The 56,277-nt window shown below is 41.2% G+C and carries 62 protein-coding genes (2 of these 62 running past the window's edge); 35 read left to right on the forward strand and 27 right to left on the reverse strand.

Annotated features, from left to right (window positions below):
- On the forward strand, positions 1 to 478 hold the 3' portion of the coding sequence (locus tag I5349_RS10105) for a class I SAM-dependent methyltransferase (protein WP_226390640.1). Its footprint begins 299 nt before the window's first position; 478 of the gene's 777 nt are visible here — the last part of the coding sequence; the start codon falls outside the window, past its left edge; the stop codon is at positions 476 to 478.
- Between the two features lie 101 nt (positions 479 to 579).
- Here I5349_RS10105 and I5349_RS10110 read toward each other — a convergent pair whose 3' ends face one another.
- Both I5349_RS10110 and I5349_RS10115 read right to left on the reverse strand, forming a co-directional pair.
- A complete protein-coding gene (locus I5349_RS10110; protein ID WP_226390773.1) occupies positions 580 to 3,561 on the reverse strand; it encodes a DUF2723 domain-containing protein in 2,982 nt (993 codons plus the stop codon).
- A gap of 130 nt (positions 3,562 to 3,691) precedes the next feature.
- Positions 3,692 to 3,982: a TIGR03643 family protein gene (locus I5349_RS10115; RefSeq protein ID WP_226390641.1), complete on the reverse strand. Its 291-nt coding sequence runs from the start codon at positions 3,980 to 3,982 to the stop codon at positions 3,692 to 3,694.
- Positions 3,983 to 4,023: 41 nt separating this feature from the next.
- Between I5349_RS10115 and I5349_RS10120 the strand changes: the two genes are divergently transcribed.
- From I5349_RS10120 to I5349_RS10135, 4 genes are all read left to right on the forward strand, one after another.
- Positions 4,024 to 5,502, forward strand: coding sequence for a cryptochrome/deoxyribodipyrimidine photo-lyase family protein (locus tag I5349_RS10120; RefSeq protein ID WP_226390642.1), 1,479 nt, complete (start codon positions 4,024 to 4,026; stop codon positions 5,500 to 5,502).
- The gene (locus I5349_RS10125; protein WP_226390643.1) at positions 5,499 to 5,642 is read left to right on the forward strand and encodes a DUF2256 domain-containing protein; all 144 of its coding nucleotides are present in this window, start codon (positions 5,499 to 5,501) and stop codon (positions 5,640 to 5,642) included. Before I5349_RS10120 ends, I5349_RS10125 begins: the two co-directional genes overlap by 4 nt.
- Before the next feature lie 77 nt (positions 5,643 to 5,719).
- Positions 5,720 to 6,850, forward strand: coding sequence for a DUF4221 domain-containing protein (locus I5349_RS10130; RefSeq protein WP_226390644.1), 1,131 nt, complete (start codon positions 5,720 to 5,722; stop codon positions 6,848 to 6,850).
- A 22-nt stretch (positions 6,851 to 6,872) separates the two neighbouring features.
- Positions 6,873 to 7,088 carry a hypothetical protein gene (locus I5349_RS10135; RefSeq protein WP_226390645.1) on the forward strand — a complete coding sequence of 72 codons (216 nt, stop codon included), beginning with the start codon at positions 6,873 to 6,875 and terminating at the stop codon, positions 7,086 to 7,088.
- A gap of 11 nt (positions 7,089 to 7,099) precedes the next feature.
- On the opposite strand, the gene I5349_RS10140 is transcribed toward I5349_RS10135, so the two are convergent.
- Both I5349_RS10140 and I5349_RS10145 read right to left on the reverse strand, forming a co-directional pair.
- A complete protein-coding gene (locus I5349_RS10140; RefSeq protein ID WP_226390646.1) occupies positions 7,100 to 8,266 on the reverse strand; it encodes an MFS transporter in 1,167 nt (388 codons plus the stop codon).
- A 70-nt stretch (positions 8,267 to 8,336) separates the two neighbouring features.
- Positions 8,337 to 9,047: a TMEM175 family protein gene (locus I5349_RS10145; RefSeq protein ID WP_226390647.1), complete on the reverse strand. Its 711-nt coding sequence runs from the start codon at positions 9,045 to 9,047 to the stop codon at positions 8,337 to 8,339.
- Positions 9,048 to 9,198: 151 nt separating this feature from the next.
- On the opposite strand from I5349_RS10145, the gene I5349_RS10150 reads away from it, so the two are divergent.
- The 11 genes from I5349_RS10150 to I5349_RS10200 all read left to right on the forward strand — a co-directional run bounded on the left by I5349_RS10150 (position 9,199) and on the right by I5349_RS10200 (position 20,193).
- Positions 9,199 to 9,570 carry a globin domain-containing protein gene (locus I5349_RS10150; protein WP_226390648.1) on the forward strand — a complete coding sequence of 124 codons (372 nt, stop codon included), beginning with the start codon at positions 9,199 to 9,201 and terminating at the stop codon, positions 9,568 to 9,570.
- Positions 9,567 to 10,328: a lysophospholipid acyltransferase family protein gene (locus I5349_RS10155; RefSeq protein WP_226390649.1), complete on the forward strand. Its 762-nt coding sequence runs from the start codon at positions 9,567 to 9,569 to the stop codon at positions 10,326 to 10,328. Before I5349_RS10150 ends, I5349_RS10155 begins: the two co-directional genes overlap by 4 nt.
- Positions 10,315 to 10,602: an Asp-tRNA(Asn)/Glu-tRNA(Gln) amidotransferase subunit GatC gene (gene gatC / locus I5349_RS10160; protein ID WP_226390650.1), complete on the forward strand. Its 288-nt coding sequence runs from the start codon at positions 10,315 to 10,317 to the stop codon at positions 10,600 to 10,602. The genes I5349_RS10155 and gatC overlap by 14 nt, the downstream gene beginning before the upstream one ends.
- Position 10,603: 1 nt before the next feature.
- Positions 10,604 to 13,522, forward strand: coding sequence for a hypothetical protein (locus I5349_RS10165; RefSeq protein ID WP_226390651.1), 2,919 nt, complete (start codon positions 10,604 to 10,606; stop codon positions 13,520 to 13,522).
- Between the two features lie 143 nt (positions 13,523 to 13,665).
- On the forward strand, positions 13,666 to 14,388 hold the full coding sequence (locus I5349_RS10170; RefSeq protein ID WP_226390652.1) for an ABC transporter ATP-binding protein: 723 nt from the start codon (positions 13,666 to 13,668) through the stop codon (positions 14,386 to 14,388).
- Between the two features lie 189 nt (positions 14,389 to 14,577).
- Positions 14,578 to 15,132, forward strand: coding sequence for a cob(I)yrinic acid a,c-diamide adenosyltransferase (locus I5349_RS10175; RefSeq protein ID WP_226390653.1), 555 nt, complete (start codon positions 14,578 to 14,580; stop codon positions 15,130 to 15,132).
- Positions 15,133 to 15,141: 9 nt separating this feature from the next.
- Complete coding sequence (locus I5349_RS10180) at positions 15,142 to 16,209, forward strand: branched-chain amino acid aminotransferase (RefSeq protein WP_226390654.1); 1,068 nt, start codon at positions 15,142 to 15,144, stop codon at positions 16,207 to 16,209.
- 106 nt (positions 16,210 to 16,315) lie between these two features.
- A complete protein-coding gene (locus I5349_RS10185; protein WP_226390655.1) occupies positions 16,316 to 16,822 on the forward strand; it encodes a hypothetical protein in 507 nt (168 codons plus the stop codon).
- Between the two features lie 58 nt (positions 16,823 to 16,880).
- Positions 16,881 to 17,976 (forward strand): peptide chain release factor 2 gene (gene prfB, locus I5349_RS10190; protein ID WP_226390656.1). Its coding sequence is split into 2 segments (ribosomal slippage): positions 16,881 to 16,940 and positions 16,942 to 17,976, totalling 1,095 coding nucleotides; the frame shifts between segments, so codons are not numbered across the junction.
- 39 nt (positions 17,977 to 18,015) lie between these two features.
- The gene (locus tag I5349_RS10195; protein WP_226390657.1) at positions 18,016 to 19,200 is read left to right on the forward strand and encodes an MFS transporter; all 1,185 of its coding nucleotides are present in this window, start codon (positions 18,016 to 18,018) and stop codon (positions 19,198 to 19,200) included.
- A gap of 282 nt (positions 19,201 to 19,482) precedes the next feature.
- A complete protein-coding gene (locus tag I5349_RS10200; protein ID WP_226390658.1) occupies positions 19,483 to 20,193 on the forward strand; it encodes a lysoplasmalogenase family protein in 711 nt (236 codons plus the stop codon).
- 22 nt (positions 20,194 to 20,215) lie between these two features.
- On the opposite strand, the gene I5349_RS10205 is transcribed toward I5349_RS10200, so the two are convergent.
- The 4 genes from I5349_RS10205 to I5349_RS10220 form a co-directional block, all read right to left on the reverse strand.
- Positions 20,216 to 21,574 (reverse strand): M24 family metallopeptidase, encoded by a 1,359-nt coding sequence (locus I5349_RS10205; RefSeq protein WP_226390659.1) that lies wholly within the window; start codon positions 21,572 to 21,574, stop codon positions 20,216 to 20,218.
- Positions 21,575 to 21,585: 11 nt separating this feature from the next.
- Positions 21,586 to 22,143 carry an acyl-CoA thioesterase gene (locus tag I5349_RS10210; protein WP_226390660.1) on the reverse strand — a complete coding sequence of 186 codons (558 nt, stop codon included), beginning with the start codon at positions 22,141 to 22,143 and terminating at the stop codon, positions 21,586 to 21,588.
- A gap of 67 nt (positions 22,144 to 22,210) precedes the next feature.
- Complete coding sequence (locus I5349_RS10215; RefSeq protein WP_226390661.1) at positions 22,211 to 23,557, reverse strand: MATE family efflux transporter; 1,347 nt, start codon at positions 23,555 to 23,557, stop codon at positions 22,211 to 22,213.
- A gap of 2 nt (positions 23,558 to 23,559) precedes the next feature.
- Positions 23,560 to 24,120, reverse strand: a complete 561-nt coding sequence (locus I5349_RS10220; RefSeq protein ID WP_226390662.1) for an NUDIX domain-containing protein — start codon at positions 24,118 to 24,120, stop codon at positions 23,560 to 23,562.
- A 42-nt stretch (positions 24,121 to 24,162) separates the two neighbouring features.
- Here I5349_RS10220 and rnhB point away from each other — a divergent pair, with 42 nt between their 5' ends.
- From rnhB to I5349_RS10235, 3 genes are all read left to right on the forward strand, one after another.
- A complete protein-coding gene (gene rnhB, locus I5349_RS10225; protein ID WP_226390663.1) occupies positions 24,163 to 24,768 on the forward strand; it encodes a ribonuclease HII in 606 nt (201 codons plus the stop codon).
- Positions 24,769 to 24,836: 68 nt separating this feature from the next.
- A complete protein-coding gene (gene gcvT, locus I5349_RS10230; protein WP_226390664.1) occupies positions 24,837 to 25,931 on the forward strand; it encodes a glycine cleavage system aminomethyltransferase GcvT in 1,095 nt (364 codons plus the stop codon).
- The gene (locus tag I5349_RS10235) at positions 25,931 to 26,638 is read left to right on the forward strand and encodes a 2-phosphosulfolactate phosphatase (protein ID WP_317194241.1); all 708 of its coding nucleotides are present in this window, start codon (positions 25,931 to 25,933) and stop codon (positions 26,636 to 26,638) included. Before gcvT ends, I5349_RS10235 begins: the two co-directional genes overlap by 1 nt.
- A gap of 103 nt (positions 26,639 to 26,741) precedes the next feature.
- Here I5349_RS10235 and I5349_RS10240 read toward each other — a convergent pair whose 3' ends face one another.
- The 4 genes from I5349_RS10240 to I5349_RS10255 all read right to left on the reverse strand — a co-directional run bounded on the left by I5349_RS10240 (position 26,742) and on the right by I5349_RS10255 (position 29,816).
- Positions 26,742 to 27,320: a hypothetical protein gene (locus I5349_RS10240; protein WP_226390665.1), complete on the reverse strand. Its 579-nt coding sequence runs from the start codon at positions 27,318 to 27,320 to the stop codon at positions 26,742 to 26,744.
- Between the two features lie 67 nt (positions 27,321 to 27,387).
- Positions 27,388 to 27,777, reverse strand: coding sequence for a helix-turn-helix domain-containing protein (locus tag I5349_RS10245; protein ID WP_226390666.1), 390 nt, complete (start codon positions 27,775 to 27,777; stop codon positions 27,388 to 27,390).
- 105 nt (positions 27,778 to 27,882) lie between these two features.
- Complete coding sequence (locus I5349_RS14310; protein WP_226390667.1) at positions 27,883 to 28,017, reverse strand: type II toxin-antitoxin system HicA family toxin; 135 nt, start codon at positions 28,015 to 28,017, stop codon at positions 27,883 to 27,885.
- 365 nt (positions 28,018 to 28,382) lie between these two features.
- A complete protein-coding gene (locus I5349_RS10255) occupies positions 28,383 to 29,816 on the reverse strand; it encodes a S1C family serine protease (protein ID WP_226390668.1) in 1,434 nt (477 codons plus the stop codon).
- Between the two features lie 199 nt (positions 29,817 to 30,015).
- Here I5349_RS10255 and I5349_RS10260 point away from each other — a divergent pair, with 199 nt between their 5' ends.
- The 4 genes from I5349_RS10260 to I5349_RS10280 all read left to right on the forward strand — a co-directional run bounded on the left by I5349_RS10260 (position 30,016) and on the right by I5349_RS10280 (position 35,131).
- Complete coding sequence (locus I5349_RS10260) at positions 30,016 to 31,521, forward strand: GH3 auxin-responsive promoter family protein (RefSeq protein WP_226390669.1); 1,506 nt, start codon at positions 30,016 to 30,018, stop codon at positions 31,519 to 31,521.
- 21 nt (positions 31,522 to 31,542) lie between these two features.
- Positions 31,543 to 32,718: a 1-deoxy-D-xylulose-5-phosphate reductoisomerase gene (locus I5349_RS10265; RefSeq protein WP_226390670.1), complete on the forward strand. Its 1,176-nt coding sequence runs from the start codon at positions 31,543 to 31,545 to the stop codon at positions 32,716 to 32,718.
- Positions 32,718 to 34,052 (forward strand): RIP metalloprotease RseP, encoded by a 1,335-nt coding sequence (gene rseP / locus I5349_RS10275; RefSeq protein WP_262895382.1) that lies wholly within the window; start codon positions 32,718 to 32,720, stop codon positions 34,050 to 34,052. The genes I5349_RS10265 and rseP overlap by 1 nt, the downstream gene beginning before the upstream one ends.
- Before the next feature lie 140 nt (positions 34,053 to 34,192).
- Positions 34,193 to 35,131, forward strand: a complete 939-nt coding sequence (locus tag I5349_RS10280) for a DUF6263 family protein (protein ID WP_226390671.1) — start codon at positions 34,193 to 34,195, stop codon at positions 35,129 to 35,131.
- 79 nt (positions 35,132 to 35,210) lie between these two features.
- Here I5349_RS10280 and I5349_RS10285 read toward each other — a convergent pair whose 3' ends face one another.
- The 3 genes from I5349_RS10285 to I5349_RS10295 form a co-directional block, all read right to left on the reverse strand.
- Positions 35,211 to 35,531 carry a 2Fe-2S iron-sulfur cluster-binding protein gene (locus I5349_RS10285; protein ID WP_226390672.1) on the reverse strand — a complete coding sequence of 107 codons (321 nt, stop codon included), beginning with the start codon at positions 35,529 to 35,531 and terminating at the stop codon, positions 35,211 to 35,213.
- A gap of 3 nt (positions 35,532 to 35,534) precedes the next feature.
- Positions 35,535 to 36,536, reverse strand: coding sequence for an NAD(P)/FAD-dependent oxidoreductase (locus tag I5349_RS10290; protein WP_226390673.1), 1,002 nt, complete (start codon positions 36,534 to 36,536; stop codon positions 35,535 to 35,537).
- An 83-nt stretch (positions 36,537 to 36,619) separates the two neighbouring features.
- A complete protein-coding gene (locus I5349_RS10295; RefSeq protein ID WP_226390674.1) occupies positions 36,620 to 37,054 on the reverse strand; it encodes a MarR family winged helix-turn-helix transcriptional regulator in 435 nt (144 codons plus the stop codon).
- Between the two features lie 98 nt (positions 37,055 to 37,152).
- On the opposite strand from I5349_RS10295, the gene I5349_RS10300 reads away from it, so the two are divergent.
- Positions 37,153 to 37,566, forward strand: coding sequence for a YciI family protein (locus tag I5349_RS10300; RefSeq protein ID WP_226390675.1), 414 nt, complete (start codon positions 37,153 to 37,155; stop codon positions 37,564 to 37,566).
- Here I5349_RS10300 and I5349_RS10305 read toward each other — a convergent pair.
- Positions 37,563 to 38,399 carry an aminotransferase class IV gene (locus tag I5349_RS10305; RefSeq protein WP_226390676.1) on the reverse strand — a complete coding sequence of 279 codons (837 nt, stop codon included), beginning with the start codon at positions 38,397 to 38,399 and terminating at the stop codon, positions 37,563 to 37,565. The two genes, I5349_RS10300 and I5349_RS10305, sit on opposite strands and share 4 nt — an antisense overlap.
- 116 nt (positions 38,400 to 38,515) lie before the next feature.
- Here I5349_RS10305 and I5349_RS10310 point away from each other — a divergent pair, with 116 nt between their 5' ends.
- A complete protein-coding gene (locus I5349_RS10310) occupies positions 38,516 to 38,920 on the forward strand; it encodes a MerC domain-containing protein (RefSeq protein WP_226390677.1) in 405 nt (134 codons plus the stop codon).
- A gap of 11 nt (positions 38,921 to 38,931) precedes the next feature.
- Positions 38,932 to 39,354: a hypothetical protein gene (locus I5349_RS10315; protein ID WP_226390678.1), complete on the forward strand. Its 423-nt coding sequence runs from the start codon at positions 38,932 to 38,934 to the stop codon at positions 39,352 to 39,354.
- Between the two features lie 24 nt (positions 39,355 to 39,378).
- Here the strand turns inward: I5349_RS10315 and I5349_RS10320 are convergent, their stop codons facing one another.
- Genes I5349_RS10320 through I5349_RS10330 form a run of 3 tightly spaced genes read right to left on the reverse strand, consistent with a single transcriptional unit; the run spans position 39,379 to position 41,031 of the window.
- Positions 39,379 to 39,855: a c-type cytochrome gene (locus I5349_RS10320; RefSeq protein ID WP_226390679.1), complete on the reverse strand. Its 477-nt coding sequence runs from the start codon at positions 39,853 to 39,855 to the stop codon at positions 39,379 to 39,381.
- Positions 39,833 to 40,495 carry an SCO family protein gene (locus tag I5349_RS10325; RefSeq protein WP_226390680.1) on the reverse strand — a complete coding sequence of 221 codons (663 nt, stop codon included), beginning with the start codon at positions 40,493 to 40,495 and terminating at the stop codon, positions 39,833 to 39,835. Before I5349_RS10325 ends, I5349_RS10320 begins: the two co-directional genes overlap by 23 nt.
- Positions 40,492 to 41,031, reverse strand: coding sequence for a CopD family protein (locus tag I5349_RS10330; RefSeq protein ID WP_226390681.1), 540 nt, complete (start codon positions 41,029 to 41,031; stop codon positions 40,492 to 40,494). Before I5349_RS10330 ends, I5349_RS10325 begins: the two co-directional genes overlap by 4 nt.
- A 57-nt stretch (positions 41,032 to 41,088) precedes the next feature.
- Between I5349_RS10330 and I5349_RS10335 the strand changes: the two genes are divergently transcribed.
- Positions 41,089 to 41,490 (forward strand): hypothetical protein, encoded by a 402-nt coding sequence (locus I5349_RS10335; protein WP_226390682.1) that lies wholly within the window; start codon positions 41,089 to 41,091, stop codon positions 41,488 to 41,490.
- A gap of 77 nt (positions 41,491 to 41,567) precedes the next feature.
- Complete coding sequence (meaB, locus tag I5349_RS10340) at positions 41,568 to 42,563, forward strand: methylmalonyl Co-A mutase-associated GTPase MeaB (RefSeq protein WP_226390683.1); 996 nt, start codon at positions 41,568 to 41,570, stop codon at positions 42,561 to 42,563.
- A gap of 50 nt (positions 42,564 to 42,613) precedes the next feature.
- Here meaB and rpsT read toward each other — a convergent pair whose 3' ends face one another.
- Entirely contained in the window at positions 42,614 to 42,865 is a 252-nt protein-coding gene (rpsT, locus tag I5349_RS10345; protein ID WP_226390684.1) for a 30S ribosomal protein S20, read from the reverse strand.
- Between the two features lie 150 nt (positions 42,866 to 43,015).
- Between rpsT and I5349_RS10350 the strand changes: the two genes are divergently transcribed.
- Positions 43,016 to 44,050, forward strand: a complete 1,035-nt coding sequence (locus I5349_RS10350) for a zinc dependent phospholipase C family protein (RefSeq protein ID WP_226390685.1) — start codon at positions 43,016 to 43,018, stop codon at positions 44,048 to 44,050.
- Positions 44,051 to 44,093: 43 nt separating this feature from the next.
- Here the strand turns inward: I5349_RS10350 and ettA are convergent, their stop codons facing one another.
- Positions 44,094 to 45,773 carry an energy-dependent translational throttle protein EttA gene (gene ettA / locus I5349_RS10355; RefSeq protein WP_226390686.1) on the reverse strand — a complete coding sequence of 560 codons (1,680 nt, stop codon included), beginning with the start codon at positions 45,771 to 45,773 and terminating at the stop codon, positions 44,094 to 44,096.
- Positions 45,774 to 45,896: 123 nt separating this feature from the next.
- Between ettA and I5349_RS10360 the strand changes: the two genes are divergently transcribed.
- Entirely contained in the window at positions 45,897 to 47,141 is a 1,245-nt protein-coding gene (locus I5349_RS10360) for a DUF349 domain-containing protein (protein ID WP_226390687.1), read from the forward strand.
- A gap of 84 nt (positions 47,142 to 47,225) precedes the next feature.
- Positions 47,226 to 47,447, forward strand: a complete 222-nt coding sequence (locus I5349_RS10365; protein ID WP_226390688.1) for a DUF2795 domain-containing protein — start codon at positions 47,226 to 47,228, stop codon at positions 47,445 to 47,447.
- A 29-nt stretch (positions 47,448 to 47,476) separates the two neighbouring features.
- Here I5349_RS10365 and I5349_RS10370 read toward each other — a convergent pair whose 3' ends face one another.
- The 5 genes from I5349_RS10370 to queA form a co-directional block, all read right to left on the reverse strand.
- Positions 47,477 to 48,211: a LytR/AlgR family response regulator transcription factor gene (locus I5349_RS10370; RefSeq protein ID WP_226390689.1), complete on the reverse strand. Its 735-nt coding sequence runs from the start codon at positions 48,209 to 48,211 to the stop codon at positions 47,477 to 47,479.
- Complete coding sequence (locus I5349_RS10375) at positions 48,204 to 49,247, reverse strand: sensor histidine kinase (RefSeq protein ID WP_226390690.1); 1,044 nt, start codon at positions 49,245 to 49,247, stop codon at positions 48,204 to 48,206. The genes I5349_RS10370 and I5349_RS10375 overlap by 8 nt, the downstream gene beginning before the upstream one ends.
- A 2-nt stretch (positions 49,248 to 49,249) precedes the next feature.
- The gene (locus tag I5349_RS10380; protein ID WP_226390691.1) at positions 49,250 to 49,981 is read right to left on the reverse strand and encodes a LiaF transmembrane domain-containing protein; all 732 of its coding nucleotides are present in this window, start codon (positions 49,979 to 49,981) and stop codon (positions 49,250 to 49,252) included.
- Between the two features lie 132 nt (positions 49,982 to 50,113).
- Positions 50,114 to 50,788, reverse strand: a complete 675-nt coding sequence (locus I5349_RS10385; protein ID WP_226390692.1) for a 2-C-methyl-D-erythritol 4-phosphate cytidylyltransferase — start codon at positions 50,786 to 50,788, stop codon at positions 50,114 to 50,116.
- A gap of 76 nt (positions 50,789 to 50,864) precedes the next feature.
- Positions 50,865 to 51,917 carry a tRNA preQ1(34) S-adenosylmethionine ribosyltransferase-isomerase QueA gene (queA, locus tag I5349_RS10390; protein WP_226390693.1) on the reverse strand — a complete coding sequence of 351 codons (1,053 nt, stop codon included), beginning with the start codon at positions 51,915 to 51,917 and terminating at the stop codon, positions 50,865 to 50,867.
- 135 nt (positions 51,918 to 52,052) lie between these two features.
- Here queA and I5349_RS10395 point away from each other — a divergent pair, with 135 nt between their 5' ends.
- A complete protein-coding gene (locus I5349_RS10395; protein ID WP_226390694.1) occupies positions 52,053 to 53,297 on the forward strand; it encodes an ABC transporter permease in 1,245 nt (414 codons plus the stop codon).
- A 75-nt stretch (positions 53,298 to 53,372) separates the two neighbouring features.
- On the opposite strand, the gene recA is transcribed toward I5349_RS10395, so the two are convergent.
- Entirely contained in the window at positions 53,373 to 54,395 is a 1,023-nt protein-coding gene (gene recA, locus I5349_RS10400) for a recombinase RecA (RefSeq protein ID WP_226390695.1), read from the reverse strand.
- 207 nt (positions 54,396 to 54,602) lie between these two features.
- Here recA and I5349_RS10405 point away from each other — a divergent pair, with 207 nt between their 5' ends.
- The 3 genes from I5349_RS10405 to I5349_RS10415 form a co-directional block, all read left to right on the forward strand.
- Positions 54,603 to 55,418: a DUF3108 domain-containing protein gene (locus I5349_RS10405; RefSeq protein WP_226390696.1), complete on the forward strand. Its 816-nt coding sequence runs from the start codon at positions 54,603 to 54,605 to the stop codon at positions 55,416 to 55,418.
- Positions 55,419 to 55,529: 111 nt separating this feature from the next.
- Positions 55,530 to 56,213, forward strand: coding sequence for a response regulator transcription factor (locus tag I5349_RS10410; RefSeq protein ID WP_226390697.1), 684 nt, complete (start codon positions 55,530 to 55,532; stop codon positions 56,211 to 56,213).
- Positions 56,214 to 56,225: 12 nt separating this feature from the next.
- Positions 56,226 to 56,277: the 5' end (the start) of a sensor histidine kinase gene (locus I5349_RS10415; protein WP_226390698.1), read on the forward strand. 1,037 nt of this gene lie beyond the right edge of the window; only the first 52 of its 1,089 coding nucleotides appear in the window; its start codon is at positions 56,226 to 56,228; its stop codon lies beyond the right edge, outside the window.

The raw sequence follows: 56,277 nt of genomic DNA on the forward strand, positions 1-56,277 counted from the left end.
GGTGAGTTTCCAAGTCATCGAACATATCCAAAACGACCGCTTCTTTTTAGAAGAAATCTATCGCGTACTCAAGCCAGGAGGCACAGCACTCATCTCTACTCCCAATATCCTACAGTCTCTCAGCAGAAATCCTTGGCATATCAGAGAATATAGAGCGGAGGAGCTTCAAGCACTTTGTGAGAGCATTTTCGATGAAGTAGAAGCAAAGGGCATCACGGGCAATGAAAAAGTCTGGCAATATCATGAAGAAAATCGTGCTTCTGTGAAGAAATTCACGAGGTTTGACATCCTCAATTTACAGTATAGATTGCCTGCTTGGATGCTCAGAATCCCTTACGACCTACTCAATCGCATGAATAGAAACGCCCTACAAAAAGGGAATGGCCAACTCGTGAGTGATATCACCCATGAGGACTTTCTCGTAACAGACAGCCCAGAAAAAGCGCTTGATTTGTTTTATATTTTGCACAAGAAATAACAAAGATCGAGTTCTTCGTCTATGACATGGCTCATATCTTATCCGAGATTAAAAAATAAACACGTAAAAAAGGGTCTGGATTAAATCCAGACCCTTTTTTATTAGCGTTGCTCGATATCTGATTTCGGACTGATCAGTTTCGCTTCTTGTCGTTTGTATAGCTGCTCGAGTGACTGCTGGATCAGGATGGCCTTCTCTCTATAGCCCTCTTCATTGAGCATCGGGCCAAAAATGGAAAGCATCTGTAAGCTTAGATAAGCCTCTCTATCAAATTCTTTATCCTCTCTAATGTAGTAGTTGAGCAGAGAAATCGCTCTAGAAGACATCGTATCTGTGATCTCTATGGCTAGCTCATCCTCTCCCAACTCAAAGAGTATCGGGATAGACTGTGCTGTAGAGAAGTCATATAAGACACTCTTGTCAGGCATCACTTCTAGACTCTTATACATCACCTCTTTCGCTTGCTCATAGTTATCCTCATTGATCAAAGCGATCGCTACAGAGTTGAAAGTACTTCTATGATTAGATAAGAAGTTGCGATAGTCTTCACTCAAGTACACATTTGGATTGTCCACTTCCGTAAATCTAAACTGGTTCATCACCAGATCATACGACTTTTCAGTATCTACCAATTCCTCCAGTTGAGTAGGTTTTCTGATAGGCAATAGTCGATACACATTACCTTCCATCACTACGTGTGGCTTGAGTTCTAGATCAAGTGTCTCCACAGAGGTATTGTTAAGATAGATCGGACGCTCCCAGTTATTATTAGCCAAGAGATCTAGTAAGACCATGCTTCCTTTAGTGATGTACTCACCTTTGACCGCTATTTGTAGCTGACTAGTCGCAAACTGCTGTAGTTTCTCAGGGATGAGTCCCTTCTCTTTCACGAGTGCAGTATCTACCTCCACGGTCACCATCTTAGAAGGGATCATATTGAGCACGCTAGATGACTGACTTTGTAGTTGGAGTGCTTTACTCTTTTGCTTCAGTGCATTGATATAGAGTCCAGCATCGATGCTCGGTAGACGCTCTACCATGTAGAGCAGGTCATTAGTTCCTCTGCGATAGTCAGACTCATCAAGTGTGATCGGGAGTGGTTCAGAGTCGTTCATCTTCAACTGAAGCTGATCGATGTACCAGTCTGTATCGAAGTAGCTCAAGACGATGACACGCACATCTGTACGGAAGCCTTCTACCTCTTGAACATACCAAAGAGGGAAAGTATCATTGTCCCCTCCCGTGAAAAGAATCGCATTAGGGGCTAATCCAGCTAGGAAATTTCTAGCCGAATCGATAGAGAAGTATCTATCTGTACGATCATGATCATCCCAGTTTTCAGCGGCCATAAGCAGCGGAATAGGCAAAGTCAAAAGCCCAGCGGCTAATGCCGCAGTCTTGCTACTCTTGAGCAATCGTTGAAGACCTGCTGCCAGTGCCAAGACACCTAAACCTATCCAAATCGCATAGGCATAAAATGAACCAACATAAATGTAATCACGCTCTCGAGGCTCTACTGGTGGGGAATTGAGATAGGCGACCAGCACCAAACCCATCATGAGGAATAGCCCCATGACTACCCAAAAGGTTTTCAAGTCCTTTTTATAATGAATCAACATCCCTAGCAAGCCAAGGATAAATGGTAGCATCAGGTAGTTGTTGCGTCCTTTATTCCTTGCGATCGTCTCAGGCAACTCCTTGAAGGCGTCCATTGGTGTGAGCCAAGTAGCATCTTGGATATCACTTTCGCGCCCTGCAAAATTCCACATGAAGTACCTCCAATACATATGCCCCATCTGATGGGTAAACATGAAAGAAATATTATCTGCGAAAGTTGGCTTTTGCCCTTCTCTTAAGCCCAGTTTACTTCTGTAGATTTGCTGATGCCTTGCATTGGTACTATAAATTCTCGGTAATATCGTTTGCTGATTAGGGTCAAATTCATTGATCAGATCATAATCTACTATCTCATATTTCTCTTTGCCTTTGTAGTAGATCGGTGCGCCTTGCTTTTGATCAACTAGCTTAGCAGTAAAGTACTGACCATACATCAGTGGACGATAGCCATATTGCTCACGCTTTAGATAAGAGACGAAACTGAGTACGTTTTGAGGATCGTTTTCATCGATTGGAGGGTTGGCATTGGAGCGAACCACGATCATGGCATAAGAAGCATAACCTATCAAAATGAACGTCAAACACAACAAGGCTGTATTGAGCATTACTTTTTGCTTCTTGATAGAATAAAAGACTCCGTATACTAGCGACCCTACAAATAAGGCTGTAAAGAGCAATACCCCAGATCCAAAAGGAAGGCCGATAGAATTGACCATGAAGATCTCAAGCTTTCCTGCCATGCTTGGCAGTCCAGGGATGATGATGTTATTGATGATGATCAAAGCTACTCCTCCAGAAAGTACTGCCATAGCGATTCCTTTAGCAGTAGGTTGATACTTTTTGAAATAGTAAATCAATGCCAAAGCAGGCAACGTCACTAAGTTGAGCAAGTGAACTCCAATAGATAAACCCACCAAATAAGCAATGAAGATTAGCCACTTGTTTTCCTGCTGAGGATCTTTGATAGTATCCCACTTGAAAAAAGCCCATATCACAATAGCCGTAAAGAAGGAAGACATCGCGTATACTTCTGTCTCCACTGCTGAAAACCAGAAAGAATCTGAGAATGTGTAGACTAGCGAACCGATGACACCCGCAGCCATTACTTTGAGAATATCTGTATCTTTTTCCTCTCCAGGTACGATTCCGAGCATCTTTCTAGCGATCAGCGTGATCGTCCAGAACAAGAATAGGATGGTAAAACCAGAAAGTAGCGCACTTCCTATATTCATCGCGTAGGCTACATTGGCTGTATCACCAAAGGCGAAAAATGAGAAAAAGCGATAAACTAAAAGAAAGAATGGCGCTCCTGGAGGGTGAGGCACTTGCAACTTATACGCTACAGCGATAAACTCTCCTGGATCCCAAAAACTAGCCGTTGGCTCGACCGTGAGGATGTACACTAAAGAAGCTAAAATAAAAATGACCCAACCTGTCAGGTCGTTGATTTTCTTGAAATTTGACATCATAATCAGAATATTGCTCGGGCGAAAATAAGAAAATAAAAAAAGAAAATGACCGCTTCATCTTCTTTATCGAAAATATAACGGCCATTTGGTCTATATCAGGTATAATTGGTTTTGCAAAAAGGAGCTTTTAGCGCTTAGACACTTTATTGCCACTGATACTACGTTGCCTAGTGCATCTGAAACGATCGATGTCTTCTCTTCGCATAGCTTGATGCTTGGTACTTCTACCCTGCACACGAGCGCGCCACATTCTAAAGGAACTAGGCTTCATCTCCCTACGCATGATATTGATCACATCCTTCTCTGACACTCCAAACTGCTGCTCTATCGCATCAAACGGTGTGCGATCTTCCCAACCCATCTCGATGATTCTGTCTATTTGCTCCGGATTTAAGTCTTTGATCTTAGTTTTACTCATATCGATCAAACTAATTTCTTTGACAAAAGTTTGTCTCTCGTATGGCGCAAAAGTTCCCTTTTAACTTGGTTTGGCTCAAGCGAGACCTACGACTCACCGATCATGAGCCACTGGCAGCAGCTATCGCTACGGGCAGACCTACACTCCTGCTCTATTGCTTCGAACCCAGTGTGATGGAAGCGCCATCTTATGATATCCGCCACTGGCGATTCGTCTTTCAGAGTCTGGTAGAGATGAATGAAAAGCTGGCGCCTTACCAGTGTCAAGTGCAGATTTTATATACCGAGGTTTTGCCTTTTTTGACTGTACTAGAGCGAGACTTTGATCTAGCCGCTATTTACAGCCACGAGGAGACTGGACTAGCCGTCACTTATGAGCGCGACAAAGCAGTATCAGCCTTTTGCAAAAAGCACCAAATCCCATGGTATGAATACCAACAGTTTGGTGTACGTAGAGGTCGCAAGAATAGAAAAAATTGGTCTGGAGACTGGTATGGGCAGATGAGCCAAGTACTTGCTACAGTTGATTTGAAGGCGCTGAAGCCTTTTTCCCTTCCTAAAAAATGGCTAGAGAACTGGAACACTCCACTACCCGAAGCAGTAAAGGAGCCAATGCCTGAGGGCATGCAATCTGGCGGCTCTAGTAAAGCTTGGCGTTACTTACATTCTTTCTTACAAGAGCGAGTCGCCCACTACAATCAGCATATCTCTAAACCGCTACTCAGTAGAAAAGGCTGTAGTAGATTATCTCCCTACTTGGCTTGGGGTAATATCTCCATGAGGGAAGTGTATCAAGCTAGTGAGAAGCGTAAGCAAGAAGGCTTTCAGAAAAGAAATATCGCCAACTTCCAGTCCCGCCTTCGCTGGCACTGTCATTTCATCCAGAAGTTTGAAATGGAAGAGCGCATGGAGTTTGAAAATATCAACAGGGGCTTTGATGAGATCCGTCAAGAATGGGATGAGGATAAGTTCCTCGCTTGGAAAAATGGTCAAACAGGTGTGCCGCTAGTGGATGCTTGTATGCGCTGTGTGATGGCAACTGGCTATCTCAACTTTCGCATGCGCGCCATGCTCGTTTCTTTTTTGACGCATCACCTATGGCTACATTGGAAGAAAGGGTCCATTCACTTAGCACAGCAATTTTTAGACTTCGAGCCTGGCATACACTATCCGCAGTTTCAGATGCAGGCAGGTGTCACAGGCATCAATACGGTCCGTATCTATAATCCTGTGAAGCAGTCTCAAGACCATGATCCCGAGGGGAAATTCATCCATCAATGGGTGCCCGAACTCAAAAACCTGCCAATAGAATACCTCCATGAGCCTTGGCGGATGACTGACTTAGAGCAACAGCTAATCGGGTTTACGCTGGGAAAGGACTACCCAAAGCCCATCATCGACATAGAAGCCGCAGGAAGATACGCCAGAGTACACATCTGGCAAGCCCAAAAAGCCAGTGCGGTAAAGAAAGATGCTAAACGCATCCTAGCCAAACATACTGTAGCCAATAGACAACCATGAAAGGCGTCAAAAAACAACACTTACCTGAAAAAATCTGTGCTACCTGCGGGCGACCATTTACTTGGCGCAAAAAGTGGGAAAAAGTATGGGATGAGGTCAAATACTGCTCTGACAAATGCCGTCAGCAAAAGCGCAGATAATCGCTCTCGTTTTACTTGTTATTTATAATTTTTTCTTTGTTATTTATAGTCATAAGCACTTAACAAAGAAACATAAAATGAAATACCCTGTATTTTTCATACTCGCCCTCCTCCTTTTTTCTTGTGGAGAAAAAAGTGAAAACCCTGTCTCACGCCAGGTAGAGATATCCCTCTCAGACGAAATCAACATCGATGTGTCTGAGGCTTTGGGAAGTTACTCTAATTACTTTTTAATAGAGGATGAGCAGTACCTTGTTACATATAGTAACTCAAAGTCTGGTGTAACTTTAGATTTGTTTGATTGGAAAAAAAAGCAGTTTGTAGAAAGCGTACCCATGAGGGATATTTTTTTAAAAGAAGGCTTTTTCACTAGTACTGTTTATGCAATCAATAGAGACTCTGTAATATTTTTTGATTCAAATAAGCATCTAATGATATTTAACATGAAGAACAAAAGTGTGACTAGTAAGATTGATTTAAGTACCTACTTACCAGAGCCATATATAGTAGGCTATGAAAACTTAAAGCCTATCATCAAAAATGGTCAATTACTTTTCAGAGTGCAAAAGGATAATCACACTTATTTTGATAAAGAGTTTTACCAATCACCCTATCTAGCTATTTTGGATCTAAATGAACTTAGTGAAGTCAAGCTAGTAGGTGAGTTTCCTGCTAGCTACCAAGAGATGAATGATACTTATTTCCTTAATTCACAAAGATTAGAATTTGGCTTTGGTTTAGCAGGTACCTCACAGGTTATTAGCTCATTTAGAAGTGACCCTGCGCTTCACGTTAATAACATAGATCAAAATACTTTCATTGAAGCCCCTTCTCAGTACATGAGTAAACCATCAAAATTTACTCAAGAAGAAATCAATAACTCTTCTGATTCTTGGATCACGGAAGGACATTACAATGGTATTATTGCACACCCAGAGTTAAATATATACTACAGATTTTATGTTCCAGCCCAAGAGCTACTCAATAGTCAAGGTGAAAAAAAAAATCCCGCCTCTAGACCATTTTCTGTTCAAGTACTAGATGAAAACTTCAAAGTGTTGGAAGAAAAATTATTCGACTATAATGAAACGAAGCTAGACTTTATCGTATCTTTTCTTGCTAAGGATGGTCTTTACTTCGCAATTGAAAATGGGGAAGAAGACATCATGACCTTTAAAAAGCTAAGCGTCACGCCTATTTCGGAATAGAGATTTGTATTTGAAGAGACCTATGCAACTATCCTTTACTTACAACACCTTCTCATTCATCGTGTCGGCTATATGTGTTGTTTTCTTAGGGAGCTACCTAGCCGAAGATGCTTTCACGGTAAAAACTTTCAGTAGGCCTAGCTTCGAGACGAGCATGCAGGTTTGTTTGTTCGTTTTGTTCTTGGCTTATGCTGCTTCTTACCTAAAACATCGAAAAAGCCAAAAGACGACCGCTTGATTTCTGATGATCTATCCCTTTTGAAAAAGCGCTATCAAACCAAATACTGGCCCGATTGCTAGGACAGGGAATAGCCAGATAGGATCGATCCATGTTTGTAAAAAACTCAATAACTGAATGCTCAATATGGTGATGAAAAATCCAATGCAGTTAACAATCGTTAGCGAAGTACCTCTGATCTCTGGCTGAGCATTTTGAGCTACGAGCGTAGAAAGCAAAGGAGAATCTGCGACTACGACCATCCCCCAGAACACTAAAAATACTACAAAAAATAACTCAGATGCCTGTACAAGCATGAACGGAGAGACTAAGCAACACAGGCAGGACAGCAGTAATGCCACTCTTGCAACGCCTTTTGCACGCAATCTAACTGCTATAAAAGCTCCTAAAACACAAGCAAGCCCACCTGCTGCAATGACCCAAAAAGACAAAAGTGGCACCTGCCAGATGATTCCCGGATGTGAGATACTATAAGTCTGTAAAATAAAGGGCACAAAAGCCCAAAAAGCATATAACTCCCACATATGTCCAAAGTAGCCAAAGGCTGCACGTCTAAAACTAGCTTGATGAAATACCCCATAAAAAGCCTGTAAACGAAACTGCTTGCTAGGCTGTCTGAAAGGCCCATCAGGCACGAAGCTCCAAATCAAAAGTCCCCCTATCAAAGCCAGCGAAGAGGTGACCAAAAGCACATATTCCCAAGCAAAAGCTTGCGTGAAGTTTCTCGCCAAATGGGGAAAAGCAGTTCCAAGCACCAATGCCCCTACCAAAAATCCAAGTGACTGACCCAGTCCCTTATCAAAGTAGTCAGAGGCAATTTTCATCCCCACAGGATAGATTCCAGCTAGACAAAAACCTGTGAGAAAACGAAGCCCTAAAAGACTCATGAAGGAATTGCCTTCCCAGATCACCGCTAGATTAAATAGCGCGCCCAAGACTGCACAGATGAGAAATACCTTAGAAGGTGAGTATCGATCTGAGATCGTCAAAATGCTAAAAATCAAAGTACCCACTATGAAGCCTATTTGCACTGCGGATGTGATATGTCCTAAGTCTGAAGCTTCTAGGTCAAAACTCTGAATGAGCTCAGCCATGACGCCATTGACTGCAAACCATAGCGAAGTGCAGCAAAACTGCGCAAAAACAATGATCGGAAGGATCCGCTTAGGTGGCTTCATGGGGAGGGGATTGAATAGAAAACTATTCTGCAAATTAATGAATGTTTGATTACATCAAATTCCTTATCACTCACTCCTTCACCATCCGATCATACCTTGAAGACCACCAAAACATTAGCGGTGTATAGATAAGATAACTGAGTCCTCCTACTACGGAAGCCCATATAAATGAATAATTATTTACGATGAGTGTCAGTGCGATCGATAGCAGTGGCACGGCAAACATGATCATCAGACGCGTTTTTTGAAATGCTGTGTGTTTGAGTTCAAAGTCACTGAGATCCAGCTTATCCTTGATACGATAAGCCCTCACATAAAAAAGATATAGCACGAAATACAGTGCAAAAGCCACGAAACCATAGTAAACCATCAAATACGGTACTTGATCTCCCCTAATACTGACTGCGATGTCCGTGTTGAAAAAATTATTAGTCAAAAAGAGCGTCAGAAAACGTAAAGGATAAACATAGAAGATCACCAAAGCGATAAATACCGTGTTAAGTATACTAAGTCCAGAATCCTCTAAGGTGTACATCTTCGAAAAATCTAGATGCTCACGCCAGATCAAGATGATAAAGAAAATACTGATCAGAAACGCTGGTAAAGTCTTGGTGAAAGTCAGCAAATCCGCAAAGGAATTAGGATTGGTCAGGTTAAAAATCAGCAGCGTGATCGCTATGCCAAATACTGCATCTGTCAGATTATCCACCCTAGAAGCATTAGCTCCTCTATAGGTGATTCTCTCATTTCCCTTCTTCAATTTATAGAGTTCATTTCTCATGGCTAAAAATCATAACATTCAATATATCAATCCAATATACCATTTTAAGGAAGTATTTTAACAGTCACTCAAAAAATTCAGAAGAAGCTTCACCAAAATGTCACTGAGTTATCCCTTTAATTTTTCAAACAAATTCTCCTAGATTTGCCAAATGGATCAACTCAATACTATCTATGACATCGTGGGCGCCTCAAAACTAGAGGAACTCACTGCTGCATTTTATCGAAGAGTCGCTAAGGATGAGGTGTTGAGACCGATGTATCCCGCAGATCTGGCGCCCGCAGAGGAGCGATTGAGATGGTTTCTTTGGCAAGTTTTTGGTGGGCCTCGTACCTACTCAGAACATCGCGGACATCCTAGACTCCGTATGAGGCACTTCGAGTGGCCTATAGATGACCGAGCGCGGCAGCACTGGCTTAACAACATGCTCGCAGCTATGGAAGAAGTCAAACTCCCAGAAGAAGCTAAACAACCCATGCAGCAGTACTTCGTACAGGTAGCCAACCACATGATCAACCAATGAAAAAGCAAATGCTATTTCTAAATCGACTGTACAGCATTTATGCATTTGTAGTATTCTGCTTGCTCTTCTTGCTACTATTTCCGGCATTCTTCATTTGTATACAAATCCCAAGCTGGAGATCTTATGGACGCAAACTCAACTACTATTGGGCGCATGCATACTTTTTCTTACTAGCCATCAGGGTAAATGTCCATGGCAAACATCACCTCAAAAAAGGGCAACAGTACCTCTTTGTAGCGAATCATTTCTCCTACCTAGACATCGCAGTGATGGGCTATATCCCTAGAGATGCGATCTTTGTGGGCAAAAGTTCATTGGGCAAAATCCCTCTTTTTGGCTATATGTTTAGAAAACTACACATAGACGTGGACAGAGGGAGTATCCGTAGTCGCTACGAAACGATCATGCGTGCTAAAGATGCTTTAGATCTGGGCAGTAGCTTGATCATCTTCCCAGAGGGAGGCATTGTCACTAAAAATCCTCCACATATGGCTAGATTCAAAGATGGCGCTTTTCGCATAGCTGTGGAGAAACAAATTCCGATCATTCCTATCACAATTCCCTACAATCATATAATTTTGCCAGATGATGAGAGGTTACTCCTATATCATCACAAAGCCGCAGTGATCTTTCACGAACCGATCGCTGTAGTAGGCAAAACATTGGATGACATAGACCAACTCAAAGAGCAAGCCTATGAAGTCATCCAAAATAGCCTCAATAAGGCACTAAATGTCAAAGTCTATGAAAATCGATAAAAATACTATCCAGAAAATTGCCCACTTATCTAGGTTAGAGTTTGATGCACAAGGCGAGCAGAAGATGATCGACAGCATGACTCAAATCCTCGACTGGGTGGAGAAATTAGATGAATTAGATACAGAAGGTATTGAGCCACTCACTACCATGAGTTCGGAAGTTAATGTCCTCAGAGCTGATGAAGTGAAGCCTCCACTACCACATGACAAAGGCCTCAAAAATGCTCCTCAAAAGGACTCAGACTATTTTAGAGTACCTAAAGTGCTAGAATAGGATGCAAGAAGGATTTGTTTTTTGGAAAAACTGGACTGCCTCTCTGCGATACTTAATAAGCGCCATTGGCAGCATTGTAGCGATAGGTATTATATTTTTTATCATTCATCAGCTTTTTCCCGAAAACTATCTCACCACAACTATACTTAGAGAATATGAAGCGCTACCTGTCATAGCTGATGTCTTTAGATATGGTGTACATCAGTTCGGTATTCAAGCAGACAGCTATTTGCTCCTTCAATATTTCAATGCCTCTCCACTTGACTACCCTACATGGGTATTAAGTATTTTTAGCTTAGGCATATTGACCTTCTTTGCTATCTCATTTGCAGGCAGTTCGCTCCTAAGCAAGTGGATTTTTTACCCAAGTGTGACGATTCTGATTCTGGGACTCAACTACCTCGGTATAGAGCAATTTACCCTTTTTGGTATATCGGGGAGTTTGCCTATTTTATTTGTAGTCTTGAGCTTCGTAGGGCCAGCGTATTATTTTCATGCCATTGCTACAGCGACCAGTTTTGGAAAACGCTTATTAGTTTTTCTAGGCATTTCAGTCTTTTGGCTTGTCGTAGCACTTTTAGGAGAAGCATCAGCGATTGGCAGTTTATTAGCGCTAGAGAGTACTCCTATCTTGATGATTGCAGCTACTTTTTTTACAGCGATCATTGCCTATCAGCCGATCTTAGGAATTTTACTTTTAATTAGGAAGACAAATAGCTCAGGCACACTCAATGTCAATGTGCATTTGATCATCCTAAGCTTGATCTATTTAGGCAATCTAGTCTTCTTTTTTCTCAGACAAATAGGTGCTTTTGACTTAGGAATTTGGCTTGTAGAACCTGTTTATATTTTCTTCCTTTCTGCATTGATCGGCTTTTGGGGCATACAATATCGATTCATTCAGAGTGAGTTTACTATAGGCAATAGAATCGGGCTGAGTGTACTTTATTTGGCACTTATCCTAGCTAGTGTGCTTATCTGGTGTTTGGGGGTTTTTACCAAAAACGATCCTTTACTTGACTATCTGGAAAATGTGGTCTTGTACACCCACATTCCGTTTGGTACCTTCTTTTTGCTTTATCTGATTGCCAATTTCGTAGAAGTACTTAAGCAAAATGCCCCAGTTGAAAGAGCTGTTTACAAGCCTTTTAAGTTAAAGTATTTCCACATGCGCATGGGTAGCTTGATCTTTACACTAGCTATCCTCCTCTTTGCTAATGCGCCTGTCGTCAATGAGTTCAAAGCAGGTACTTACAATATGATGGGTGACTATTTCCTATCAATAGGTAATAAAACATACGCCAAAGAATACTACCAAGCAGCTAAGCGTGTAGGCTATCAGAGCTTCAAAGCTAACTATACACTTGGACACCTCGCGATCAGTGACAATAGCATCAGTCAAGCCAAAGAGTGGTTTGGAGATGCTGGGACCACAGGTCAGTTTCCTCATAGTTTTCTTGCACTAGCGGAGGTTCATCGATCGCTTGATCAGTACTTGGAAGCCTCTATGGTCATAGAAGAAGGGTTAAAGTACTTCCCTACGGATGTTCGCCTATTGAATAATAAGGCATTGCTTATGAGTCGACTGGAGGAAAATCAAGCTGCTTTGCTCACTATCGATCAGGCTTATGCGAGAAAAACACAGTCTGAAGTCATAGCGGCTAACCTAATGGCGCTCTTAGCAAAGTCGCTGCCTGAGACAGCTGAATATCCTGATATCAATGACCTATATGACCCTAATCAGGCCAATCATGCCATCAATCTACTCGCATTGGACAATAAGTTTGGTAAGCTCAACCAACAGCCAATCCAAATACCGGTAGACAAATCCCTAGACTTTGGGAGCTTCAGCCTGATCAATAATTATGCACTAAACAAACTCTATCAAGCGGATGAGTTTAGCCAGCTTAAGCTTGATAGTCTAGTAGCCAATGATGACAATATTCAGTTTAGAACTAATCTCAAATACCTCCAAGCACTTCATGGTAATGCGCAAGGAGACATCACTGGAGCTATCAAAAAAATCACAGAAATCTATCCTGACAAATCAGAAAGTCAAGCCTATTTCTTAGAGATACTAGGAGACCTTTACCTCAAGCAAAATGAGTCTAAGTTAGCAGCGGACTATTACTTGAGAGCAGATAGCCTAGGCAAGCCAAAAGCAAACCTAAAAAAGGCTTTGGCTTATTTCAATGCGGGAAAAGTACTCCCTATCTATGACCAAATCGCAGCCCTCAATCGAGAAGGGCAACCTGTACCCAACTGGCTGAAAAACTATACGCTGGGTGAATCAGTAGCTTCTGATAGCCTAGTCTTTTATGATCAATATGCTGACTTTGCACAGAAAAATGGCTTAAGCGCATTTTTGACTTTCAATCAGCTCCAAAACGAAACACTAAGAGTGACACTTGTAGCTGATTGGCTATACTACAAGTGGGAAGACTTCGGGACAGAACAGCGACAACTCATGCTAGACTACCTAGCACGTGTCACTCAAGGACAGCAAAACTCACTTTTAAAGATCATGTCGCTCAGACAGTCAGAGGAGAAGTCAGGTAATACAAAAGAGTCCTTACAGCAACTCCAACAGATAAAGCCTGTTAATCAACAAGAAAAATATTTGTACGCCTTCCTTGAGGCCGTGTGGGGGTATGAACTAGGAGACAAATCTAAGAGCTTAGCTACACTGGCTCAACTTAGCAGACAGCAACCCTTCATGGTGGATGAGACTATCCAAATATGCAATATTTTGGCTGAAAATGATGGCCTTGAATATACGGCCTATGATGCACTACTAGATGGTACATTTATCAACAGTCAAAGTCCTAAACTCTTGATAGCCTACATTATGCTGGCAGAAAAGCTCAACTTGGGAAGCTATGCAGACACTGCAAGGGAGAAGTTGAGGCAGCTGCAATAACTATCTGAGCAGCTTTGCGTAAATACCTTCAGTAAGCACTATCTTCCTTTTATATAATAGATATTTAGCTTACTTTTATACATCGATTTTTATCTTTTAATTTAATCAATCATTTCGCTTTTTAAGCTTTAAAAAACCACATTATGAGTAAACTAGTAATAGAGACCAATGACATCTCAAAGGTCTACAGAATGGGAAATGAGGAAGTACGTGCCCTCAAATCAGTGTCGATCAAAATCAACAGAGGGGAGTATGTAGCCTTCATGGGGCCTTCTGGATCTGGTAAATCTACCTTGATGAATATCATAGGATGTTTAGACACCCCTAGTGGTGGTCGCTATATTTTGAATAGTAAAGATGTCAGCGACATGACTGAAAATGAGCTCGCTGAAATTAGAAATAGAGAAATTGGATTCGTCTTCCAGACATTTAACCTCCTTCCTAGAGCTACCTGCCTTGAAAATGTGGCACTACCACTCATCTATGCTGGCTATGGCAAAGAAGAGCGTGATGAAAAAGCGCGAGCAGCATTAGAAAGCGTAGGGCTCGGAGACAGAGTGGGGCACAAACCAAATGAACTCTCAGGTGGTCAGAGACAAAGAGTAGCGATCGCTAGAGCCTTGGTCAACAATCCAAGTATTATCCTAGCCGATGAGCCAACAGGTAATCTAGATACTAAGACGTCCTATGATATCATGGGCCTTTTCCATGAGCTGCATCAGCAGGGCAACACCATCATCATGGTAACACACGAAGATGACATCGCTCACTATTCTCATAGAATCGTGAGACTAAGAGATGGACTAGTCGAGACAGATACTATCAATGAAAATCCGACAGTAGTCAATCCATTTCAAGCAGTATAAACAACCACAACTCTGGCATCATGTCAGAGTTGTTTCTTTATAATTGTTTTCGCTATTTTTATCAAATCATCAGCTCGTGCTGAGACTTTTCCATCGCTCAGTTTTTGAAATTAAATTTTTCTTTTTTAATTTTAAGGGTTGTTTAGGAGAATTTTATTCTTTTAAACATAAGATTTGATTTAGTAAATTATGAAGATATATACCAAAACTGGTGATGCAGGCACTACTTCCCTACTGGGAGGCACTCGAGTTTTGAAGTCACACGAAAGAATAGACGCCTACGGCACGATTGACGAGCTCAATGCCTTCGTAGGTTTGCTCAAAGATCAAAAAGTCAATGCAGAAAGAGCTGACTTTCTAAAGCAAATACAAGATAGACTCTTCACGATAGGATCTGCACTAGCAGCTGATCCTGATAAGGCCAATATCAAACATCCTGATATCACAGAAGCTGACATCCAACTCTTGGAAGCTGCGATGGATGAGATGGAAGTTGGCCTGCCAGCTTTGAAAAACTTCATACTGCCAGGTGGTCATGAAAGTGTGTCTTTTGCACACTTAGCGAGAACGGTATGCCGTAGAGCAGAACGCAATGTGATCAAACTCGCGCAAAATGAATTTGTGAGTGAGGTCATTGGTAAGTATTTGAATAGATTATCGGATTACTTCTTTATCCTAGGCCGCAAGATGGCGCTAGAACTAGGAGTAGATGAAGTCATCTGGAACAGTAGAAACAAATCGTAAAATAAACCCATGTTTGATATCTCTAATATCTCCATTGAAAAGATAAGTGAGTCAAAAATCACTCAAACTGATTTTGATAACCTTACTTTTGGTCGTGTATTTTCTGACCACATGTTTGTAGCTGACTACAAAGATGGCGAATGGACCTCTCCTAGGATAGTACCTTATCAAAAACTAGCCATCAGTCCTGCAAATGCTACACTGCATTATGCACAGTCGATATTTGAAGGACTCAAAGCTTACAAAGACCAAAATGGTAACGCCTTGATCTTTCGTCCTGAAGCCAACTGGGCAAGGATGAATGAATCAGCTAAAAGAATGTGTATGCCAGAAATCCCAGAAGAAATCTTCATGCATGGACTAGAGGAATTGATCAAACTGGATAAAAACTGGATTCCAAATCAACCTGGCTATTCGCTCTATATCAGACCTTTCATGTTTGCTACGGATGAATATGTAGGTATACGACCTTCGGACACCTACAAGTTCATCATTTTTACTTGCCCTGTGAGTAAATATTATGCAAAACCTGTAAGAGTCAAAGTGGAAACCAAATTCACGAGAGCATTTGCGGGAGGTACTGGCTATGCCAAAGCTGCTGGAAACTATGGTGCGGCACTTTATCCTGCTAGACAAGCGCAAAACATGGGGTATGATCAACTCATTTGGACAGATGGACTTTCTCACAGCAAGATCGAAGAATCTGGCACGATGAACGTCATGTTTATCATCAATGACACCCTCATCACCGCTCCAACTGACACAGGCACTATCCTCAAAGGAATCACTAGAGATAGCGTGCTCACACTGGCAAGAGATAAAGGGTTGAAAGTAGAAGAAAGATCTCTCACAGTAGAAGAACTTTATCAAGCACTAGAGAATGGTACGCTCAAAGAAGCGTTTGGAACAGGTACAGCTGCGACTATCGCCAATATCGAATTGATCAATCTAAGAGATAAGGACTACACACTTCCGACTCCTACGGATAGCTACTTCTCTAAGCAAGTCTATAAAACACTCGATCAAATCAAAACAGGGCAAATCCCCGATAAATTTGATTGGATCAAAACTATCTAATCGAAACTCCCTTCGGGGAGTTTTTTTATCCCTAAACCTGAAGAGACTAATCATTTATTCACTTTTTGCATGAAATATTAGTATTTTAGGGTCGTTTCTAGTTTATATGAAAAAGACATCCGCTGCACTTTTAGCATTTCTCCTTATTTTTTTAGTGGCTTTTGCAAGTCACGGTCAAAGCTTCAAGTATCTTCAATTCCGCAAAGGAGTCAAAGACAAAAATGTCTTCAGATACTATATAGGTCAGTCTATCACTTATCAGCAAAAAGGCCTAGACTACTTTATGACGGATGTTATTGTGGATCTCAAGCCTGATCTGATAGTTTTGAGGGAAAATATCATCTCACCTGATCAGATAGAAATCGTAGATATCAGAAGCAAAGACACGCGTAACTACACCTTGCGAAATCTCACAACAGTACTGGGTGCAGCAGGCCTAGGATACATCGCCTTAGATATGCTCAATAATGACTTTGATGTCGATCGAAATGCCCTGATCATCTCAGGATCGCTACTTGGTAGTGCCTACATTATGAGTAAACTCCGCTACAAATATTTCCGCACAGATCATCCTAGAGCTAGGGTCAACATTCTCATTTTTGGTGAGGATTAAATTCGGAAATCACTGAAAATAACGCGACATTTGCGTTTCAAAACAATTAGACAGAATCATGACTAGCGAACAGCTAAAGGATTTGAAGGCGCGTATCACGGCCTTGAGGAGGTATCTTTGACTACGACAAGAAGAAAGTCGAAATAGCAGACGAAGAAGCTATCACCACACAGGCGGACTTTTGGAATGACTCCAAAGAAGCCGAAAAAATACTCAAACAAATACAAACCAAGAAAGTCTGGACCGATGCCTATGAGGACATCGAGACCAAGACTCAGGACTTAGAAGTACTCTACGAATTTTACGAAGCAGATGAGGTAGAGATGGAGGAAGTGGACAAGCAGTACCAAGCTGCGATCACTGCACTAGAAGATCTCGAACTCAAAAAGATGCTCAGCACAGAAGAGGATCAGCTCAATGCTATGCTGGAAATCAACCCTGGAGCAGGAGGTACAGAAAGTAACGACTGGGCCTCTATCCTGATGAGAATGTACATCATGTGGGGTGAAAAAAACGGCTACAAAGTTCGTGAAGTAGATCTTCTAGAAGGCGAGGTAGCAGGTATCAAATCCTGTACGCTAGAGTTTGAAGGACCTATGGCTTATGGTTTTTTGAAAGCTGAAATTGGCGTACACCGATTGGTCCGAATCTCTCCATTTGACAGTGGTGGGAGAAGACACACGAGCTTTGCCTCAGTCTATGTGTATCCTGTGGTAGATGATACGATCAATATAGAAATCAGCCCTGCAGACATCGAGTTTCATACCTCTCGCTCTGGTGGTGCTGGTGGACAAAACGTCAACAAAGTAGAAACCAAAGTACAGCTAACGCATAAGCCAACAGGAATTGTAGTGGTCTGCCAGATAGAACGCTCTCAGTTGGCCAATAAGGAAAAAGCCATGCAGATGCTTAAATCTAGACTCTACCAACTAGAGATGGAAAAGCGTAATGCAGAGCGTGCCAAGGTAGAAAGCGGCAAGATGAAGATAGACTTCGGGTCTCAGATCAGAAACTATGTCTTACATCCATACAAGCTCATCAAAGATGCGCGTACAGGACATGAAACCTCAGATGTACAGCATGTACTTGATGGTGGCGGACTCAATGAGTTTATCAAAGCCTACCTCATGCAAGATGAAGAAACAGAAGACTAAAATCAGTAAGGGAGTATCAAAACTCCCTTTTTTCATTCGATGACCAAAAAACAATCGATTTACACACTTGACTTCATGTTGCTCTGCTTGGGCTCCTTTTTTTTCTTTGCTAGCTTCAACATGATCATCCCTGAACTGCCAAACTATCTGACCAAGCTTGGTGGGGAAGATTATAAAGGACTCATCATTGCACTTTTCACTTTGACAGCAGGACTGAGTAGGCCTTTTAGTGGTAAGCTAGCGGATAAGGTGGGACGTGTACCAGTAATGATCTTTGGGGCTTTGGTATGTCTAGTGATGAGTTTGATCTACCCGATCATCACGACTGTAGCAGGCTTTTTACTACTTCGGTTTTTTCATGGCTTTTCTACTGGCTTCACCCCAACAGGTATCTCTGCCTATGTAGCAGACATCATCCCACTCTCTCGCAGAGGAGAAGCAATGGGCATACAGAGTCTCTTTGGCAGTTTAGGCATGGCTTCAGGCCCTGCACTTGGTGGCTATATTGCTAGTATTTGGGGACTTTATCCGATGTTTTATACATCATCTTTGATTGCTTTTTTAGCGATGGGTATCCTTTGGAAGCTTAAAGAGACATTGGAAGAAAGAACGTCCTTTTCTTGGCAACACCTCCACATCAAAAAAGATGAAATCCTGGAACCAAGAGTACTAGCCCCCTCTTTTATTCTACTGTTGACAGTATTTTCATTTGGTATTGTCCTGACGATCATCCCTGACTACAGTACCTTCTTGGGAATTCAAAATAAAGGTTTATTCTTTAGTGTTTTCACCATTTCTTCACTGGCTATTCGCATCATTGCAGGTAAGACTTCTGATAAATATGGCAGGATTCAGGTACTGAGAGTAAGCACTTTTTGTCTATCGATAGCTATGATCCTCATAGGCATTGCCTCCGATAAATTTAGCTTTCTCTTAGCGGCTGTACTCTTTGGTGTGGCTGTCGGTATGAACAGCCCTACGATCACAGCGTGGACGATCGATCTAAGTCATGATCAGAGAAGAGGTAGAGCTCTAGCCACTATGTATATCGCACTAGAGGCAGGAATAGGTCTCGGGGCTATTTTCGCTGGCTGGATTTATGCCAATCAATCTGAAAACTTCAAGCACACTTTTTGGCTGGGTGCCATCATCTCCTTTATCGCCTTTCTTTACATGGTTTTAATCGCAAAGAACAAAAAACAGACCACAAAAGTCAATTCTTAGAATATTACAAGTTAAAGACCAACTCTTTAACTAATTTTTATTATACAATAAATTAATTTATTGTAATTTATTAAACCAAAAGCGATAATCAAACTATTCAAAAATACTTGGTTTCATAAGGATTTGAAATACTTCCATCAAAAATCTAGTAAATCTACTTAAAAGCTTAGTTGAAATAAATGAGATTTTTTTTAAGAAAGGTCGAAAAATCACCATTTTGTGGTATTTTATCGATAAAGTTCAATCCGTAAATTGCAGAGCATTTACACCTAAATAAACTCTATGGTTCAAAAATCTACTGCTTGGTATATGTTATTTCTTTCCTCACTAATCATAGCTATTGTTAGCTATATCGGGGAAAGCTATTGGCTACACCTTGTCAGCAAGCCTATCATCGCAATTGCACTAGGTGGCTACTTTATCTCCAAGCTGAGAACTTGGGAAAGTGAAGCTAGTACTTTGGTAATTGTAGCCCTGATATTTTCAGGCTTGGGTGGGATATTTTTGATACTTCAGGAGCAGGTTGAATTCTTTTTCCTGCTAGGTGCAGGTGCGTATATCGTAACACAGTTGAGTTATGCATGGAGTTTCAAAAAGCGACTGGCTGAAAATCATCAGCTTCATCCAAGTCAAATTAAAAAAAGCTTGAAATTCATCATACCGATAGCCATCCCGTCAGTCGCTTTTGTCTTATACGTATCCTATACTTTCAAAGACTTCTTCTTACCCGTGATGATCTATGCACTATCCCTTGTGTTTTTGTTGATCATGTCAGCTCTCCGATATAAGCTAGTCAGTAAGCAGAGTTTCTACTATGCTTTTGGGGGTACTTTTGCTCTGATTCTCAACTTTCTGATTATTTGCTCAGACTTTTTTGCAAATATGGTAGAAGTGGGAGAACCTGTCTTTATCTTCCTCAATGCCGCAGGCCAGTGGATGCTCATCAAAGGCATCTATCTTGATCTAAATGAAGAAGCAGACCTTAGTAAATAGCCTGCTTCTATTATTTTGATTATCAATTTCCTAAATGAGGTTTCAGTCTTGGAATGGTTAGAAGTTTTGTCTGCCTGCCGTTGATATACCTCACAGACTCTCCATCAAAGAACGCATCTTCTTCTAACATGACTCTGATCTCTTTGTCCCAAGCTTCTATATATACAGCTGCATTGAGTTCTATAGAATAGCAAGTATTAGGATAAAGTGGATAATCTCCAGACCCAGGAGTATCGCCTTGATTGTCCCACATACCAATAGTCGGGCCTGCAGCGTGTCCATGATAGCCAATCGGATGGGTATAGATAGTTGCTTTGATCCCCTCCTGTCCTGCTTGAGCACGAGCTGCTCTTAGGATTTCATTCCCAGATCTACCCGTCCTAAACTGAGAAGTCAAGATATCTTGTAGTCTATTGCCTTCTTTGAGTGCCTCCACCAGATAAGCAGGAGGTGCAGTCTCTGTTGGCTTCAAGACATAGGCCAGCTGTTGCGTATCTGTATTGAGTCGCAAATAGGTAATACCAAAGTCCACATGCAGTAGGTCTCCTGGCTGTACAGTCTGTGTATCTGGGCGTTTAGAAAATGATCTCAAATGATCAAAAGACTCAGGATCTGCTCGCTGAATATCTACAGTAGGGTGAAACCAAGCAGTCAAACCTAAATCAGCGATTCGCTGTCTGTACCACCACACGATATCCTCCGTAGTCGTCACCCCTGGCTGTACTACCTTCTCAGAAAATCCTTCAGCAATGATCTGATGAGCAATCGCTACTATTTGCTGGTAAACGACCATTTCACTAGGGGTTCTTGTCTCTAGCCAACCTACAGCCACTTTTTCTGCAGACACTATTTTCTGTGCATCCGCAGGCCTAAGGTTAGCCTTGAATAAAGTCAGCTCCGTGGCATTGATACCATCTGCATGACCATAATTATCAGAAGTATTGACTGCTATTTTCTTTGGCTTCTTACTAGCCACTAACTCTGATAGAGCTTTCCACTGATCAGGTTGCTGATCTGGGTTCCAAGCACGCTTGAAAGCCTCACCTACATCATAGCGTGCTATAGCCATCAATTCTAAATCTTTGCCTGCTCCAGGATCATATACTACCAGGATAGTCCTTCTTCTAGCTGCCATCCAAGTAGATGGTAGCAGTGTTTTGATCACGGGATCTTCATTGTACTCTCTTGATACGATCACCCACATATCAATTCCCTCTCTACGCATGATTTCTGGGAGTACAGTCTTGACTCGCTCTGCAAGCCACTGATCGATGAGGGCAGACTGGTCTTTGACACTAAGTACTTTAGGTGTAAACTCCTGTGCCATACTGATCATAGAGGCACAAAGCAAAAAGGTAAATAGGGTTATTTTCTTCAACATAGGGTTTGGATTTAGTCTTTTCTTTTGATTTGACAACGCTGACCTTCGAGCAATTGGTTGAGCTCTTTGAGGTCATACTTGGATTTGGCTTTAGCAAGATCATCTTGATAATGCTGTTTGAAATCCTTTCGCTTGATAGCTTCCGCAAATCGCCTGATATCGGTCTCAGTTTCTAAAATAAGCTCTGGCACGCGCATGGGTTTGTCGTCATCTCCTTTGGCAACCATGGTGAAATAGCAAGTGTTGGTGTGTTTGACTGTACCTGTTTTGACATTTTCAGCGATCACTTTGATCCCAATGATCATAGAGGAATTACCCACATAGTTAACCGAGGCTTTAAGAGAAACGAGCTCTCCTACCTCTACTGGCTGGAGAAAATCAACAGTATCTACAGAGACAGTCACACAGTAGGCTCCTGAGTGTTTGGTAGCGGTAGAATAGGCAACTTTGTCCATGAGAGAAAGTAAAATACCCCCGTGAATTTTGCCACCAAAATTGGCGTATGAGGGGATCATCAACTCGGTAATAGTAGTTCTAGAAAAACTTACAGTTCTGGCTTTTTCTTGCATAAAAAGGTGTATGGGTCTATTTGATCTGAAATCAATAGCCCAATATAAGGAAAAGCCACCGATATCTTTAGGCTTTGTGCAAGAGTCGCTTGCTCAGCGTGTCGAATCTATAGAAAAGTAAAACTGCTGCCACTGTCAATCCAATTAAAAGCCCTATCCAAATCCCTTGGGCGCCTAAGTCTAACTTAAAGCCTAGCAAATATCCAATCGGAAGACCTAATACCCAATAAGCTACCAGCGTGATAATAGTAGGTACTTTCACATCCGACATTCCTCGCATGGCCCCTAAGCCTACGACTTGGATACCGTCTGACAACTGGAAGAATGCCGCGATAATCAATAAGCCAGCTGACATCTGAATCACCTCCACATCATCGATATACAGACTTGGAAGGAAAAACCTGAATGAAACAAAAATCAAAGCCGTCACTAACATAAAAACAGCCACCATCCCGAAGATGGTAAAGCCAGCCTCACGCAGTGTTTGGATATCTCCTTTCCCAAGTTGATTTCCTACACGCACAGTTGCAGCAGCAGAAAGTCCAGAGGCCATCATATAACTCACAGAAGCGAGGTTGATCGCGATCTGGTGACTAGCCAGTTGGTTTACACCCAGCCAACCCATCATGATGGCTGCCGCACTAAAAGCACCTACTTCAAAGATAAATTGCAGGCCTGTGGGAACTCCTATTTTCACCATTCGAGTGATCAATGGTCTCGAGAATTTTTTGAACTTAAAACCTTTAAAATACTTCTTATAGCGCTTAGACCAAAGCACATAGACGATCATCATGATTGCCATCAATATCCTTGAGATGAGAGTAGCCCAACCAGCACCCATGAGTCCCATCGGCTCGAAACCAAACTTACCAAAGATCAAGATGTAGTTAAAAAGTACATTGAGACCATTGCCGAAAATAGTAATGTACATCGCCTGCTTGGTCTGGGATAGACCCTCTGCAAATTGCTTAAAAGATTGAAAAATCATCAAAGGAACAATCGAAAAAGTAATCACTCCAAGATATGGGATAGCATCTCTCACTACCTCCACAGGCTGCTCCATATGATACAGTAGGTTAGAAGCCGCCAAGACCACACCAAAGAGTAAAAATCCTGAGACAGTATTGATCAAAAGGCTATTTTTGATGATCTCTCTAATCTGCTTACGATTATTTTGGCCATCTGCCGCTGCCACCAGTGGAGTCACCGCATAGCTGATCCCGATACCAAACATGAGTACGACCATAAAGATACTATTGGCTAGAGAAGCAGCACCCAAAGGCTGCGCACCCAACTGCCCGACCATCATGCTATCTGCCACCCCTACCAAGACCTGTCCTAGCTGACTCAGCATCACTGGATAGGCCAATAAAAAGGTCGTTTTAACGTGTTTTTGGTATTTCTCTACTAGCATGATTAGTGTTTATTAGACAATTCGATTTCTCCCAACATCTTATCCAATTTTAAAATTCCAGCGACACTGATCGCATCGGTAATTTCTCCATCCATGACCATTCGGACTACCTCTTGGAAAGGTAGCTTTTTGATCTGAAGATCTTCTGTATCATCAAAATCTGTCACACCCTCAGTCAAGTCCTCTGCTAAAAAGACAAAACCTTCCTCGTCTGTCACAGAGTTAGAAGTGTGTAAGTGCATCAATAGCGTCCATTTCTTGGCAGTCAAGCCTGTCTCTTCTTTGAGCTCTCGTTTAGCAGTCTCCAGCGGATCTATCGCCAAAGCTCCTCCACCCATCGGTATTTCCCAACTATAAGCATCCAAAGTATAGCGGTGTTGACCTACTAGCCATGTATGCTTTGACTCATCTAAAGCGATGATGCCTATGGCCTTATTTTTAAATTTTACTTTGCCATAAATCCCCTTTTTCCCACGAGGAGAGATGACATCATGCTCTTCTACTTCTATCCAAGCATTTTTATAGACTTCTCTTTGTGCCAGTTTTTTCCAGAGATTTTTCATAGAACCCTTTTCATTTTTACAGATTAAAAAGAAATTGCCAAGATGTTATCGTCCTATTTGCATGATCACTTGATAGAGGCTGGCTGTGATGAGGTTGGCAGAGGCTGCTTGTCTGGACCAGTGGTCGCGGCTGCTGTCATCCTGCCAAAAGACTATCACCACCCGCTCATGAATGACTCTAAAAAGCTGCGCAAAAATACGCGAAAAAGCCTCGAGAATGAAATTAAAAATGCAGCAATCAGTTGGGCAATCGCTGAGGTCAGTCCTCAAGAAATCGACCGTATCAATATACTCCAAGCGTCCTTCTTGGCCATGCATCGCGCCATTGATCAGTTAACTATCAAGCCTGAGCACTTGCTCATCGATGGTAACCGTTTTAAAGCTTATCGGGACATCCCTCACACTTGTGTGATCAAAGGAGACGGCAAGTATCTCAACATCGCTGCGGCTTCTATTTTGGCTAAAATATATAGAGACGAACTCATGGAGAAGCTCGCTGGAGAGTACCCTCACTACGATTGGGAAAACAATGCTGGCTATCCAACAGCCAAGCATCGAAATGGTATAGAGATACATGGCGCTACACCACATCATCGCATGTCTTTCAAACTGCTTCCTGATCAGCTCGATTTATTCGATAGCATCTAGCCCAAAGGCACGATCAATTCAATGATTTGCTTACATTTGCATACCCAAAAGCACAAAATATTATTTCGATGGAATTAAAGAAAGTTGCCCTCAATGACCTGCATGAAAAACTAGGTGCCAAGATGGTGCCCTTCGCAGGATACAATATGCCTGTCAGATACTCCTCAGATATCGAAGAACACCTCACTGTCCGCAATGGCGTAGGTGTATTTGATGTTTCTCACATGGGAGAATTCATGGTGACAGGACCTCATGCCCTTGACCTGATTCAAAAAGTAACTTCTAATGACGCTAGTAAACTCGTCATCGGACAAGCCCAATACTCTTGCTTCCCTAATGCCACTGGTGGTATCGTAGATGACTTGATCGTCTACAAGATGGCTGAGGAAAAATACCTCCTCGTGGTCAATGCATCCAATATTGAGAAAGATTGGAATTGGATCAACTCGCATAATAGCATGGGTGCTACACTGGAAAACATCTCTGACACCATGTCGCTCTTCGCTGTTCAAGGCCCTAAAGCCTTCGAAGCATTGCAGTCACTCACTCCTATCAATCTATCACAGATCAAGTTTTATCACTTTACAGTAGGTGAATTCGCTGGAGTATCAGATGTGATCATCTCTGGTACTGGCTATACAGGCGCGGGAGGATTTGAGATCTACGTCCGCAATGAAGTCGCTGAGCAAGTGTGGAACAAAATCTTTGAAGCTGGTAAAAACTGGGACATTAAACCAATCGGCCTAGGTGCGAGAGATACCCTCAGACTAGAGATGGGCTACTGCCTCTATGGCAATGACATCGATGACACCACTTCTCCTATTGAAGCAGGACTAGGCTGGATCACGAAGTTTACTAAAGACTTCATCAATGCTGAGCAAATCAAAAAGCACAAAGAAGAAGGTGTTAGTCGTAAGCTTGTGGGATTTGTGCTACAAGAGAAGGGCATTCCTAGAGGACACTATGAAATCCAAAATGCTGCTGGTGAGAAGATCGGGGAAGTTACCTCAGGAACTATCTCTCCTATGATGAATGTCGGTATCGGTATGGGCTATGTAGCTACCGAATATGCCAAGCCAGATACAGAAATCTACATTGCGGTCAGAAATAAGCAATTGAAAGCTAAAGTAGAAAAACTACCGCTCTACAAAGCCAACTCATAATGATGCATCAAATAGACGTCTGCCTCACTCCTGAGCTATTGCACCTCTATGATCTCAAGGGCAAGATCGTGGTGATCGTAGATATCCTACGCGCTACTACGAGCATGACCAGTGCTTTGGCCAATGGCGTGGCAGACATCACTCCTGTGGCTACTGTGGAAGCTTGTCGTGACTTGCAGTCGCAGGGGTACATAGCAGCTGCAGAGCGAGATGGCAAACAAGTAGCTGGCTTTGAGTTAGGTAATTCCCCTCTAGCTTATTTGGATGGAGCCTTTGCAGGAAAGAGACTCGCCATGAGTACAACTAATGGTACCCTTGCTATCGAAAAGTCTAAAGCAGAGGCAGCAGAGGTGATCATCGGCTCTTTTCTCAATTTGCTAGCCGTCTGCGACTATATACAGACGCAGCAAAAAGACGTCTTGGTACTCTGTGCAGGTTGGAAAGGGAAGTTCAACATGGAGGACACACTCTTTGCAGGCGCTGTGGTAGAGAGTTTGGTGGCTACACATACTTACAGCTGTGATGCCCCACTAGCTGCACAGCGTCTGTATCAAGTTGCCAAAGAAGATCTGATCGGCTTTATGTCAGTCGCTTCGCATACCAAGCGCTTACAAAACCACGGCATCGAAAAGGATATCGCTTTTTGCTTTCAACTTAATGAGTACACGATAGTCCCCAAACTTCGGGGCAGTGTCTTAACAAAATAAGAAAAGGACGGTCTAATGATCGTCCTTTTTGGTTAGTACTGCTCAAAATATTCCTGATCTATCGCAACAAGAAAGAGAAAAAAATTCAGCCTTTTTATTCATATTAATAAGGAAGATTTAAAACTTTAATTCGCCCTTGTGCTTCAAGCTTTTGCAAAATTGTGGTAAATACCTCTCTTGACTTTTCTAGCACTTGTAATGACTTTGGCTGATACTTTGAGCTCAGCATTAAAACAATCGAATCATAAGTAATAGAATAATGATTATATCGTCCATACTTTTCTATTGATATCTCTAGATCTGGAAAAGCTATACTTAATTCCTCTAGGTAGCTAATAGGAAGACAATGTTTTAAGGCATTATCTGATAGCTTAAATTCCAATTGATGCTTTTGGCCAAAAAATTTCTTCCAAACAGCCTTTGGCTTAATTTTTATCAAAATCTCTTTTGATAAACTTATTGGGCTAATAATGCTAAAACTACTCCCTATCCCAATAGAAGCACCTAAATCAGCAGACTTATTAAACCTATTTTCATAAAAAATATCAAATCCACTAAAAGCCTCCTTAGCTGTATAAACTTCTAACTTACCATGGAAGTAGTGTCTCTGACTACTAAGGTCTTCTAACTGAAACCTATCAACGAAGGTCTTCCAATTCTCTTCTATTTCTCTCCAGTTCAATATATATCAATTAAGTTTTAAAAGACCTGGGGCTTAACCATTTGGTGAAAGACAATTAATTTCTTTCTTATACAAGGCTTATATCAGCTAATTCCTTACCAATACTTTGGATGCCTCTGATTATTTTATCCGTTTGTTTAGCAGATGGCTGCTTTTTCCCTCGCACATATTGAGATAAAAGCGTTGGATTCATTCCAATTCTTTTAGCTAAGAAGTTTGCGTTGAGAACCTTGTAGTATTGAAAAAACTGCTGTAAATCTAGATTTAATTTTAGGTTTTCAGCTGATACTTCGTATCCAGACTCCTCATAAGCCAAGTTTAGTGCTTCAATTAAATTTGAATAAAGCTCCGGAACGTCTTTAGCAGTAGTAAATACACTCATATCATCAGTATAGGCTGAATAGCCTGTATCTGTTTTCTCTACTGTAACGTCTATTTTTTTCTTCAAAGCCTTCATGATGCTAAATTTCAATTCCCGCTTGTTTGAAAAGTTTTTTTGCTAATCCTTTACCTAGTTCTTGTGAACTAGCCCCCAATAAGTGTCTAACTTTTTGGGGGCACTTCATTGACTACCGTGATTTGGGAAAATAATAATCCCCTCCTTTGTTTCATGTTTAAGTTTAACATGAGATCCTTTTTGGGAGATAGGATACCATCCATCTTTCTGAAGTATTCTATAAGCCTCAGAACATTTCATAAACAAAAGTAAATATTAATTTACTTTTTATCAAATTTTTAGACTGTCTCTTGTCATCCTTGATACATGAAACAGACCTAATGAAAGAAGGATCTTTTTATAACAGCGATTAACATACTTTAGAATTTAGCTAGTGGGACAGCTTCACTTATCTTAGGTTATCCTTCCTCCCTTCGTTAGGGTGACAAAACGGGCAAGGGATTAAAAATGGTTTGAGTTAGCGTCTATAGTATATCTTAAATGATAAGAGACGCCATGAATGGACGTCTCTACGATGGGAAGGTGTAAATGTGTGAATATAGAAATTAATAAAGAGACGCGATAAATCGCGTCTCTACGTGTTGGGATGTTATATTGGAGGATGATTACTGCACATTGAAGACATCGTAGAAGCGCTGTCCTCGTGCGGTGATGCCTTCTATCAAAAGTCTTCCTGTGTATTTTTCTAGCAATTTGACCAGTTGCTCAGGATCGTCTACGGGCTTTTGATTGATCGCGGTGATGATGTAACCCTCTCCGATCTCCATGCGCCTCACAAATCCTTGTGCACCTACTTGGCTGACTTTCACGCCTGACTTGATCTTGTAAAGTTCTTTCTCCACTTTAGGAATGCTCTCAAAAGTGGCCTGTAGTAACTCCGAGCTATACACTTTTCGCTGTACGACTCCTGTCTCTCCATTGATATTGAGCAGGGTAGCGGCCGTCTCAGCACGTTTGCCATTGCGGATATAGCCTAGGTTTAGTTTGTCCCCTGGGGATTTGTAACTGATGATTTCTTCGAAGGCTCCCCTACTTTTGATCGGTTGGCCATCGATAGATACGATCGCATCCCCTTTTTCTAGTCCTGCTCTAGCAGCTGCTCCATCTGGCGCGATATAGCTTAGCACCACACCATTCAGTGTATTGAGTTTCAACTCCTCTGCGATTTCCTGAGAAAGATCTACGGTCTCTGCACCGATCAGGGCCTTTTGCACTTCTCCATAGCGGATGATGTCTGCCACTACTTTTTTGACGATATCCACAGGGACAGCAAAGCCATATCCTGTGTAGCTACCTGTCTGAGACAGGATCGCTGTATTGATCCCTACGAGTTCGCCACGGCTATTGACTAGCGCGCCACCTGAGTTGCCAGGATTGATCGCAGCATCTGTTTGGATAAAAGATTCAAGTGGGAAATTAGCTTGTAGGATATTGATTTGACGCTCTTTGGCACTGACGATACCAGCTGTCACGGTAGAAGTCAAGTTGAAGGGATTACCCACTGCGAGTACCCATTCTCCTATTTGGAGATTGGACGAACTACCAATCTGTATGGCGGGTAGGTTTTCTGCCTCCACTTTGAGTACTGCCAGATCTGTGGAAGGATCCGTACCGACAAGCCTTGCACGGTAAGTTCTTTTCTCATGGATCACCTCGATCACTTCTGCATCTTTGATCACGTGGTTATTGGTCACGATGTAGCCATCTTTGGAAAAAATCACTCCAGAACCGCTACTTACTTTTTGTGAAGGACGGGCATTGAAAAACCAGTCGTAAAGGTTGTAGCGGTTATAGTCTGTACCTGCAAAGTTTTTGATAAAGACCACCGAAGAAGTACTCTTGCGAGAAGCCTCTACGAAATCTTCTCCTACGGCTACTGTCCTGCTTGGTTGGTTGGTCATTTGATAGAGACCTTGCTGAGTACTATCCGCTACCTCTTGGTACAAAATAGGCTCATCAGCCTTTATCCAATCCCAAAAAGAAGCTCCCGCCAAACCTGCCACAAAGGCTATCATGATTACTTGTATCTTCCCTTTCATATCGCGCTATTTTTTGATGATTTCACAATTTTCAAATCCCTCAGGATGTTTTATCACTAAGACAATTCACCCTAGATACTTAGCAAAATAAATGCGAGTTGCATTTTAATTCATGAAATTAACTTTTCTTAACAATTGACCGATATATTAAAGCTCTTTGAGGCAGAAAAGCGGTCAATAATTGTAAATTTGTCAGTCTATGGGAATCGTATCAAGCTTAAGTAAGCCATTTGCTAGCTATATCGTCAAGGATCAGAAAAAGTGGTCTTTGGCAGCTGCCGCACATCAAGATCAAATATTTAACAACCTGATCAAAGTGGGTGGCCAAACACTTTTTGGCAAGGATCACCACTTCGGAGATATCAAAAACTACGAAGATTTCAAAAAACATGTTCCTGTCAGGGACTATGAGGAATTAAGGCCCTATGTAGATCGTATACTCGCAGGGGAGTCAGATATCCTTTGGAAGGGTAAGCCCGCTTATTTTGCTAAAACCTCTGGCACCACTTCTGGCACTAAGTACATTCCCATCACCAAAGATTCTATCCCTAACCATATCAATAGCGCGAGAAATGCTCTTTTGACCTATATCCATCAGTCTAAAAATGCTCGTTTCCTTGATGGAAAATTGATCTTTTTATCAGGAAGTCCTGTACTGGAGCAGCTTGCAGGCATCAATACGGGAAGACTCTCGGGTATTGTCAATCACCACGTGCCGGGCTATCTTCGCACCAATCAGCTACCGACATACAAGACCAATTGTATAGAGGATTGGGAGGCTAAGCTAGAGCGTATCATCGATGAGACCATTCACCAAGACATGCGCTTGATCTCTGGGATTCCGCCTTGGGTACAGATGTATTTTGACCGTATCCAAGAGCGAACAGGAAAGCGCATCGAAGAAGTATTTCCTAATTTTTCCCTCTTTGTGTATGGTGGGGTGAATTTTGAGCCTTATCGTGCCAAGCTCTATGAAAGTATCGGTCGAAAAGTCGATTCTATAGAGACTTACCCTGCTTCTGAGGGCTTCATCGCTTACCAAGACAGCCAAGTAGATCCTGGCTTACTCCTCCTACTCAATAGCGGTATATTCTTTGAGTTTATCCCAGCAGATGAGTATTTCAATGAAAATCCCACCCGACTCCGCATAGATGAAGTGAAGTTAGATGTCAACTATGCCTTGATCATCAATAGCAACGCAGGACTCTGGGGCTACTCGATTGGAGATACGGTCAAGTTTATTTCCAAAGACCCTTATAAACTCTTGGTGACAGGCCGTATCAAGCATTTTATCTCAGCTTTTGGAGAGCATGTGATCGGAGAAGAAGTAGAAGGCGCTATGAAAGAGGCCGTCTCTCACCATCCCGAGGTAGAGTTGATAGAATTTACCGTAGCTCCTCAAGTCACGCCTAGCGTTGGACTACCGCTACATGAGTGGTATATAGAATTTGCACAAGCTCCTAAGGATATGGCTGCCTTTGAGCAAACACTCGATCAGGCACTCATCAAGCGCAACAGCTATTACAAAGACTTGATCAAAGGTAGTATCTTGCGACCACTACAAGTCATCAGCTTAGAACGAGATGCTTTTAGAAATTATATGAAAAGTCAAGGTAAGCTTGGTGGACAAAACAAAGTGCCTAGGCTAGCCAATGATAGAAAGATCGCAGACGAGTTGATCAACTTTAAGAAAAATGCGCTATAATAGGTGCGAAATTAGTAAACAGTGAAAGAAGCATCCCATAAAAAACGCATCGCCATACTCGGCTCTACTGGCTCTATCGGCACGCAAGCCCTAGAAGTCATTAAAGCCAATCCACAAGCTTTTGAAGTAGAAGTACTGACCGCTCAGAACAATGCACAGCTTTTGATCCAGCAGTCGCTGGAGTTTAAACCCAATGCAGTCGTCATAGGCAATGAAGCACTTTATCAGCAAGTAGCAGATGCGCTACTCCCCCACTATATCAAAGTATATGCAGGGGAAAAAGCCCTCGCCCAAGTTGTACAAATGGATACTATTGATCTAGTCTTGACTGCTTTGGTAGGTTATGCTGGCTTGATTCCAACCATAGAAGCCATCTCAGCGGGTAAAAATATCGCGCTGGCCAATAAAGAAACACTTGTGGTCGCTGGAGAGCTTGTCACCCAACTCGCCCAAGAGAAGGGAGTCAATATCTACCCTGTGGATTCCGAGCATTCGGCTATTTTCCAGTGTTTGGTGGGGGAATTTCACAATCCAATAGAAAAAATCATTCTTACGGCATCAGGTGGCCCCTTTAGAGGAAAGGATCGTGCATTCTTGTCTAAAGTTACCAAAGAGCAAGCACTCAAGCACCCCAACTGGGATATGGGCGCTAAAATAACTATAGATTCTGCTTCTCTGATGAACAAAGGCTTAGAGGTCATCGAAGCCAAGTGGCTCTTTGCGCTCAATACTGAGCAAATAGACGTGATCGTACATCCTCAGTCTATCATTCATTCGATGGTACAGTTTAGGGACAGCTCGATCAAAGCGCAGATGGGACTTCCAGACATGAAAGTACCCATACAGTTTGCCATGACTTATCCTGACAGACTGGCATCAGACTTTCCACGTTTCAACTTCGTAGATTATCCAGCGCTGACATTTGAAAAGCCCGATTTGGAGACTTTTAGGAACTTAGGACTGGCCTTTGATGCTTTAGCTAAAGGAGGTAATATGTCTTGCATCTTAAATGCTGCTAATGAAATAGTCGTGGCAGCGTTTTTGAAAGATCAAATCGGTTTTCTAGAGATGTCAGATGTCATAGAAGCATGTATGCAACAAACAACTTTTATACACAAACCGTCTTTAGAGGATTATGTGGAGACTGACAAAGTCACCCGTGAAATAGCAATACAACAGATTAAAAAATATAATTAATGGAAACTTTAATCATGGTAGGACAGCTTTTGCTGGGTCTATCTTTACTAGTAGGATTACACGAATTTGGCCACTTGATCACGGCTAAGATGTTTGGCATGCGTGTGGAGAAATTTTCAATTGGTTTTCCTCCTAAAATTTTTGGTTTTAAAATCGGAGAAACTGAGTATTCACTCAGTGCCATTCCTTTGGGTGGTTTTGTGAAAATATCAGGGATGATTGATGAGTCTCTAGACACAGAAGCTTTAGCCAAAGATCCAGAGCCTTATGAGTTTCGCGCTAAGCCAGCTTGGCAGCGGCTGATCGTGATGCTCGGAGGTATCATCGTCAATGTCATTATCGGTATTGTCATTTTCGTAGTCCTAGTGTACAAGCAAGGTGAAACCTATGTACCAAAAGCTGAGATCGATGAGAATGGTATCGTAGCTTATGAGCTAGCACAGCAAATCGGTCTGCAAACTGGTGACCGTATCATCAATGTGAGTGGCAAGCCTTATGATAGACTTTCTGACTTATACTCTCCAGACGTCTTGTTAGATGACAACACTTACTACACAGTAAATCGTGATGGGGAGGAAATCAAAATAGACATCCCTGCAGGATTCATAGATAACTTCTCTGAAGAAAATGCAGCAGCGCGTTTTGTCAGTATCAGAGCTCCATTTACAATTGCGCAAATAGAGCCAGGATCATTTGCGGAGCAAGCTGGTCTGCAGGTAGGAGATCGTATTCTTTCTATCAATGATCAGCCGATTGAGTTTTTTGACCAGTTTCAAACCATAGTCCAAGATTATAAAGGTCAAGATGTAAACCTACTGGTAAGTAGAAAAGCTAGTGATGATGAAAATGCACTTGCTTCTCCTGTAGAGATCACTGCTACTGTAAATGAAGCAGGTCAGCTCGGTTTTTACACACAGTTAGATATAGACTATGCGACTAAAAGCTACAGTTTTGGACAGTCTCTGAAAGAAGGCACAAACAAAGCGTTCGGGGTCGTATTCGTCAATGCCAAAGCGATGGGTAAGATGTTCACAGGGGATGTCTCTCCTAAAAATCTTTCTGGACCTATCGGTATTGCTAAAATATTCGGAAATGAGTGGGACTGGATCAGGTTCTGGGCTAATGTGGCTTTGATCTCTATGATTTTGGCCTTTATGAACCTACTACCTATACCTGCGCTAGATGGAGGACATGTAGTATTCTTACTCTATGAGATGGTATCTGGTAGAAAACCTTCAGACAAATTCCTCGAAAATGCGCAAAAAGTAGGTATGGTCTTGCTTTTGACCCTGATGGTCTTTGTAATAGGTAATGATATTTGGAAACTTTTCTAAAGTCCAAACAAATCAGAAGGTGAGAGAAATCTCGCCTTTTTTTATGCACTAAAAAGTCCTAGCAAAATTTAATCTTACCTAAATAATAATATATACTGAATTAGCTGTATTTTAGAACTTTAATTACAAAACTTAGAACAATGAAAAAATCAATCAGCTTTTTAGGCGCGATAGTAGCAGTAGCACTTTTTGCCTTTAACATGTATGCTCCTGTAGACTTGAAGTACAACTTCAAAGTAGGAGATAAATTCTCTGTGGAACAAACCACAGATCAGACCATCACACAAAATGTCATGGGAATGGAGCAGGTAGTGACAAACAAAGTTACTGGAACGCTTTACTTTGAAATAGTAGAAGTAAAAGATGGTATTGCAAAAATACAAACACAGTATAAAAAGCTTCGCAATGAGACTAATAACCCTATGCAAGGAAATCAAATAATGGATAGCGAAGGTGATGAAAGCAACCCACAAAATGCCATGTTGAAGGCTGTCAAAGATAAGTCCTACTATGTGTTCTTGGACAGCAAAGGAAATGTAGTCAAAACAGAAGGCACTGATATTATCATGAATGAAGTAATCAATTCTCTAACAGGTGAAATGGCTACCATGAAAGATCAAGTTAAAGCCGGTCTAGAAGCAACCCTTGGAGAAGAAGCCATCAGCTCTTCTATGGGTTCTTTGTTTTTACTTTATCCAAGCACTCAAGTAGAGCTTAATCAAGTATGGGAAAACAGTAATACGCTGAGCAGTATGTATGATCTCCGCTATGACAATATTTGGAAGCTGACGGAAGTCACAGGAACTACTGGAAAAGTTAGTGGAAACTCTAATATCAAAGTAGCTGCTGAAGAGAAGGTCATGGAAATCCAGCCTGGAATCGATGCTAAAATAAGTCTATCAGGTACTCAAAATGCCCTTTACAATGTGGATTTAAGCACTGGATGGTTTAGCACAGCGACTATCACTTCAGATATCTCTGGTACGATGACGATCTTAGCTACTAACCCAATGATCCCTGAAGAGATGTCTATTCCTATGAGCATTCAATCAGAAATTACTTACAAATTGATCAAATAAGAATTGGATCGATAAGCATAAAAAAGGGAAGCAAATCTAGATTTGCTTCCCTTTTTTATTAAATATCATCGCTTACCACCTATACACCATCTCCTTTAAGTCTGAATACCATACCATTCATCTCCTCAGAGATTTTGAGTTGACAGGCTAGCCTGCTAGTAGGAGTGATATTAGGTAGTGTATCAATCATGTCTAGTTCTGCATCATTTGGTTCACCGAGATTTTCTTCCCCTGACAGCACTTCTACATGGCAGGTAGCACAAAGCGCCATCCCTCCACAAGTAGCTAGTACCTCATAATCAGACGCTTTGAGTACTTCCATGAGACTTAGTCCCATGTCTTCAGGAACTTCTACTGTTTTACGTTGCCCATTATAGTCTTCTACTTCAAAATTTACCATAGCTTAAAAGGCAGGTACCCCATTGACAGTTGTGTATTTGAAACTTAGTTTTTGATCTGGGTAGACATGCTTAAAAGCACTCTGCGCCATCAAGGCTGCTTCGTGAAAGCCACTCAAAATGAGTTTTAGTTTGCCTGGATATGTATTGATATCACCGATCGCATAAATCCCTGGTACATTGGTGCTATAATCAAAAGTATCTACTGAAATAGCGTTCTTATCGATGGCTAAGTTCCAATCAGCTATAGGACCTAGCTTTGGACTGAGTCCAAAAAGTGGTATTAAATAATCAGTTTCTACAGTGATCTCTTCTTCTTTGGTGGTCATCGACACTGCGTTCAAATGTCCATTGCCACTTAAGGCCTTTAGATTGGCACTTAGGACAAGGTCTATTTTGCCAGCTTGTGCAAGCTCAAAAACTTTTTCTGCCGAGTCGGGCGCTCCTCTAAAAGTCTCATTGCGGTGTACTAGTGTCACGCGCTCTGCTACATCAGCGAGAAATATCGTCCAGTCTAGTGCAGAGTCACCTCCACCAGCTAGTACCACACGCTTGTTTCTAAACTTCTCTGGATCTTTGACCATATAGGCCACTCCTTTACCCTCAAACTGCTCTAGATTTTCTAAGACTGGTTTTCTTGGCTCAAAACATCCTAATCCGCCAGCGATCACGACTGCTTTAGCTTCAATGATCGTGTCATCTGAAGTGGTCAATCTAAATGATCCATCAGCCAATCTCTCCAATCCATCTACTCTTTCACCAAGTGAAAATGTAGGCTTGAATGGCTCTATCTGCTTCATCAGATTGTCTACAAGCTCCTGTGCCTTCACTTCAGGAAACCCTGGGATGTCATAAATAGGTTTTTTAGGATAAATCTCTGAAAGCTGACCACCTACTTGAGGGAGTGCATCTACTAGATGACATCTCATCTTGAGTAATCCTGCTTCAAATACGGCAAAGAGACCCACTGGACCAGCGCCTATAATGCATATATCTGTACTTATCATAGCGTCTTTATTTCGAATTCATAACGAAATGAAAACCTAAAAGGTTTGTACAAATATAATTAGTGTAACAACTATTTTTATCCTTAGAGGGATAAATTATCATAGATTGTATTAAGGGTTTTCTTGAAGTGCTCAAAATCAGCATCTGTGAGGTTCTCCCATGCTTTAACCCTAATGGCGGCTATCTGAGGTTTGAGTTCGGATACCTTCTCCTGACCAGCAGGAGTCAAGCTGATGATGAAACTCCTACGATCTTTGGGGTGAGGGTTACGAACTGTCAGGCCTTTCTTACAAAGAAGGTCAATGATACGTGTCAGTGTTGGATGATCTTTGAATACCAGCTCGGCCAACTCTCTCTGATTGAGCTGCTCATGTTGATCCAAATTACGCAAAACCAGCCATTGATCAACTGTCACTTCAAAGTTGAGCTCTTTGAACTTTCCTTGAGCATATTGCTTAACCCTACGTGCAGTTCGATCCAATAAAAATGAATATTGCGTGTATTTTTCCTTAGCCATATCAACTATTAGTATGACAAATATACTCAATGCTGGTTAAAATGTTGCTGCTAAAAATTCGATTGATTTTTCTACATTTGATGAAACCAATGACAAACATGAAAAAGTTACTCATTATTTGCGCTATTTTCTTTGCTGGTATGCAGCAAATCCATGCTCAGCAAAATGCCAAAGCAGCTACAGAAGTAGAAATGAAAACCTATTATATGGTTTTCTTGAAGAGTGGGGAAAATAGAAGCCAAAGCAAGGAGGAAGCAGATAAAATCCAAGCTGGACACATGGCTCATATCAATAAGATGGCAGAAGAAGGTGTCTTGATCCTTGCTGGGCCATTTTTGGATAATGGTGATATCAGAGGGATATTTATCTTTGATGTAGCAAGTCAAGAAGAAGCTGAAGCTTGGACACAAAAAGATCCTGCTGTGATCTCAGGAAGACTCGTTATGGAAATCCACCCATGGTATGGTCCAAAGGGACTCACTTATCAAGGCGCTCCGACCAAAAAAGATTAGTAAACAGAGAGCATTCGTTCTTCAAGCTGCTCAAACTGCTGCATCAAATAAGCAGTCCAGTAGCCAACTTGTCCATCTCCTATGTGCTGATCATCTACGCTCACCACTGGCAATATACGCTTGGTTGTACTGGTGATAAATGCCTCGTCTGCACTAGCCAAGTCAGCTAGACTGATTGCTCGTATTTTCACCTCAAGCTTCGATTTGGCTAGTTCAAGGACTCTTTTTCTAGTGATCCCAAAGAGGATATTTTCATAATTGGTGATCAATTGATTACCTTTTATGATAAAAAAATTAGCTCGCGAACTTTCTGATATTTCTTGGCCCTCGTAGTAGAGCACATCTTCAGCTCCTTGAGCTTTCCACTGATGACTGAGCCAAACAGGATAAGCGTAGTTAGTCGTCTTAATCTTCGGCATGCTTCTAACAAACTGTTGTTTAACTAGCTTCACACCTACTCGATAGACTTCATCCGATGGCATGTGCAGTTCCTCTGATCGGATCATAAAGCTAGGCTTTCCTGGTCTGAATGCATTCTCTGACACTCCGCCTGTCAAGACTAATCTAATACCCGACTGCGGCTCTGCATTGATCCTGATGAGTTCGGCTATGAGTGACTTGATCTCTCCCGCTGTATAATCTATTGGCAAGTGCATCTCTTTAGCAGACTTCAAAAATCGCTCGATGTAGTCCTCTACAAAAAGCGGCACAAAACGCTTCGTTCTCAAAAAATCAAAAACTCCATATCCTCTTAGGATACTGATGTCTCCTGAGTCTATGAAGCATTTGTCGGCTGTTTCAAAGCTTCCCTGAAAAAAGTGTGTTCTTGCCATATCTATTTGCTAAGCCTCTAAAATAAGGAATTACCACAGCGCTACAATTAATTTTTATTTGAGCGTCCATTAATTATTTTATTGTTTTATATTTGCAACAATATTGCATAAACAGCATGAGCAAAATTTTAAAATCTAAAGCGGACTTCCTAGGCGTGAGCAGTGCCTCACTCTGCTTGTTGCATTGTCTAGCGATACCTATTATACTAAGTTCAAGTAGCTTATTTGTATCTATTGACCATGATGTATGGCACCTACTTGACTTTATCTTCATCGGTATAGGACTGAGTGCAATCTGGTATGCCAGTCAAAACTCCTCCTCTCAATGGATGAAAATTGCCTTATGGACCGTTTTCAGCATTTTTTCCTTATCCTTATTAACTCATGAATTATTGCGGTTCTCCTATTACATTTCATTGATCAGCAGTATTTTATTGATAATTCTGCATATTATCAATTGGAAATACTACCGTATCTGCCGAACTACTCGTAAATTGGCTAAGGAAATTCAATCAGCGTAAATTAATCAATCGTGAAAAAACTATTTACTGTATTTACTGTGGCCTTAATGATGGTCTCTTGTGGCCCTTCTACCGAAGAAATCATCGATACAAAAGAGCGTGAAGTCCTCAAAGCACATGACCTCACCATGCCTGAAATGGGTAAGATCAATGGCTACAAAAGAAAGGCTTTGGACAAGGCTGCTGAGTTAGACTCTCTGGGAGATCAGGATGCTGCTAATACTTACAGAGACATGGCACAAACACTTGAACAAGCCAATGAAGGCATGATGCAATGGATGAGACAATTCACCGTAAGGACTGAGCGAGCTGACTGGGAAACTGATGAGACACTAGATTATCTAGCAAAGCAAAAAGCATTCATAGACTCGGTGAATAATAATATCTATGAAGCGCTAGAGTTGGGTAAAAAAACTTTCGATACACAGGAATAAAAAAAGAGCTTTTAAGCTCTTTTTTTATGGACAGTCTCGCATGATATCTTCCACTTCCAATACATCTATCAGTCCCCGATCATTGCCCCAAGAATTATAAATGTAGGTGGCAATCATAGCGATATCTAAATTCTTCAGATTAGGATTTGATGGCATCGCTTGGTTATAGATGATTCCATTGACACGCATCTCACCTTTAAAGCCATTCTTAATTCCACAGATGCTTTCAGAAAAGTTTTCTTCCATGTAATCTGACCCTGCCAGTGGCGGAATCAACTTCCCTAAGCCAGAACCATCTTCCTGATGACAATTAGCACAGTACATCGTATATAGCTTTTGTCCTTCTCTATAGTATTGCTTCTCTTTGACAGACATCTCTCTCTTGGGGGCATAGTCTGGCACCTCTGCACTCTTCTGAGGACCGCAGGCCACAATCCCTAAATAGCTTATAATCACTATCGAGAGGATAATAGCAAGCTTATTTTTTGCTTTCAAACTCATAAAGTAGTTTTGGTATGTCTTTGATCAACTTATCTACTTGATTGGCTTCTGTGCCATCATAAATTCCTCTGATATGCCCATTGGGATCTACTAAGATAAAAGCTCCACTATGGATATATCCACCTGGCTCGTCTTTATCCTCTCCAGCAGTCACCATATAGCTTTGTTGCCCTATCTCATAGATATGCTCTTTGTCACCTGTGAGGAAGTGCCAAGTACTAGCATCATTGACGCCTAGTCTGAGTGCGTAGTCTTTGAGCAGGGCTACGGTATCATACTCAGGATCTATGGTATGCGAAAGGATTGCAAAATCATCCTGATCTTTAAATGCTTCATACACTCGGAGCATTTGAGTCTTCATCACAGGACAAATGGTAGGACATGAAGTGAAAAAGAAATCTGCTACATAGACCTTGCCTGATACATCAGCATTGGTAATGGACATACTATCCTGATTGACAAAATTAAAGTCCGCGATCTGATGATAAACAGTGTCTGTTTGAGTTTCTCCATTGACCACTTTTTCTACCACTTCTCTTCTACCCAAAATCGGAAGTTCTCCTTGACTACTTTCCTGAGCAGACTGACAGGCACTTAATCCAAGAGTGATCATTCCTACATACACAACTATTTTCCTCATGACTTTGACTCTCTTATTCTCTTATAAACTCTAATTGCTAACATGATCAGGATAGAAAACAACACTAAGCCTACCAATCCCCAGACCATGTCTAATGTACTCTGTAATACAATCAAAAAAACAATAGCTACTAGTAAAATGGTTGCAACCTCATTCCATATCCTCAACTGTGTAGAGGAATATCTAACCACCTCATTTTGTAGCTGCTTATATAATATATGACAGGCAAAATGATAGATATAAAGCAACAAGACGAAGCCTAGCTTGGCATGCATGAAGCCCATTTCTAAGTAGTAGCTTTTATAGTATAGTAGTGAAACACCCAAAATCAAGGTCAGGACTGCACTCGGCCAAGTAATCCCCAACCACAGTCTTTTGCTCATGATCTGGAACTGCTTGCTTAGGATACTGCGTTTGGGTTCTGAGTCTTCAAGTGCTTCGGTGTGATAAATAAAAAGTCGCACGATATAAAATAGTCCAGCGAACCACGTGACAATGAAGATAATATGTAAAGCCTTGATATAGTTGACTGCCATTTCGAAAGATTTTCTCAAATTTAAACAATCAAAAGCCAATAATAGATTCTAAAACAGATGAAAAATATCCGCTACACTATTTTATTTGGAATGATCGGCTTACTTTCATTTTATCTCCTCTATGTATCTCTCAGCCAACCAGGTGTAGCAGATCTCAAGACGCAATTTGAAGAAATCAGCCTCTACCGAAATGAAAACAATACAGGCCCTATCGTCAGAAAGTACATCATAGCGGTCAATGATAGCTTGTGGGCTGATTTAGAGGCCTATGCTGCGTTTCAACCGCACACTAAATATGGTACTACTGAGGTTTACTTTTTCTTGAAAGATCAAAAAATACCCAGTAAAGCGCTTGGGACATCCCCTCCATTTGCATCTGAATTTGAAGCATTTTGTATCGCAAAGTATAGTAAAAACAATATGAGTCAAACGAGCTTTGTGAAGTATCCATTTAGATAATGAAGGATATATCCGCTAGGTTCACTTGGCTAGATTGGATACATTATAGATATTTGGTCAAAGCAAAATAGCAAGCATTGAAAAGTCCTAAAAACAGACTCAGTTTAGCAACCTACAAAGAAGGTGTACTCAAGGGAGACAGAGTGATTCTCAGTAGAGCTATTACGCTTATCGAAAGTACGCTAGAAAGCGACCAAGCACTTGCTGATGAGCTGATTCGAGAGATTCTTCCATACACTGGCAAATCGATTCGCATAGGAATCACAGGTGTTCCAGGAGTTGGTAAAAGCACTTTTATAGAAAGCTTTGGTTCGCTCGTAACTTCTCATGGACACAAGCTTGCGGTCTTAGCTATAGATCCATCTAGCCAGCGCTCTGGTGGTAGCATCATGGGCGATAAGACCAGAATGGAGTTACTTTCCCATCATCCTAAGGCCTACATCAGACCCTCAGCTGCTGGCACTTCACTCGGTGGTGTCAGTGCTAAGACGAGAGAAGCCATGCTACTTTGCGAAGCTGCAGGACATGATGTCATCTTTATAGAAACAGTAGGAGTCGGTCAATCAGAGATCATGGTACGCGATATGGTGGACTTCTTTCTACTACTGATGCTCGCAGGTGCCGGAGATGAACTTCAAGGGATCAAAAAAGGTATCATAGAAATAGCAGATGCCATCGCTATCACTAAAGCTGACTCTGGCAATGAAGCACAGGCTAAGCGTGCTAAACTAGAATACAGTAACGCGCTGCACTTATTCCCGCTTGCGGAAAATGGCTGGACTCCACAAGTGAAAATCTGCTCAGCCCTTGAAAATAAAGGATTAGCAGAAATCTGGGATATGATTCAGTCCTACAAGATCCAGATGATAGAGCGCGGACATTTTGAGAAAAACAGAAAAGATCAAAGAGTACACTGGATGCATGAACATATCAAGCATCTACTAGGCTTGCATTTTTATCAAAATGAAAAAGTTAAAGCCCTCATCAAATCAATAGAAGAAAAAGTGGCAAAGGAAGAAGAATCTCCTATAGCCATGGCTAAAATGCTCCTTAACACTTACCATCAGGCATAAAAAAAGCCCTAACCTTTCGGATAGAGCTTGAGATATCTTATAGACAAAAATTATAAGCTGCTTACTAACTTAGCCAATTTAGACTTGTTGTTAGCTGCTTTGTTTTTGTGTATGATGTTCTTCTTTGCTAGTTTATCAAGCATAGAAGATACTTTTTTGAAAAGCTCCTGAGCTTCTACTTTGTCAGTAGTACCTCTTAACTTCTTCACAAAAGTTCTTGTCGTTTTAGCCTGATATCTATTTCTCAAACGCTTTGTTTCGTTAGCACGAATTCTTTTTAAAGCTGATTTGTGATTTGCCATATCTATCTATCTATTTACTATGATTTTCTACTCGATTTTGAGAATGCAAAGTTAAAACAAATAATATCAATCACAAAAAGAGAATGTAAAATAGACTAATTATTTTTCGTTAAGTGTGCCTTTAACATGCGAATCTTTTAAATTAAAGGTATGAAAAAGTGGACGCTCACCTTTTTACTATTGATCATCAGCATGCTTCAAGCTGGTTCTTGGGGATTTTTTGCTCATCAGCGCATCAATAGATTAGCGGTCTTTACTCTGCCAGAGGAGATGTTTCCATTCTTCAAAGCCAATATCCAATACATCACAGAAAATGCAGTCAATCCTGACAAAAGAAGGTACGCTGTCAAAGGAGAGGCCGAAAGACATTACCTAGATGCGGATGTCTATGGAGATAGTGCCGTGTATAAACTCCCTCGATACTGGCAAGAGGCTGTCGCACAATATTCTGAAGATACACTTCGTGCTTATGGTATCGTACCATGGCACATTTATTTAAATAAGTATCAGCTTACGGAAGCATTTAAGGCTAAGGATGCTAAAAATATTTTAAGACTGGCTGCAGATCTGGGACACTACATCGGAGATGCTAATGTCCCACTACATACGACAGAAAACTATAATGGACAGCTTACCAACCAATATGGCATCCATGCCTTTTGGGAGTCGCGACTGCCCGAGCTCTACTCGGATGATTATGACTATTTCGTAGGTCAGGCGGAGTATCTTGAACAAGCTCAACTCACTGCATGGGATGCTGTCATAGGCGCACACCAAGCTTTAGACTCAGTACTGAGATACGAACGCATCATCACTGAAAATTTTGATCCTTCTAAGAAGTATACGATCGAGGATCGCAATGGCATCAATGTCCGCACTTATTCAAAAAACTTCAGTGCTGCCTATCACACAGCACTTGCTGGTCAAGTGGAGCGACAAATGCGTAAATCCATCAAAATGATTGGGGACTTCTGGTACACTGCTTGGGTAGATGCTGGTCAGCCTGATTTATCAAACTTGATCGATGTGAAATTCAGTCCTGAAGAACTAGAGGAAATGCGAAAAGCAGCGGAAGAACTTCAAGAACTTAAGAAAAATATCCGAGAACACGATGGGGCTTCATTGATCAAAGATAGTCCTATGACGAGGGAAAAATTTCTTAGTCGCATGTGGCGAGGACAATAAAAAGGGGCTTATCAATCAAAATAAGCCCCTTTATCAATTCTAATTACTTCAAGTTTTTATACCTGATGCGTTTCGGCTCTACATCACCTAGACGCTTCTTTTTATTTTCCTCATAGTCTGAGAAGTTACCTTCAAACCAATAGACTTGAGACTCTCCTTCGAAAGCCAAGATATGCGTACAAATTCTATCCAAGAACCATCTATCGTGTGAGATAACTACGGCACAGCCTCCAAAATTCTCCAAGGCTTCTTCAAGTGCTCTAAGTGTATTGACATCAAGGTCGTTGGTAGGCTCATCGAGCAAGAGTAGGTTACCTCCTTCTTTGAGCGTCATCGCTAAGTGAACCCTGTTACGCTCACCACCTGATAGCACACCTACTTTTTTCTCTTGATCTCCACCTGAGAAATTAAACTTACTCACATAAGCCCTTGAGTTGACCTGCTTACCTCCCAACATCATCAGCTCATTGCCTCCTGAGATATTTTCAAATACTGACTTATTTGGATCTAAGTTATCATGCTCCTGATCGACATAAGCTAACTTAACAGTAGAACCCACCTCAAAGCTACCAGCATCAGGCTGTAGCTGACCCGTGATCATTTTAAAAAGCGTAGTCTTACCAGCACCATTTGGTCCGATCACTCCTACTATACCCGCAGGTGGAAGTGCAAAGCTCAAGTTTTCATAAAGCAACTTATCTCCAAAGGCTTTGGAAACATTGGTCGCCTCGATGACTTTATCACCCAATCTAGGCCCTGGTGGAATGAAGAGTTCAAGTTTAGACTCTTGTTCCTTTCCTCCTTCACTGACTAATTTATCATAAGCAGAAAGACGGGCCTTACCTTTAGCTTGACGCGCTTTAGGTGCCATCCTGATCCACTCAAGCTCTCGCTGCAATGTTTTCTGACGCTTACTTTCCGTCTTTTCTTCTTGCGCCATTCTATTTTGCTTCTGCTCTAGCCAGCTAGAGTAGTTGCCTTTCCATGGGATGCCCTCTCCTCTGTCAAGCTCTAAGATCCAGCCTGCTACATTGTCCAAGAAATATCTATCGTGCGTGACTGCGATGACAGTACCCTTATATTGCTGCAAGTGTTGCTCTAGCCAATGCACCGACTCTGCATCTAGGTGGTTGGTAGGCTCATCTAGTAAAAGTACATCTGGCTCCTGAAGCAGTAGTCTACAGAGGGCCACTCTTCTTTTTTCACCACCAGAAAGTGTCGCAATAGGCGTATCTCCATCTGGCGTTCTGAGAGCATCCATGGCTTTTTCAAGCATCGTATCTAACTCCCATGCATTGGCTGCATCAAGCTTTTCTTGAACCTCTCCCTGTCTAGTGATCAGCTTGTCCATCGCATCTGGATCCTCCATAAGTGCTGGATCCATAAATTTCTCATTGATTTCTTCAAACTCTCTCAGGAGCGATTTAGTCTCTGAAACAGCCTCTTCTACTACTTCTTTGACGGTCTTAGTAGGATCAAGCTTAGGCTCTTGCTCTAGCATGCCTACTGTATATCCAGGCGACCAGACTACTTCGCCTTGAAACTCCTTCTCAAAACCAGCAATGATCCTAAGCAAGCTACTTTTACCAGATCCATTGAGACCCAAGACACCAATCTTGGCTCCATAAAAAAATGACAAATAAATATCTTTTAATACTCTCTTTTGCGGAGGATATATCTTTGACACACCCGCCATAGAGAAAATAATCTTCTCGTTACTCATTAGCAATCCTTTTAGTTTTGGACAAATATGGCAAAAAATAAGCTATTATATGAATCTTCGGTATGAATTAATTAATTTGCAGGTTCTTATAAAATCTCACACTAACACCCATTTTTATAGCACATGGATCACCCTTACGGATACATCAAAGATGGTAAAGTTTACCAGAAAGGTTTCCTTGGCAGGGAAGATAGAATCATCGGGGAAGTCAAAGAAGATGAAGCTACTACACTGAAATATTTTGAAGACAAATTCGAAATCGCCAAAGAAAAAGTAGCGCAACTCAAGAGTGACATCGAAGAGAAGCAAAATAAAGGTTCCTATCTGATGAAATTGATTCATCTAAAGGACTCCCTAATGTCCTATGATGGACTGGGTGACTTTTTACCTTTGATCGCTGAGCTTGAGAAGTTGGAGATTTTCCTCAATGAAATCATCTCTAGCAATCGAGAGCGTAATCTTGAGATCAAAAAGTCATTGATCGAGGAGGCTGAGGCACTTCAGCATGATACTAATTGGCCTGAAGCAACTGAAGCTTTAAAGGAAATCAAAAATAAATGGATCAAAACTGGCCCAGTAGATCCTGCCCTAGAAGAAGAGATAGAAGCTGCTTTCAAACAGCCATTTGATATTTTCTTTGAAAATAAAAAGGCGTTTTACGAAAAGCTCCGTGTAGAAATGGAGGGAAATGTAAAATACTATGAAGATGTCGTCAGAAGGGCTGAAGAAGTCTTGAAAATGGATGATGCGGGTAAGGCTATGTATGCCTGCAAAGACTTGCTCAATGAATGGAAGTCTCTAGGAAAGATCCCAGCAGAATCTAGACAGCCACTTTGGGATAGGTTTACTAAGATCCACAACACGGTCTTTTGGAGATATAAAAAATCAAAAGAAGCTGCCATGCTTAACCCTCGTGAAGCCATGGAAAAAGCCAAAACACTAGTCGAGGATATCAAAAAATTGGCTGAAATACCTATCGCTTCAGATGAGATCGTCAGCTTGGTGAAAAGGGCTGAAACTGACTGGAAAAAAATTCAAGTAAAAAAGAGCCGAGATTTACAACTATTGTTTCGCGACTTCGTTTTTTTCGCTGACGTGATCAAAGAAAAGAACTTCTTAGACCGCATCAGTAGATCTAAAAATCCATCGTTTGATGACTTGAGCGCAGAGGAACAAAAGAAAATAAAGTCTTCACTTCTTAGAGATCTAATCTCAAGAGATGAGCGCGAATTAGACAAGATCAAAGACAACGCTGGAAACATTAGATCGCCTGAAGGAAGTTTTGCATTTGAAGTGAAAAAGAAAATCGGTGGGCAAGAGCGTAAAATCCGAATAAAAAATTACGTTCTGAAAGGATTAAACCGATAATATTCTTTAACATTTAATTGCAAATTCGAAGGATGTTTCTATTTTTGCACGCCATTTAAAAGGGTATTATAAATTTATCTGCCTATGTACTGGACATTAGAATTAGCATCATATTTAGAAGACGCCCCTTGGCCGGCTACTAAAGACGAGTTGATCGATTATGGGATTCGCTCAGGTGCACCACTAGAAGTAGTGGAAAACTTACAAGAACTAGAAGATGATGGTGAGCCATACGAAAATATCGAAGAGATATGGCCAGACTATCCTACTAAGGATGACTTCTTCTTCAACGAAGACGAGTATTAAATCAAATAGCCCTTCATGGGCTATTTTTTTTATATACCTAAGATGGCTTTCAGCTTGGGAAGTCCAGTCTTACTGACAGGGATCTTTTCGCCAGTTTTTAAGATGACTACATAGCTATCCTTTTCATAGGGCTCTATCTTCGTGATCTGATCTACACTGACTATATAGGAGCGATGTACCCTCACAAAGACATCATTTGGCAACACCTTTTCAAAATGGGTTAAAGTCTTATTTTTCAAAAATTTCCCTTCCCCCGTGTGTATATCTACATAATCATCATTGGCTCGGATGTATTTGACATCTTTGATCGGGATGATCTTGATCTCATTACGCACCTTGACTACCACCCTATGGGCTGATTCTGAATGTGTAAGCACTTCATCTTTTAACATCTCAGAGAGGTTACTAGACTCTTGTGTAGACTTAAATTTCTTGATCGCCTGCGCAAATCTATCTTCTGAAAAAGGCTTTAGAAGATAGTCTACGGCATGTGCATCAAAGGCCTTCATTGCATAATCATCAAATGCAGTTGTGAAAATCACTGAATGTTGTTCATCTAGTAGCTCAAGCAACTCAAAACCATTAAGCTTTGGCATCTGTACATCTAGAAAAATCAAATCTGGCTGGATTCGCTGAATAGCTTTAAGCCCCTCAAAGCCATTTTGACACGTTTGTACTACTTCAAAGTCAGCGTAATTCGATAAATACTCTTGAACTATGGTAGCGGCTAATGGCTCGTCATCGATGATGATTACTTTATACATAGGCTTGTGGTATGATGACTTTTACTTCAAATTCATTTTCATTTTGCTTGATCTCTATCAAATCATGTCGACCAAATAATAAATATAGCCTCCGTTTGACTGCTTCCAATCCAAATCCTGAACCACTGACTTGACCTGCCTTAGGGTCAAAAGGATTTTTGATTTCGATGATCAAGTTAGCTAGTTTTTTTCTCGCAATGACTTGAATAGTCACTTCTCCTAAAATAGCATACAAACTGTGCTTGACGGCATTTTCTAAGAGTGGTTGTATGAGTAATTGAGGTAATTGAAGTCCTAAGACAGCTTCCTCTACATCAAAAACGACCCTGAGTCTATGACCAAAGCGAACTTGCTCTATTTCAGTAAAAAGCTTTAAGTAGTCAACTTCTTCCGCTACGGATAACCACGCTCTATCATCCTTTCGGATAGTATTTCTTAGAAAATCTGAAAGCTGCAGTACCATTTTTCTAGCTTTGTCTGGATCAGATTTGACCAGCGCACTGATCGAGTTAAGACTATTAAATAAAAAGTGTGGCTGTAGCTGCTGCTTCAATCTAAACAGCTCAGCTTCTTTGGCCAATTGAGTGGTTTGCTCCTCTCTCTTTCTCACTTCTAGCTGGGCTTCTAGTCGCATTTGATATACTTGAAGTCCCATCAGTGCCGTCAAAATCAAAAAATAAATATATCCTCTAAGGAGCATAGTCTCTTGCCAAAAAGTCATGTATTCATGGTCTGCATCAAATATCAGTTGAGAGATCAATTGCTGCAAAAAGGCACAAAAAACACTCAATCCCAGCGGAAAAAGAATACTGACTGTCCAATTGCGATGCGTTGGTGTAAAAAAATTAAAAATCTTCTCTAAAATAAAGGCTCCCAAAGCCAAAATCAACAGAGAAATAACAGCATCCAATGCCCCAACCTCTAGTGTCAATCCATAGCTCAACAATAAATAAGCAGCAGCCATGACCCAAAGTAGGGCCATAGCTGCTAGCAAAATGCTACTGACTTTCTTTTGTTGAAAAAGCGCTGTAAGCACGGTTAGTATGATTTGATATCTAGTCCACCAAATGTAATAGATCCATGTATATGCAACACCTTAGTAGGATCCTGTCCTGCTTGAGGATACATTCTTTTATCTTCTACACCTGCAAAAATACTCGAAGCGTGTACCTGCACATCCCAGTGAGGAGGCAGGATCAACTTCACCCCACCAAATACAACATCTACATAAAGTAGTGCATTTGGCGCTAAATCAGCTTGTGAAAGGTCGATGTCTGTCCCACCAAAAATAGTAGTAATCCGCCCTCCCTTAAATTGCTTGGAAAGTACTTTTCGTTGAATCCCCGTAAATATCGCTTCTGCATTGACCATATCAGCACCATCTACAGCAGGATCATAGCTTTCATCAAATACCTTTCTAGCTGCATTCATACTTTGAACCTGTCTCCTATTTCTCAAGATAAAAAATGCTCCCAATAAAATCAGTGCTCCTGGTACAAAAAACTGTTCTGTGCCTGCTGGGAAGCCTACGTTCTTTTTGATGAAAAAGAACAAGCCAAAAAGTAAGAAAGCCAATCCTGATCCACTCTTAAACTGAGTTTTGACTAAGCTGACCACCCCAATGCCTATAAATGTCAATGGCCACCATGACTTGAGTGTGGGAAATACAATCCCAAAAAAGTCAAACTGTCTGAGTAGTAAAAATACCCCAATGCCTAATAGGATAAATCCTAGTGTGATGTTGTTTGTGTTGTTTTGTTTGCTTGACATGACGAATTTGTTTTAATGTTTTAAAAATCTGATGAAACAAAACTACCGAGAAACGCTCGCTACCCTCAGAGCAAAAAGGTCGGCAATCGAAAAAACTAGGTGAATAGCCGATAAAAATCGGTGAATGATGCGCTACTTTTTTGACCGAAGTATGTGATCGGCAAAGATCAGATCTTCTGGAGTCGTGATTTTGATATTGTCATAGCTGCCCTCAGTCAGAAAGATGGTTCCTCCCGCACTTTCGTACACACTAGCATCATCTGTAAAAAGAGGGCTCTCCTTTTGTTCAAAAGCCTTTTTGATCAAATCCAATCGAAAAGTCTGCGGAGTCTGTACCAGTCGATATTTTGCTCGATCTACTGAGGAACTACTCGACTCCTTCACTACTCTGATGGAGTCCTTTGGTAATACCACCGCTACAGCACTTCCATGAATTGCTGCTTGCTCATATGTTTGCTGAATCGTATGAGAAGAAACAAAAGGTCTCACTCCATCATGGATAGCTACTAAGCCTTCACTGCCTTTGATCGCTTGCAAACCATTATAGACAGACTGAAACCTAGACGCTCCGCCAGCTACTAATAAATGTTTTACCTCAAACTCATACTGCTTACATAGTTTTTTCCAATAGTCAAAATCCAGCTCTGGAATCACCAAAATCAAAGTGATCTCAGCATCAAATCTCTCAAAAGCCAAAAGTGTATGCATCAAAACTGGCATCCCTCCTATCTCCAAATATTGCTTGGCAACTGGCGCACCCATGCGTGTACCGCTTCCTCCAGCTACTATGATCGCGTATTTTTTCACAGGCTTATTTGCATAAAAAAAGTTTCAGTAAAACTAATCACTGAAACTTTTAATCATACATATTTTTCAAAATAGATTAGAGGATCAACATCGCATCTCCATAGCTAAAGAACTTATATTTTTCCTTGATCGCTATCTTGTATGCCTTCATGAGCAAGTCATAACCCGCAAATGAAGCTGCGTTCATCAGAAGGATAGATTCCGGCAGGTGAAAATTAGTGATCAATGCATTCGCTATTTTAAATTCTGCTGGCGGAATCAAAAACTTGTCCGTCCATCCTTCGCTAGCTTTGAGCATATTATTGGCAGTGACAGAGGATTCTAGCGTTTTCAATACGGTAGTCCCTACTGCACAGACTCTCTTTTTATTTTCTATGGCTCTATTGACTAGATCTACAGTAGGCTGTAAGATCTGATAGTTTTCGGAGTCCATCTTATGCTTAGTCAGATCTTCTACCTCTACTTGACGAAAAGTCCCCAATCCTATATGGAGCGTAATCGGACTTACGTCCACCCCTTTGATTTCTAGCCTTTTGAGTAGTTGCTTAGTAAAGTGCATCCCCGCTGTCGGTGCAGCCACTGCTCCTACATTTTCAGCATAGACTGTCTGATAGCGCTCTCTGTCGGCTTCTACTGCATCTCTTTTATCTTTGATGACTGTAGGGAGGGGTGTTTCGCCCAGCGTATCTACCATTTTATAAAACTCTTCATTAGAGCCATCAAACAAAAATCTGATCGTACGCCCTCTAGAAGTAGTATTATCTATGACTTCGGCTACTAATTCACCATCTCCAAAGTAAAGCTTATTGCCTACTCTGATTTTTCGAGCAGGATCTACTAGTACGTCCCAGAGTTTATATTCTGCATTGAGTTCTCTTAATAAAAAAACTTCGATTTTAGCACCCGTCTTCTCTTTATTACCGTACATTCTAGCGGGGAATACTTTGGTGTCATTGACTACAAAGACGTCTCCATCATCAAAATAATTAAGTATATCTTTGAAAGCTAAATGCTCTATCTCGCCAGAATCCCTGTGAACGACCATCAAGCGTGATTCGTCCCTATTTTCTGCCGGATGTAAAGAAATTAAGCCTTGTGGAAGATCGAATTTGAAATCAGATAATTTCATATGTATGTTTAAGGAGTTTATTAGAATAATTCTCTAACTTTATACACAAACTTATTGTTAGAAAAACTGCAAAGTTAATAAATTACAAATCAAATAGATAGACTTTTTTCATATAATCCCTAAATCCATTTTGTTGTGCTAGTTATCCGTCTAATCCTCGAAAGTTTCCGTTTTGCATGGTCAGCCCTTAGTGGCAATATCCTGCGAACCATCCTATCGTTACTTGGTGTGACCATAGGTATTTTTGCTATCATTGCGGTGTTTACCTTGGTAGACTCCTTAGAAAAAAACATCAAGAGTAGCTTTTCATTTCTGGGGTCTAATATTATCAGAGTCGACAGATTTCCATTTGTAGGCGAGCCTAACTTCCCTTGGTGGAAATATTTTCAAAGACCTGCTGGCAGCTATGAAGAATATGAGTTTCTCAGAGATCGAGTCAAATCTGCAGAGGCTGTTACCATATCTGCCTCAAGGAGTATTTTGATCAAAAGAGAAAGTAACTCTATCTCAGGAGTGAATCTCACAGGCATCCTCTTCGCGCACAAAGATGTCTTTGAAGTGCCTATAGAGAAAGGGCGCTACTTCACACAGCAAGAAATTAACAATGCTAGAAACACCACGATCATCGGTGCCAATATTGCTGAAACGCTCTTTCCATTTCAAGATCCACTAGGCAAAGAGATTAAAATCAGGGGGATGAAATATACCGTGATCGGTGTGATGAAAAAAGAAGGTGAAAGTTTCTTTGGAATTTCAAGCAATGATGACAATTGCTACATCCCATATAAAAGCTTCACGAAGTCATTTTTCGTAGGAGGGAGATTTGGTATAGAACCTACCATCGCGATCAAAGGACTCGAAAGCGATATCGGTCTGATCGAATTAGAGTATGAGATGGAGGGACTTCTCAGAACCAAACGTGGACTTAAGCCTACAGAAGACAATAACTTTGAACTCAATAGACCTGAAGCCATAGCCAATGCTATCGGGTCCGTCTTTGATGTGATCGGTATCGCTGGATGGGTGATTGGTGGATTCTCCATACTCGTTGGTGGATTTGGTATCGCGAATATCATGTTTGTCTCTGTCAAAGAAAGAACTAGCATCATCGGTATCCAAAAATCACTTGGTGCTAAAAACTACTTTATATTATTTCAATTCCTATTTGAAGCAGTTTTCTTGAGTCTGATTGGTGGATTGATGGGTTTAGGCCTAGTCTTTTTACTGACTCTTGTTCCTCTTGGTACGCTAGAAGTTACTCTCAGTATAGGCAATATAGTCCTTGGCATAGGCATTTCTACAGTGATCGGTTTGGCATCAGGTATCATTCCTGCGGCTGTAGCAGCTCGACTAGATCCAGTACTTGCAATCAGAAGCTAAATCATAATATCATACATCAATAAAAAAGGAGCTTCTCACAAAGCTCCTTTTTTAATTCTATCATTATATCTATAATCACTCTTCTACTGAAGCAGACACTTTGATCAAGCCAGACTTGTCTTTAATCTGCTTCTCTAACTCTTCCATCAGCTCTGGATTATCTAGCAGAAGTGACTTGACCGCATCTCTACCTTGTCCAAGCTTATTTTCTTTATACGAAAACCAAGAGCCAGCTTTTTTAATGATATCAAACTCAACACCTAAGTCTATGATCTCCCCTACTTTAGAGATTCCCTCACCATACATGATGTCAAACTCTACCACTTTGAAAGGTGGAGCAACTTTGTTTTTCACCACTTTGACGCGTGTTCTATTACCTAGGATATTATCAGCGCCTTCTTTGATTTGACCGATTCTTCTGATATCTAGTCTGACTGAGGCGTAAAACTTCAGGGCATTACCACCTGTAGTCGTCTCTGGATTACCGAACATCACTCCGATCTTCTCTCTAAGTTGATTAATGAAAATACATGCACAACCCGTCTTGTTGATCGCGCCAGTTAGCTTTCTGAGTGCCTGAGACATTAGTCTTGCTTGAAGACCCATTTTGCTATCTCCCATCTCGCCTTCTAGTTCTCCCTTTGGCACGAGGGCTGCTACTGAATCTATCACGATGATGTCAATAGCCCCCGATCTGATAAGGTGCTCAGCGATCTCAAGTGCTTGCTCTCCATTATCAGGCTGAGAGATCAGGAGATTTTCAGTATCTATTCCTAGCTTCTCCGCATAGGTTTTATCAAAAGCATGCTCAGCATCGATAAAAGCTGCTAAACCACCTTTCTTCTGAGCTTCTGCTATGCAGTGCATGGTCAGAGTAGTTTTACCTGATGATTCTGGACCGTAGATCTCTATGACTCTCCCTCTTGGCACACCACCAATCCCCAATGCCATATCCAGCCCAAGCGACCCTGTCGAAATAGCTGGCACATCCAACACTTTATTGTCACTCAACTTCATTACAGTCCCCTTACCATAGGCTTTTTCGAGCTTATCTATGGTGAGCTGCAATGCCTTTAATTTTTCGGAATTTCCACTCATTATATAGTCATTTGTTAGATTGCAAAAATACTTTTTGTGAAAGTACGTAGAAGCGCCTAAATAATCAAATACACAGAATCCAATAAAAGGGCTCAATGAAACGTGAATTCAGAAAAAAATTAATAGTTTAGCAACAAAAGCAAATTGATTATCAATACATATGGTATGAATTTTGGGTTGTTCATCACAACCAGTTTTAAAGGGGATATGATTAAAATTGCGCGATACTTTTTCGGACTATTATTGATCTCATCTTTTACGTTTGTAAAAGAAAATGAGGGTTCTTTCAATAAAAACATGGCTTTTTCAGAAGGAGAAGTCCTGACTTATCGTGTCATGGTCGGCTGGCTCAATGCTGCGGATGCTCGCATGGAAATCAGCCCAGAAATTCATACTATCAATAACAGACCTGCCTATAAAATTGATGTTTATGGAAAGACACTTAGTGTCTTTGATTTTTTCACAAAAGTGAGAGATCACTGGGGCACCTATGTAGATACTGCTACGATGCTTCCTCATAGATCATATAGATACATAGAAGAAGGTCGATACAGAAAAAATGAGATCGTAGATTTTGATAGAAAAAACAAGGTAGCCATCGTCTCTAAACTGGACAAACAAACAAAGGCTCTGAGAGAAAAGAAGACGTATCCTATAGATCCTAATATGCAAGACATCGTGAGCGGATACTATTACTTACGTACTTTAGAATTTAAAAATAGGAAGGCAGGAGAAGTCATTAAGATCAAGGGCTTCTTCAATGAGGAAGAATATAACCTTGAAATGATTTTTGAAGGAAGAGAAAGCCTAAAGACTAATATAGGAGACATACAGACACTTGTATTTTCACCAATTCTGCCGAAAAACAAACTTTTTGACGGGGAAAAACCTATCAAAATCTGGCTATCTGATGACCTCAACAAAATTCCCCTCAAAATCAAAGCAAAAATGTTTGTAGGCTCGATAGACATCGATATCAAATCAGCCACAGGTCTAAGAAATGGCCTCGACCTTACGTTTTGATTGTTTCCCAATTTTAATTGTCTATTTGCCAAATATTTTTTGGTAATGGTGTGATTTATACGCTTTCATTTCTTTATTTTAGCACTAAAATTAACCATTAACCAAGTAATTATGAGTGACAAGCCAAAAATCAAGGTGCTTGTAGTAGATGACGAGCAAGATATAGTCGATCTACTCAAGTATAACCTTGAGAAAGAAGGGTATGAGGTCGCTACTGCAAATGACGGTATCAAAGCAGTCAAAGTAGCCGCCAAATTCATCCCCGATGTCATCCTACTAGACATCATGATGCCCCACCAAGACGGTGTGGAAACCTGCCGCCAGATCAGGGAAATTCCAGAAACCAAAAAAGCATTTGTTATTTTCCTCACCGCTCGATCAGAAGAATACTCTGAAGTAGCTGCCTTTGACGTAGGAGCTGATGACTACATCACTAAGCCTATCAAGCCAAGGGCACTGATGAGCAGAATCTCAGCACTCTTTAGAAGAGAATCTAAAAAGGAGCAAGAAAACGTACAAGTTCGCATCAAAGACTTGATCATAGATAAGACGAGCTATACCATAGATAAAAACGGAAAAATTCTCACCCTGCCAAAAAAAGAGTTTGAACTGCTGTATTTCTTGGCAAAAAACCCTAATATGGTATTCAGTAGAGATGAGCTGCTTCAAAATATCTGGGGCGCTGACGTCTTCGTCCTAGCGCGTACGGTAGATGTGCACATCCGAAAAGTCCGTGAAAAGATAGGCGAAGACTATATCACTACTGTAAAAGGTGTAGGATATAAATTTGATTAAAATACCATCAACATGCCGTTACGTTCGAGAGGAATAGCACTTCTACTAGCTTTTGCCATTGCAG

The organism is Penaeicola halotolerans, assembly GCF_016464625.1.
In the GTDB taxonomy this organism is placed as follows: domain Bacteria; phylum Bacteroidota; class Bacteroidia; order Cytophagales; family Cyclobacteriaceae; genus Penaeicola; species Penaeicola halotolerans.

What these genes read in the sequence shown, in the direction of transcription:
- I5349_RS10110 (WP_226390773.1), bottom strand. Translation starts at nt 3,561, where the DNA reads ATGTCAAATTTCAAGAAAATCAACGACCTGACAGGTTGGGTCATTTTT.
- I5349_RS10115 (WP_226390641.1), bottom strand. Translation starts at nt 3,982, where the DNA reads ATGAGTAAAACTAAGATCAAAGACTTAAATCCGGAGCAAATAGACAGA.
- I5349_RS10120 (WP_226390642.1), top strand. Translation starts at nt 4,024, where the DNA reads ATGGCGCAAAAGTTCCCTTTTAACTTGGTTTGGCTCAAGCGAGACCTA.
- I5349_RS10125 (WP_226390643.1), top strand. Translation starts at nt 5,499, where the DNA reads ATGAAAGGCGTCAAAAAACAACACTTACCTGAAAAAATCTGTGCTACC.
- I5349_RS10130 (WP_226390644.1), top strand. Translation starts at nt 5,720, where the DNA reads ATGAAATACCCTGTATTTTTCATACTCGCCCTCCTCCTTTTTTCTTGT.
- I5349_RS10135 (WP_226390645.1), top strand. Translation starts at nt 6,873, where the DNA reads ATGCAACTATCCTTTACTTACAACACCTTCTCATTCATCGTGTCGGCT.
- I5349_RS10140 (WP_226390646.1), bottom strand. Translation starts at nt 8,266, where the DNA reads ATGAAGCCACCTAAGCGGATCCTTCCGATCATTGTTTTTGCGCAGTTT.
- I5349_RS10145 (WP_226390647.1), bottom strand. Translation starts at nt 9,047, where the DNA reads ATGAGAAATGAACTCTATAAATTGAAGAAGGGAAATGAGAGAATCACC.
- I5349_RS10150 (WP_226390648.1), top strand. Translation starts at nt 9,199, where the DNA reads ATGGATCAACTCAATACTATCTATGACATCGTGGGCGCCTCAAAACTA.
- I5349_RS10155 (WP_226390649.1), top strand. Translation starts at nt 9,567, where the DNA reads ATGAAAAAGCAAATGCTATTTCTAAATCGACTGTACAGCATTTATGCA.
- gatC (WP_226390650.1), top strand. Translation starts at nt 10,315, where the DNA reads ATGAAAATCGATAAAAATACTATCCAGAAAATTGCCCACTTATCTAGG.
- I5349_RS10165 (WP_226390651.1), top strand. Translation starts at nt 10,604, where the DNA reads ATGCAAGAAGGATTTGTTTTTTGGAAAAACTGGACTGCCTCTCTGCGA.
- I5349_RS10170 (WP_226390652.1), top strand. Translation starts at nt 13,666, where the DNA reads ATGAGTAAACTAGTAATAGAGACCAATGACATCTCAAAGGTCTACAGA.
- I5349_RS10175 (WP_226390653.1), top strand. Translation starts at nt 14,578, where the DNA reads ATGAAGATATATACCAAAACTGGTGATGCAGGCACTACTTCCCTACTG.
- I5349_RS10180 (WP_226390654.1), top strand. Translation starts at nt 15,142, where the DNA reads ATGTTTGATATCTCTAATATCTCCATTGAAAAGATAAGTGAGTCAAAA.
- I5349_RS10185 (WP_226390655.1), top strand. Translation starts at nt 16,316, where the DNA reads ATGAAAAAGACATCCGCTGCACTTTTAGCATTTCTCCTTATTTTTTTA.
- I5349_RS10195 (WP_226390657.1), top strand. Translation starts at nt 18,016, where the DNA reads ATGACCAAAAAACAATCGATTTACACACTTGACTTCATGTTGCTCTGC.
- I5349_RS10200 (WP_226390658.1), top strand. Translation starts at nt 19,483, where the DNA reads ATGGTTCAAAAATCTACTGCTTGGTATATGTTATTTCTTTCCTCACTA.
- I5349_RS10205 (WP_226390659.1), bottom strand. Translation starts at nt 21,574, where the DNA reads ATGTTGAAGAAAATAACCCTATTTACCTTTTTGCTTTGTGCCTCTATG.
- I5349_RS10210 (WP_226390660.1), bottom strand. Translation starts at nt 22,143, where the DNA reads ATGCAAGAAAAAGCCAGAACTGTAAGTTTTTCTAGAACTACTATTACC.
- I5349_RS10215 (WP_226390661.1), bottom strand. Translation starts at nt 23,557, where the DNA reads ATGCTAGTAGAGAAATACCAAAAACACGTTAAAACGACCTTTTTATTG.
- I5349_RS10220 (WP_226390662.1), bottom strand. Translation starts at nt 24,120, where the DNA reads ATGAAAAATCTCTGGAAAAAACTGGCACAAAGAGAAGTCTATAAAAAT.
- rnhB (WP_226390663.1), top strand. Translation starts at nt 24,163, where the DNA reads ATGTTATCGTCCTATTTGCATGATCACTTGATAGAGGCTGGCTGTGAT.
- gcvT (WP_226390664.1), top strand. Translation starts at nt 24,837, where the DNA reads ATGGAATTAAAGAAAGTTGCCCTCAATGACCTGCATGAAAAACTAGGT.
- I5349_RS10235 (WP_317194241.1), top strand. Translation starts at nt 25,931, where the DNA reads ATGATGCATCAAATAGACGTCTGCCTCACTCCTGAGCTATTGCACCTC.
- I5349_RS10245 (WP_226390666.1), bottom strand. Translation starts at nt 27,777, where the DNA reads ATGAAGGCTTTGAAGAAAAAAATAGACGTTACAGTAGAGAAAACAGAT.
- I5349_RS14310 (WP_226390667.1), bottom strand. Translation starts at nt 28,017, where the DNA reads ATGAAATGTTCTGAGGCTTATAGAATACTTCAGAAAGATGGATGGTAT.
- I5349_RS10255 (WP_226390668.1), bottom strand. Translation starts at nt 29,816, where the DNA reads ATGAAAGGGAAGATACAAGTAATCATGATAGCCTTTGTGGCAGGTTTG.
- I5349_RS10260 (WP_226390669.1), top strand. Translation starts at nt 30,016, where the DNA reads ATGGGAATCGTATCAAGCTTAAGTAAGCCATTTGCTAGCTATATCGTC.
- rseP (WP_262895382.1), top strand. Translation starts at nt 32,718, where the DNA reads ATGGAAACTTTAATCATGGTAGGACAGCTTTTGCTGGGTCTATCTTTA.
- I5349_RS10280 (WP_226390671.1), top strand. Translation starts at nt 34,193, where the DNA reads ATGAAAAAATCAATCAGCTTTTTAGGCGCGATAGTAGCAGTAGCACTT.
- I5349_RS10285 (WP_226390672.1), bottom strand. Translation starts at nt 35,531, where the DNA reads ATGGTAAATTTTGAAGTAGAAGACTATAATGGGCAACGTAAAACAGTA.
- I5349_RS10290 (WP_226390673.1), bottom strand. Translation starts at nt 36,536, where the DNA reads ATGATAAGTACAGATATATGCATTATAGGCGCTGGTCCAGTGGGTCTC.
- I5349_RS10295 (WP_226390674.1), bottom strand. Translation starts at nt 37,054, where the DNA reads ATGGCTAAGGAAAAATACACGCAATATTCATTTTTATTGGATCGAACT.
- I5349_RS10300 (WP_226390675.1), top strand. Translation starts at nt 37,153, where the DNA reads ATGAAAAAGTTACTCATTATTTGCGCTATTTTCTTTGCTGGTATGCAG.
- I5349_RS10305 (WP_226390676.1), bottom strand. Translation starts at nt 38,399, where the DNA reads ATGGCAAGAACACACTTTTTTCAGGGAAGCTTTGAAACAGCCGACAAA.
- I5349_RS10310 (WP_226390677.1), top strand. Translation starts at nt 38,516, where the DNA reads ATGAGCAAAATTTTAAAATCTAAAGCGGACTTCCTAGGCGTGAGCAGT.
- I5349_RS10320 (WP_226390679.1), bottom strand. Translation starts at nt 39,855, where the DNA reads ATGAGTTTGAAAGCAAAAAATAAGCTTGCTATTATCCTCTCGATAGTG.
- I5349_RS10325 (WP_226390680.1), bottom strand. Translation starts at nt 40,495, where the DNA reads ATGAGGAAAATAGTTGTGTATGTAGGAATGATCACTCTTGGATTAAGT.
- I5349_RS10330 (WP_226390681.1), bottom strand. Translation starts at nt 41,031, where the DNA reads ATGGCAGTCAACTATATCAAGGCTTTACATATTATCTTCATTGTCACG.
- I5349_RS10335 (WP_226390682.1), top strand. Translation starts at nt 41,089, where the DNA reads ATGAAAAATATCCGCTACACTATTTTATTTGGAATGATCGGCTTACTT.
- rpsT (WP_226390684.1), bottom strand. Translation starts at nt 42,865, where the DNA reads ATGGCAAATCACAAATCAGCTTTAAAAAGAATTCGTGCTAACGAAACA.
- I5349_RS10350 (WP_226390685.1), top strand. Translation starts at nt 43,016, where the DNA reads ATGAAAAAGTGGACGCTCACCTTTTTACTATTGATCATCAGCATGCTT.
- ettA (WP_226390686.1), bottom strand. Translation starts at nt 45,773, where the DNA reads ATGAGTAACGAGAAGATTATTTTCTCTATGGCGGGTGTGTCAAAGATA.
- I5349_RS10360 (WP_226390687.1), top strand. Translation starts at nt 45,897, where the DNA reads ATGGATCACCCTTACGGATACATCAAAGATGGTAAAGTTTACCAGAAA.
- I5349_RS10365 (WP_226390688.1), top strand. Translation starts at nt 47,226, where the DNA reads ATGTACTGGACATTAGAATTAGCATCATATTTAGAAGACGCCCCTTGG.
- I5349_RS10370 (WP_226390689.1), bottom strand. Translation starts at nt 48,211, where the DNA reads ATGTATAAAGTAATCATCATCGATGACGAGCCATTAGCCGCTACCATA.
- I5349_RS10380 (WP_226390691.1), bottom strand. Translation starts at nt 49,981, where the DNA reads ATGTCAAGCAAACAAAACAACACAAACAACATCACACTAGGATTTATC.
- queA (WP_226390693.1), bottom strand. Translation starts at nt 51,917, where the DNA reads ATGAAATTATCTGATTTCAAATTCGATCTTCCACAAGGCTTAATTTCT.
- recA (WP_226390695.1), bottom strand. Translation starts at nt 54,395, where the DNA reads ATGAGTGGAAATTCCGAAAAATTAAAGGCATTGCAGCTCACCATAGAT.
- I5349_RS10405 (WP_226390696.1), top strand. Translation starts at nt 54,603, where the DNA reads ATGATTAAAATTGCGCGATACTTTTTCGGACTATTATTGATCTCATCT.
- I5349_RS10410 (WP_226390697.1), top strand. Translation starts at nt 55,530, where the DNA reads ATGAGTGACAAGCCAAAAATCAAGGTGCTTGTAGTAGATGACGAGCAA.